At 64.3% G+C, this 56,552-nt stretch carries 51 protein-coding genes, 1 pseudogene and 1 riboswitch (2 of these 53 running past the window's edge); of the genes and pseudogenes, 32 read left to right on the forward strand and 20 right to left on the reverse strand.

The annotated features are described in order from the left end of the window. Nucleotides 1-828: the 3' portion of a lipid IV(A) 3-deoxy-D-manno-octulosonic acid transferase gene (gene waaA, locus ACX1DW_RS19640; protein WP_458992214.1), read on the forward strand. Its footprint begins 441 nt before the window's first position; the window shows 828 of its 1,269 coding nt (coding positions 442-1,269); its start codon lies off the left edge, out of view; the stop codon is at nt 826-828. Between the two features lie 119 nt (nt 829-947). On the opposite strand, the gene ACX1DW_RS19645 is transcribed toward waaA, so the two are convergent. Then, nucleotides 948-2,402 carry a TolC family outer membrane protein gene (locus ACX1DW_RS19645; RefSeq protein WP_133455510.1) on the reverse strand — a complete coding sequence of 485 codons (1,455 nt, stop codon included), beginning with the start codon at nt 2,400-2,402 and terminating at the stop codon, nt 948-950. A gap of 174 nt (nt 2,403-2,576) precedes the next feature. Continuing rightward, a riboswitch (TPP riboswitch) is annotated at nt 2,577-2,683 on the forward strand. Nucleotides 2,684-2,779: 96 nt separating this feature from the next. Here ACX1DW_RS19645 and thiC point away from each other — a divergent pair. Continuing rightward, nucleotides 2,780-4,663 (forward strand): phosphomethylpyrimidine synthase ThiC, encoded by a 1,884-nt coding sequence (gene thiC / locus ACX1DW_RS19650; protein ID WP_133455511.1) that lies wholly within the window; start codon nt 2,780-2,782, stop codon nt 4,661-4,663. Between the two features lie 71 nt (nt 4,664-4,734). Here the strand turns inward: thiC and ACX1DW_RS19655 are convergent, their stop codons facing one another. Then, nucleotides 4,735-5,472 carry an RsiV family protein gene (locus ACX1DW_RS19655; protein ID WP_458992215.1) on the reverse strand — a complete coding sequence of 246 codons (738 nt, stop codon included), beginning with the start codon at nt 5,470-5,472 and terminating at the stop codon, nt 4,735-4,737. 214 nt (nt 5,473-5,686) lie between these two features. On the opposite strand from ACX1DW_RS19655, the gene ACX1DW_RS19660 reads away from it, so the two are divergent. The 9 genes from ACX1DW_RS19660 (at nt 5,687) to ACX1DW_RS19700 (ending at nt 15,092) form a co-directional block, all read left to right on the forward strand. Next, nucleotides 5,687-6,304, forward strand: coding sequence for an NUDIX domain-containing protein (locus ACX1DW_RS19660; RefSeq protein ID WP_014597852.1), 618 nt, complete (start codon nt 5,687-5,689; stop codon nt 6,302-6,304). Then, entirely contained in the window at nt 6,301-6,747 is a 447-nt protein-coding gene (locus tag ACX1DW_RS19665; RefSeq protein ID WP_063540815.1) for a DUF1249 domain-containing protein, read from the forward strand. Before ACX1DW_RS19660 ends, ACX1DW_RS19665 begins: the two co-directional genes overlap by 4 nt. A 136-nt stretch (nt 6,748-6,883) precedes the next feature. Continuing rightward, a complete protein-coding gene (cpdA, locus tag ACX1DW_RS19670) occupies nt 6,884-7,699 on the forward strand; it encodes a 3',5'-cyclic-AMP phosphodiesterase (RefSeq protein ID WP_063540816.1) in 816 nt (271 codons plus the stop codon). 140 nt (nt 7,700-7,839) lie between these two features. After that, nucleotides 7,840-8,499, forward strand: coding sequence for a YqiA/YcfP family alpha/beta fold hydrolase (locus ACX1DW_RS19675; RefSeq protein ID WP_458992216.1), 660 nt, complete (start codon nt 7,840-7,842; stop codon nt 8,497-8,499). A 63-nt stretch (nt 8,500-8,562) separates the two neighbouring features. Continuing rightward, nucleotides 8,563-10,449, forward strand: coding sequence for a DNA topoisomerase IV subunit B (parE, locus tag ACX1DW_RS19680; RefSeq protein WP_102838791.1), 1,887 nt, complete (start codon nt 8,563-8,565; stop codon nt 10,447-10,449). After that, entirely contained in the window at nt 10,446-11,429 is a 984-nt protein-coding gene (locus ACX1DW_RS19685) for an esterase-like activity of phytase family protein (protein WP_458992217.1), read from the forward strand. The genes parE and ACX1DW_RS19685 overlap by 4 nt, the downstream gene beginning before the upstream one ends. After that, on the forward strand, nt 11,426-11,953 hold the full coding sequence (locus ACX1DW_RS19690) for a retropepsin-like aspartic protease family protein (RefSeq protein WP_110775683.1): 528 nt from the start codon (nt 11,426-11,428) through the stop codon (nt 11,951-11,953). Before ACX1DW_RS19685 ends, ACX1DW_RS19690 begins: the two co-directional genes overlap by 4 nt. Next, complete coding sequence (gene parC / locus ACX1DW_RS19695) at nt 11,950-14,202, forward strand: DNA topoisomerase IV subunit A (RefSeq protein WP_458992218.1); 2,253 nt, start codon at nt 11,950-11,952, stop codon at nt 14,200-14,202. Before ACX1DW_RS19690 ends, parC begins: the two co-directional genes overlap by 4 nt. Before the next feature lie 185 nt (nt 14,203-14,387). Continuing rightward, complete coding sequence (locus tag ACX1DW_RS19700) at nt 14,388-15,092, forward strand: PqiC family protein (protein ID WP_458992219.1); 705 nt, start codon at nt 14,388-14,390, stop codon at nt 15,090-15,092. A gap of 143 nt (nt 15,093-15,235) precedes the next feature. Here the strand turns inward: ACX1DW_RS19700 and ACX1DW_RS19705 are convergent, their stop codons facing one another. Continuing rightward, entirely contained in the window at nt 15,236-16,768 is a 1,533-nt protein-coding gene (locus ACX1DW_RS19705) for an AhpA/YtjB family protein (RefSeq protein WP_152481828.1), read from the reverse strand. A gap of 219 nt (nt 16,769-16,987) precedes the next feature. Here ACX1DW_RS19705 and serB point away from each other — a divergent pair, with 219 nt between their 5' ends. Beyond that, nucleotides 16,988-18,202, forward strand: a complete 1,215-nt coding sequence (gene serB / locus ACX1DW_RS19710) for a phosphoserine phosphatase SerB (protein WP_444815774.1) — start codon at nt 16,988-16,990, stop codon at nt 18,200-18,202. 45 nt (nt 18,203-18,247) lie between these two features. On the opposite strand, the gene ACX1DW_RS19715 is transcribed toward serB, so the two are convergent. The 6 genes from ACX1DW_RS19715 to ACX1DW_RS19740 form a co-directional block, all read right to left on the reverse strand. After that, a complete protein-coding gene (locus ACX1DW_RS19715; protein WP_458992220.1) occupies nt 18,248-19,321 on the reverse strand; it encodes an NAD(P)-dependent alcohol dehydrogenase in 1,074 nt (357 codons plus the stop codon). A gap of 128 nt (nt 19,322-19,449) precedes the next feature. Continuing rightward, nucleotides 19,450-21,516: an EAL domain-containing protein gene (locus ACX1DW_RS19720; RefSeq protein ID WP_458992221.1), complete on the reverse strand. Its 2,067-nt coding sequence runs from the start codon at nt 21,514-21,516 to the stop codon at nt 19,450-19,452. Nucleotides 21,517-21,577: 61 nt separating this feature from the next. Next, a complete protein-coding gene (locus ACX1DW_RS19725) occupies nt 21,578-23,425 on the reverse strand; it encodes a molecular chaperone (protein ID WP_458992222.1) in 1,848 nt (615 codons plus the stop codon). Between the two features lie 138 nt (nt 23,426-23,563). Next, nucleotides 23,564-24,457: an archaetidylserine decarboxylase gene (asd, locus tag ACX1DW_RS19730; RefSeq protein WP_458992223.1), complete on the reverse strand. Its 894-nt coding sequence runs from the start codon at nt 24,455-24,457 to the stop codon at nt 23,564-23,566. An 11-nt stretch (nt 24,458-24,468) separates the two neighbouring features. Further along, nucleotides 24,469-25,284: a rhodanese-like domain-containing protein gene (locus ACX1DW_RS19735; protein ID WP_152481824.1), complete on the reverse strand. Its 816-nt coding sequence runs from the start codon at nt 25,282-25,284 to the stop codon at nt 24,469-24,471. A 48-nt stretch (nt 25,285-25,332) separates the two neighbouring features. Then, nucleotides 25,333-26,847 (reverse strand): HDOD domain-containing protein, encoded by a 1,515-nt coding sequence (locus tag ACX1DW_RS19740; RefSeq protein ID WP_458992224.1) that lies wholly within the window; start codon nt 26,845-26,847, stop codon nt 25,333-25,335. 165 nt (nt 26,848-27,012) lie between these two features. Between ACX1DW_RS19740 and motA the strand changes: the two genes are divergently transcribed. Together motA and motB are read left to right on the forward strand one after the other, a co-directional pair. Continuing rightward, nucleotides 27,013-27,864, forward strand: a complete 852-nt coding sequence (motA, locus tag ACX1DW_RS19745) for a flagellar motor stator protein MotA (protein WP_102838780.1) — start codon at nt 27,013-27,015, stop codon at nt 27,862-27,864. A gap of 9 nt (nt 27,865-27,873) precedes the next feature. Further along, nucleotides 27,874-28,875: a flagellar motor protein MotB gene (gene motB / locus ACX1DW_RS19750; RefSeq protein ID WP_063540832.1), complete on the forward strand. Its 1,002-nt coding sequence runs from the start codon at nt 27,874-27,876 to the stop codon at nt 28,873-28,875. A 12-nt stretch (nt 28,876-28,887) separates the two neighbouring features. Here motB and rsgA read toward each other — a convergent pair whose 3' ends face one another. Beyond that, nucleotides 28,888-29,919, reverse strand: coding sequence for a small ribosomal subunit biogenesis GTPase RsgA (gene rsgA / locus ACX1DW_RS19755; protein ID WP_125867092.1), 1,032 nt, complete (start codon nt 29,917-29,919; stop codon nt 28,888-28,890). Between the two features lie 117 nt (nt 29,920-30,036). On the opposite strand from rsgA, the gene ACX1DW_RS19760 reads away from it, so the two are divergent. Together ACX1DW_RS19760 and orn are read left to right on the forward strand one after the other, a co-directional pair. After that, nucleotides 30,037-30,840: a class I SAM-dependent methyltransferase gene (locus ACX1DW_RS19760; RefSeq protein ID WP_458992225.1), complete on the forward strand. Its 804-nt coding sequence runs from the start codon at nt 30,037-30,039 to the stop codon at nt 30,838-30,840. Nucleotides 30,841-30,868: 28 nt separating this feature from the next. Further along, nucleotides 30,869-31,411, forward strand: coding sequence for an oligoribonuclease (gene orn / locus ACX1DW_RS19765; RefSeq protein WP_133455525.1), 543 nt, complete (start codon nt 30,869-30,871; stop codon nt 31,409-31,411). 157 nt (nt 31,412-31,568) lie between these two features. On the opposite strand, the gene ACX1DW_RS19770 is transcribed toward orn, so the two are convergent. The 3 genes from ACX1DW_RS19770 to ACX1DW_RS19780 all read right to left on the reverse strand — a co-directional run bounded on the left by ACX1DW_RS19770 (nt 31,569) and on the right by ACX1DW_RS19780 (nt 34,436). Continuing rightward, a complete protein-coding gene (locus ACX1DW_RS19770; protein ID WP_063540836.1) occupies nt 31,569-32,210 on the reverse strand; it encodes an oxidoreductase in 642 nt (213 codons plus the stop codon). A 19-nt stretch (nt 32,211-32,229) separates the two neighbouring features. Further along, nucleotides 32,230-33,903, reverse strand: coding sequence for a C13 family peptidase (locus ACX1DW_RS19775; protein ID WP_458992226.1), 1,674 nt, complete (start codon nt 33,901-33,903; stop codon nt 32,230-32,232). 77 nt (nt 33,904-33,980) lie between these two features. After that, nucleotides 33,981-34,436, reverse strand: coding sequence for a MaoC family dehydratase (locus ACX1DW_RS19780; RefSeq protein ID WP_458992227.1), 456 nt, complete (start codon nt 34,434-34,436; stop codon nt 33,981-33,983). Between the two features lie 192 nt (nt 34,437-34,628). Here ACX1DW_RS19780 and ACX1DW_RS19785 point away from each other — a divergent pair, with 192 nt between their 5' ends. From ACX1DW_RS19785 to ACX1DW_RS19795, 3 genes are read left to right on the forward strand one after another with little or no spacing between them, the layout of a single operon-like run. Then, nucleotides 34,629-34,991, forward strand: a complete 363-nt coding sequence (locus ACX1DW_RS19785) for a CidA/LrgA family protein (protein ID WP_458992228.1) — start codon at nt 34,629-34,631, stop codon at nt 34,989-34,991. Next, nucleotides 34,988-35,707 (forward strand): LrgB family protein, encoded by a 720-nt coding sequence (locus ACX1DW_RS19790; RefSeq protein ID WP_125867086.1) that lies wholly within the window; start codon nt 34,988-34,990, stop codon nt 35,705-35,707. The genes ACX1DW_RS19785 and ACX1DW_RS19790 overlap by 4 nt, the downstream gene beginning before the upstream one ends. Nucleotides 35,708-35,717: 10 nt before the next feature. Beyond that, nucleotides 35,718-36,302, forward strand: coding sequence for an LON peptidase substrate-binding domain-containing protein (locus tag ACX1DW_RS19795; protein ID WP_152481819.1), 585 nt, complete (start codon nt 35,718-35,720; stop codon nt 36,300-36,302). Nucleotides 36,303-36,381: 79 nt separating this feature from the next. Here ACX1DW_RS19795 and ACX1DW_RS19800 read toward each other — a convergent pair. Both ACX1DW_RS19800 and ACX1DW_RS19805 read right to left on the reverse strand, forming a co-directional pair. Further along, a pseudogene (locus ACX1DW_RS19800) lies at nt 36,382-38,138 on the reverse strand (bifunctional alpha/beta hydrolase/class I SAM-dependent methyltransferase). Nucleotides 38,139-38,309: 171 nt separating this feature from the next. Beyond that, the gene (locus tag ACX1DW_RS19805) at nt 38,310-39,629 is read right to left on the reverse strand and encodes a bifunctional DedA family/phosphatase PAP2 family protein (RefSeq protein ID WP_208216837.1); all 1,320 of its coding nucleotides are present in this window, start codon (nt 39,627-39,629) and stop codon (nt 38,310-38,312) included. 192 nt (nt 39,630-39,821) lie between these two features. On the opposite strand from ACX1DW_RS19805, the gene ACX1DW_RS19810 reads away from it, so the two are divergent. The 13 genes from ACX1DW_RS19810 (at nt 39,822) to ACX1DW_RS19870 (ending at nt 51,382) form a co-directional block, all read left to right on the forward strand. Continuing rightward, complete coding sequence (locus ACX1DW_RS19810) at nt 39,822-41,087, forward strand: glutamate-5-semialdehyde dehydrogenase (RefSeq protein WP_102838769.1); 1,266 nt, start codon at nt 39,822-39,824, stop codon at nt 41,085-41,087. Further along, the gene (gene nadD / locus ACX1DW_RS19815) at nt 41,087-41,746 is read left to right on the forward strand and encodes a nicotinate-nucleotide adenylyltransferase (protein ID WP_110775731.1); all 660 of its coding nucleotides are present in this window, start codon (nt 41,087-41,089) and stop codon (nt 41,744-41,746) included. The genes ACX1DW_RS19810 and nadD overlap by 1 nt, the downstream gene beginning before the upstream one ends. 15 nt (nt 41,747-41,761) lie before the next feature. Continuing rightward, nucleotides 41,762-42,121 carry a ribosome silencing factor gene (gene rsfS / locus ACX1DW_RS19820; RefSeq protein WP_458992229.1) on the forward strand — a complete coding sequence of 120 codons (360 nt, stop codon included), beginning with the start codon at nt 41,762-41,764 and terminating at the stop codon, nt 42,119-42,121. Between the two features lie 3 nt (nt 42,122-42,124). After that, nucleotides 42,125-42,592, forward strand: coding sequence for a 23S rRNA (pseudouridine(1915)-N(3))-methyltransferase RlmH (rlmH, locus tag ACX1DW_RS19825; RefSeq protein WP_063540847.1), 468 nt, complete (start codon nt 42,125-42,127; stop codon nt 42,590-42,592). An 18-nt stretch (nt 42,593-42,610) separates the two neighbouring features. Beyond that, nucleotides 42,611-44,500 (forward strand): penicillin-binding protein 2, encoded by a 1,890-nt coding sequence (gene mrdA / locus ACX1DW_RS19830; RefSeq protein WP_458992230.1) that lies wholly within the window; start codon nt 42,611-42,613, stop codon nt 44,498-44,500. After that, the gene (gene rodA / locus ACX1DW_RS19835; RefSeq protein ID WP_063540849.1) at nt 44,497-45,642 is read left to right on the forward strand and encodes a rod shape-determining protein RodA; all 1,146 of its coding nucleotides are present in this window, start codon (nt 44,497-44,499) and stop codon (nt 45,640-45,642) included. Before mrdA ends, rodA begins: the two co-directional genes overlap by 4 nt. 47 nt (nt 45,643-45,689) lie before the next feature. Then, nucleotides 45,690-46,667, forward strand: coding sequence for a lytic murein transglycosylase B (gene mltB, locus ACX1DW_RS19840; protein ID WP_152481816.1), 978 nt, complete (start codon nt 45,690-45,692; stop codon nt 46,665-46,667). Next, complete coding sequence (locus ACX1DW_RS19845) at nt 46,664-47,656, forward strand: septal ring lytic transglycosylase RlpA family protein (protein ID WP_102838763.1); 993 nt, start codon at nt 46,664-46,666, stop codon at nt 47,654-47,656. The genes mltB and ACX1DW_RS19845 overlap by 4 nt, the downstream gene beginning before the upstream one ends. Nucleotides 47,657-47,704: 48 nt before the next feature. Further along, nucleotides 47,705-48,862 (forward strand): D-alanyl-D-alanine carboxypeptidase family protein, encoded by a 1,158-nt coding sequence (locus ACX1DW_RS19850; RefSeq protein ID WP_110775741.1) that lies wholly within the window; start codon nt 47,705-47,707, stop codon nt 48,860-48,862. Between the two features lie 66 nt (nt 48,863-48,928). Then, on the forward strand, nt 48,929-49,210 hold the full coding sequence (locus tag ACX1DW_RS19855; protein ID WP_041015896.1) for a DUF493 domain-containing protein: 282 nt from the start codon (nt 48,929-48,931) through the stop codon (nt 49,208-49,210). Continuing rightward, the gene (gene lipB, locus ACX1DW_RS19860; RefSeq protein ID WP_063540853.1) at nt 49,210-49,866 is read left to right on the forward strand and encodes a lipoyl(octanoyl) transferase LipB; all 657 of its coding nucleotides are present in this window, start codon (nt 49,210-49,212) and stop codon (nt 49,864-49,866) included. Before ACX1DW_RS19855 ends, lipB begins: the two co-directional genes overlap by 1 nt. After that, nucleotides 49,859-50,836 carry a lipoyl synthase gene (gene lipA, locus ACX1DW_RS19865; protein ID WP_110775742.1) on the forward strand — a complete coding sequence of 326 codons (978 nt, stop codon included), beginning with the start codon at nt 49,859-49,861 and terminating at the stop codon, nt 50,834-50,836. Before lipB ends, lipA begins: the two co-directional genes overlap by 8 nt. A 201-nt stretch (nt 50,837-51,037) precedes the next feature. Then, nucleotides 51,038-51,382, forward strand: a complete 345-nt coding sequence (locus ACX1DW_RS19870) for a hypothetical protein (protein ID WP_063540855.1) — start codon at nt 51,038-51,040, stop codon at nt 51,380-51,382. Between the two features lie 90 nt (nt 51,383-51,472). Here ACX1DW_RS19870 and ACX1DW_RS19875 read toward each other — a convergent pair whose 3' ends face one another. The 5 genes from ACX1DW_RS19875 to leuS form a co-directional block, all read right to left on the reverse strand. Continuing rightward, entirely contained in the window at nt 51,473-52,771 is a 1,299-nt protein-coding gene (locus ACX1DW_RS19875; RefSeq protein WP_267935582.1) for a lytic murein transglycosylase, read from the reverse strand. 62 nt (nt 52,772-52,833) lie between these two features. Further along, nucleotides 52,834-52,992 carry an alternative ribosome rescue factor ArfA gene (gene arfA / locus ACX1DW_RS19880; protein WP_102838758.1) on the reverse strand — a complete coding sequence of 53 codons (159 nt, stop codon included), beginning with the start codon at nt 52,990-52,992 and terminating at the stop codon, nt 52,834-52,836. A gap of 78 nt (nt 52,993-53,070) precedes the next feature. Next, entirely contained in the window at nt 53,071-54,102 is a 1,032-nt protein-coding gene (gene holA, locus ACX1DW_RS19885) for a DNA polymerase III subunit delta (RefSeq protein ID WP_458992231.1), read from the reverse strand. Between the two features lie 37 nt (nt 54,103-54,139). Further along, nucleotides 54,140-54,745, reverse strand: a complete 606-nt coding sequence (locus tag ACX1DW_RS19890) for an LPS-assembly lipoprotein LptE (RefSeq protein ID WP_458992232.1) — start codon at nt 54,743-54,745, stop codon at nt 54,140-54,142. A 43-nt stretch (nt 54,746-54,788) separates the two neighbouring features. Then, nucleotides 54,789-56,552: the 3' portion of a leucine--tRNA ligase gene (gene leuS, locus ACX1DW_RS19895; protein ID WP_458992233.1), read on the reverse strand. 843 nt of this gene lie beyond the right edge of the window; the window shows 1,764 of its 2,607 coding nt (coding positions 844-2,607); its start codon lies beyond the right edge, outside the window; it ends in the stop codon at nt 54,789-54,791.

Raw genomic sequence — 56,552 nt, forward strand, 5'->3', positions numbered from 1 at the left:
GTAGCGCTGGCCAATGCTCGCTTGTCCGAGCGCTCGGCTCGCGGCTACGCGCGCTTCGCCCGTCTGACCGCGCCGATGCTGGCCGAGCTGAGCCTGATTGCCGTGCAGACAGAGACTGAAGCCGAGCGTTTTCGCCAGCTCGGCGCACGCCACGAATGCGTCGAAGTGACTGGCTCGATCAAGTTCGACCTGGCCATCGACCCGGCACTGCTGGCGCGGGCGACCGATTTGCGCGATCAATGGGCGGCGCAGGATCGGCCGCTGTGGATCGCCGCCAGCACCCATGCCGGCGAGGACGAAATCATCCTGGCCGCGCACCGACGCTTGCTGGAGCGGTTTCCGCAGGCCCTGCTGCTCCTGGTACCACGGCATCCGGAACGCTTCATCTCGGTGTTTGAACTGGCGTGCAAGGAAGGCTTTGCCGCGGTGCGCCGCTCGACGGGCGAGACGGTTGGCGCCGGCACGCAGGTGCTGGTCGGCGACACCATGGGCGAGCTGCTGTTTCTCTATGCCCTGGCCGACGTGGCCTTCGTCGGTGGCAGCCTGGTGCCCAATGGCGGACACAACCTGCTGGAGCCTGCGGCGTTGGGCAAGCCGGTCCTCAGTGGTCCGCATCTATTCAACTTTCTCGAAATCTCCGCGCAGCTGCGCGATGCCGGCGCCCTGCGCGAAGTGCAGGATGCCGATCAGCTGGCGGATGCTGTCGGTGAGCTCTGGCGCGATTCGGCTGCCGCGCAACGGATGCGTGACGCCGGGCTGGGCGTGCTCAAGGCCAATCAGGGCGCCTTGCAGCGTCTGCTGACAGGGCTGGCGAGGCTGCTCGGCTAGTCGGTGTGTCTGGTCCGCGAGGAAGCCGGATCAACTGTCGGCGTCATTGCGCCGTCTGGGGGGGCGAGCGCCTGGTGGGCTTTAGCCCACCCAACCGCGGTTCAAGCGAGCCCTCTGGCTCAATAATCCACCCGCACCGGCTGACCGATGGTCTGCGGCAGATCCGGCGGCAGGAAGTCGGTGTCCGGGTTGTAATCGGGTTTCAGGTAGGCCGCCAGCTGCTGCAGGTCGTCCGGATTCAGCGTGCCGGCCGCCTGCTTCAGGCGCAGGTTGTCGAGAATGTAGTCGTAGCGGGCGTTGTTGTAGTCGCGTACCGCGGCATACAGGCGCCGCTGGGTGTCGAGCACGTCGACGATGTTGCGGGTGCCGACCTGATAGCCGATCTCGGTGGCTTCCAGCGCACTCTGGTTGGAGATGATCGACTGCCGGCGGGCCTGGACCTGTTCGATATCGGTGTTCACCGCGCGGTGCAGGTTGCGTGTGGCTTCCACCACCTGGCGGCGCAGGCTTTCGCGCTGCTGCTCGCTCTGGCTGAGCTGGTAATAGGCCTCGCGGCTCTGCGAGGTGGTCAGCCCGCCGCTGTAGAGCGGGATGTTCAGCTGCAGGCCAATGCTGCGCTGCTCGACGTCGCCGGTATAGCGCGGCATGTCGAAGCCGGGGATGCTCTGGGTGTTGCTGAAGCCGAGCGCGTCGTTGTCGCCCTTGCGGTACGAGGCCACGGCGTCGAGTGTTGGCGCATGGCCGGAGCGGCGCTGGCGCAGGGTTTCCTGGGCGGCGGTCACGGCGTAATTGACCGCCAGCAGGTTGAGGTTCTGCCGCGTCGCCGTATCCACCCACGCCTTGGCCTCGTTTGGCACCGGCGCCAGCACCGGCAGGGTATGGCGGATGCCTTCCAGTGCCAGGTACTCGCGGTTGGTCAGGGTGAACAACGCCTGAAAGGCGTCCTCGACCTGGCGTTGGGCGATGGAGCGATTGGCGCGCGCGGTATCGAAGCCGGCCTGGGCTTCGAGCACATCGGTCTTGTCGGAAAGGCCCACCTCGAAGCGTTCGTTGGCCTGGTCGAGCTGGCGCTTGAACGCGGCTTCCTCGGCCTTCACCGCCGCCAGGTTGTCCTGCGCGCGCAACACGGCGAAGTAGGCCTGGGCGCTCTGCAGGATCAGGTCCTGCTCGGCGATGGAGTATTCGATTGCGGCCTGCTCGCTCACGGCTTCCGCGGCCTTGAGCTGGAACCAGCGGTCGGCACGGAAGATCGGCTGGCTCAGCGTCGCCTGATAGACGGTACCGCTGCGCGACAGCGAGGTGGAGCCCATGCTGGTATCGACGTCCGTTTCGGTGTCACTCAGCTCGGCACCGGCGCTGAGATTGGGCAGCAGGCCGGCGCGGGCCTGCGGCACGACTTCCTGGCGCGCGCGAAACTGCGCGCGCGCTGCAGCCAGGTCGGCGTTGTTGTTGACGGCTTGCTGATAGACGCTGACCAGATCGGTCTTGCTGGCGAGGGGGATGGTCTCCTGCGCCCAGGCCCCTCCGGCAGTGAGGGTGGCCACGGCGAGAGCCAGGGGGAGTCTGCGCAGCATGTTGGGTCCATCCTGAATAGAGCTGATGGGCAAGGCTAAGCGGCAGCTGTCAGAGGGTCAAGGCGCGCGTGCGCCTGCTGTGTGGTGCCCGTGGCGGCCCGGTCAAATGACCGAACGGTCGACTAGTTTCGTCGTTGCCATGGTGTTCGCCCAAGGTCTTGATTAGACTCGACGGCGTTCTTGTCGGGGTGCCTTGAAGCGAAGGCTGAGATCGGAAAGTTCCGGATCCCGTTGAACCTGATCAGGTTAAGGCCTGCGTAGGGAACAAGATGTCCTCGTCTAGAACGTGACGAGTCTCTCCACCGCAGCTGCGGTGCCCGACGCCCTTGATCCGCCGTGTTGCTCAGGTTCGCTCCGACACATCCCAGGAGAAGCCGATGAGCGTGCAAAGCAACAAGAACCTGAGTGAATCCGCCCAGGTCGACCAGCAGTCCATTCAACCCTTCCCGCGTTCGCAAAAGGTCTATGTACAGGGCTCGCGCCCCGACATCCGCGTGCCCATGCGCGAGATCAGCCTGGACGTGACGCCCACCGACTTCGGCGGCGAGATCAACGCCCCCGTGACCGTCTACGACACTTCCGGCCCCTACACCGACCCGAACGTCACCATCGACGTGCGCAAGGGCCTGGCCGACGTGCGCAGTGCCTGGATCGAGGACCGCGGCGACACCGAGAAGCTGCCGGGGCTGACCTCCGAATTCGGCCAGCGTCGCCTCAACGATGCCGAACTTTCCGCCATGCGCTTCGCCCATGTGCGTAACCCGCGCCGGGCCAAGGCCGGGCACAACGTCAGCCAGATGCACTATGCAAAGAAGGGCATCATCACGCCGGAGATGGAGTACGTCGCCATCCGCGAGAACATGAAGCTCGCCGAGGCGCGTGAAGCCGGCCTGCTGGTCGAGCAGCATGCCGGGCAGAGCTTCGGCGCGGCCATTCCCAAGGAAATCACCCCCGAATTCGTCCGCTCGGAAGTCGCGCGCGGCCGCGCCATCATCCCGGCGAACATCAACCACACCGAGCTGGAGCCGATGATCATCGGCCGCAACTTCCTGGTGAAGATCAACGGCAACATCGGTAACTCGGCGCTGGGCTCCTCCATCGAGGAAGAAGTGGCCAAGCTGACCTGGGGCATCCGCTGGGGTTCGGACACCGTGATGGACCTGTCCACCGGCAAGCACATCCACGAGACGCGCGAGTGGATCATCCGCAACTCGCCGGTGCCGATCGGCACCGTGCCGATCTACCAGGCGCTGGAGAAGGTCAATGGCATCGCCGAAGACCTGACCTGGGAGCTGTTCCGCGACACCCTGATCGAGCAGGCCGAGCAGGGCGTGGACTACTTCACCATCCACGCCGGCGTGCTGTTGCGCTACGTGCCGCTGACCGCCAAGCGCGTCACCGGCATCGTCTCGCGCGGCGGCTCGATCATGGCCAAATGGTGCCTGGCGCATCACAAGGAGAATTTTCTCTACACCCACTTCGAGGAAATCTGCGAAATCATGAAGGCCTACGACGTCAGCTTCAGCCTCGGCGACGGCCTGCGTCCGGGCTCGATCGCCGATGCCAACGACGCCGCGCAGTTCGGCGAGCTGGAAACCCTCGGCGAACTGACCAAGATCGCCTGGAAGCACGACGTTCAGACCATGATCGAAGGCCCAGGCCATGTGCCGATGCACATGATCAAGGAGAACATGGACAAGCAGTTGGAATGCTGCGACGAAGCGCCGTTCTACACCCTCGGCCCGCTGACCACCGACATCGCGCCGGGCTACGACCACATCACCTCCGGCATCGGCGCGGCGATGATCGGCTGGTTCGGCTGCGCGATGCTCTGCTACGTCACGCCGAAGGAGCACCTGGGCCTGCCGAACAAGGATGACGTGAAGACCGGCATCATCACCTACAAGATCGCCGCGCACGCTGCTGATCTTGCCAAGGGCCATCCGGGTGCGCAGATTCGCGACAACGCCTTGAGCAAGGCGCGCTTCGAGTTCCGCTGGGAAGACCAGTTCAACCTCGGCCTCGACCCGGACACCGCGCGTGCCTTCCACGACGAGACGCTGCCGAAGGAATCGGCGAAGGTGGCCCACTTCTGCTCCATGTGCGGGCCGAAGTTCTGCTCGATGAAGATTACCCAGGAAGTGCGCGAGTACGCTGCCGAGCACGGCCTGACCGACGAGCAGAAGGCCATCGAGGCGGGTTTCGCCGAGCAGTCCTCGCGCTTCAAGGACGAAGGCTCGGTGATCTACAAACAGGTGTGACCGGCGAGGTGTGACCGACTGCCTGTAGGCGAGTCGAAGCGGGCCGGCGGATGCCGGCCCGCTTCGTATCCTCAGAGATATTCGCCTTTCAGAATGCCCTTGAGCTGTTCGTGGGGAATGAACAGCTCCGGGTGGCCGCTGGAGTAGGGCGCGATGCTGTAGACGTCGTACTTGAGCAACACACTGTCTTTCAGCAGTGCAATATTCGGCGTCTGCTGGAAGGGCCAGAAGTCGACGAACTCGGCGTCCTGATCGTGTTCGTTCTCCACCAGCCAACGCTGGTGCGCCTGGCGTGCGACGCGCCAGAAGTTACCTTCCTGCCCCGGAATCAGCAGGTCTTCCAGGCGCAGCTCGCGGTTCTGCTCGCGATCGTAGTTGATGAAGCCACGCCCGGGCATGCCGTGGGCGCCGCCGACATACAGGTAGCTGGAAAACTCGACCACCAGGATGTCGCCATGCTGCTCGCGCAGCTTGGCCTGCAGGTAGCTGCTCCAGCCCGGCTCGGCGGTGCTCAGAAAGCGCTGCTGGTAATTCTCTAGCGACGCGGGCAGGCGGTCATCCGGGCCGTTGATGGTCATCCGCCGCAGCCGTGCGTCGATCAGTCGATCGAGTTCCGGTTCGTCGGCAAAGGTCAGGGTGTCGATGTTCACCAGCGGGCAGCTGTCGTCCTCGCAGCCTTGCGGACGATGCTCGGTGACGATTTGACGGACTTCGACGGGGCGTTCGGCGACCAGGTGCTGGCAGCCGCCGAGCAGTAGGAGAAGGCTGCCCAGCAGGATGCGATTGCGAAAGGGTGCGGTTGAATACATGGTTGGTCCAGGCATGACAGTGCGCTTTCGATCGCCGGCGTTGCGCGAAGTTCGTGCGCTGGCGGCAGTGGAGCGTTCTTCGATTACGGTGGTCTGCAAAGGGCTGCGCCAGAGACAATGCCGCGTTAGGATGACCACAAAGCCGCTCACGACGTGACGGTTGCAGTCATTCGCCGCCGGCAAGGCGCGAATCAAACCGATATGAGTGGTACCCATGAGCGAGACCTTCAAACCCGGTCCGGATGATGTCCAGATCCTCCGTCGAGAGCAATGCTTCAGCGGTTTCTATCGGCTGGAGCGCGTCCACCTGCGCCACCGTCAGTTCAGTGGTGCCATGGGCGCCGAGCTGAGCCGCGAACTGTTCGTGCGGCATGACGCCGTATGCGTGCTGCCCTACGATCCGCTGCGTGACCGAGTGGTACTGATCGAGCAGTTTCGTGTCGGGGCGCTGGGCAAGGTCGACAATCCCTGGCTGATCGAACTGGTCGCCGGGCTGATCGACAAGGACGAGGCGCCGGATCAAGTCGCCCGTCGCGAGGCGGTGGAAGAGGCCGGGCTGGAGCTGGGCGAGTTGTGGCCGATCACGCGTTATTTTCCATCGCCGGGCGGCAGCGACGAGCGCGTACACCTCTATATAGGTCGCTGCGACAGCGAAGGGGCCGACGGTGTGTTCGGGCTGGCCGAAGAGGGCGAGGACATCCGTGTGCATGTCTGGTCGTTGCAAGAGGCACTGCGCGCCATTTCCGACGGTCGAATCGACAACGCGGCCAGCATCATTGCACTGCAGTGGCTGGCCTTGAATCGCGAGCAGGTGCGGGGGGAGTGGGCATGAGGAAGACGCGCGAGCGATACCGAGTCGATCTGCTCGAACTGCAGGCGGCCTGCGAAGCCAACTATCTGCGTCTGATGCGTCTGTTGCCGGGCATGCGTAGCGGTTGCGAGGCGCGGCGCATCGCCATCAGCCAGGGTGACCTGCTGCTTGGCGTACTGGTACTCGAAGTGCTGGAGAGCTGCCCTTACACCACCACCGTGCGGGTGAGCCAGGAGCACTGCCTGACCTGGTTGCCGGTGCCGAAGATGGAAGTGCGTGTCTATCACGATGCACGCATGGCCGAAGTGGTTCGTGCCGAGAACGCCCGGCGCTTCCGCGGCATCTATCACTACCCCAACGCGCAGATGCACCAGCCTGATGAAAAGAATCAGCTCAATCTCTTTCTCGGCGAGTGGCTGGGGCACTGCCTGGCCTGTGGCCATGAGCTGGAGCCCGTGCTCTGAAGCCGTTGATCTATTGACGAAGCAGGCACACACGCATCGCAACGCGGTTCTGTGACCCAGGCCCACAACCCGAGGTTTACCCTCCGGATGGGCTCCTACCATAATTCCGTTGCGATTTCGCTCAAGGAGAAGGGCCTTGCCTGGTGCGCCCCTGACTGCTGTTGAAGATTCGGTTCTGCTGGTGCAGCTCACCGATAGCCACCTGTTTGCCGAAGCGGACGGCAAGCTGCTGGGCATGAATACCTGCGACAGTCTGAAGCGGGTGGTCGAGCTGGCCATCGAAGAGCAGCCGCGCATCGACCTGATCCTGGCTACCGGTGACCTGTCCCAGGACGGCTCGGTGGCGTCCTACCAGCGCTTCCGCCAGTTGGCCGGGCGCATCGAGGCGCCAGCGCGCTGGTGTCCCGGCAACCATGACGAACTCGGCGCCATGCGCGAGGCCACCCGTGGCAGTGAGCTGATGGAGCCGGTGCTTGAGATCGGTGGCTGGCGCGTCGTGATGCTCGACACCCTGGTTGCAGGCTCGGTGTATGGCATGCTGCGTGGCGATCAACTCGAGCTGCTGGATCGCGCCCTGGGCGAGGCGCCCGAGCGGCATCACCTGGTCTGTCTGCATCACCATCCCGTATCCATTGGCAGCCGCTGGATGGACAGCATCGGGCTGCGCAATCCCGAGGCGCTGTTCGAGGTGCTGGACCGCCACGACAACGTGCGTGCGCTGCTTTGGGGTCATATCCATCAGGCGTTCGATCAGTCGCGCAATGGGGTTCGGCTGCTAGCCACGCCGTCGACGGGCGTGCAGTTCACGCCGCAGAGCGAGGACTTCCAGGTCGATAGCGCGGCACCGGGTTATCGCTGGCTCCGTCTGTATGCCGACGGGAGACTGGAAACGGCTGTGTCGCGGGTCAGCGGCATCGCCTTCGAAGTGGATTACAGCGTCAAGGGCTATTGAGCGTACTGCAGCTCGTGCTGCATAACGTTTGGTCGGCGGATCGGTTCGGGGCAGGGGATAAGTGGCGTTCGTCCGGGCGGTTCGCTTGCAGTCGGCGGTATGCGCCTTGTAGCCTTGCGGTTTTTCAACGAACTGTATTCATGTCCAGTTACCCGCCCTCGATACTCTATCTCCATGGCCTCAACAGTTCGCCGCTTTCGCAGAAGGCGAGCCGGCTGTCCGCTGCGTTGGGCCAGCTTGGCCTTGCCGATCGGCTGCGGGTGCCGGCGCTGCATCACCACCCACGCCAGGCCATCGCCCAGCTCGAAGCCTGCATCGCCGAGCTCGGCCGGCCGTTGCTGGTCGGCAGCTCGCTCGGCGGCTACTATGCGACCCACCTCGCCGAGCGCCATGGCCTCAAGGCGTTGCTCATCAATCCGGCGGTGATGCCGCATCGCCGCTTCGACGGTTATCTCGGGCCGCAGACCAATCTCTACAGTGGGGAAGTCTGGGACCTGACCGAGGACCATGTGGCCGCACTGGCGGAGCTGGAGACCTCGTCTCCCGAGGATGCCGAGCGCTATCAGGTCTGGCTGCAGACAGGCGATGAGACGCTGGATTACCGTGACGCGGCGCAGTTCTATCGTGGCTGTGCGCTGCGTATCCAGGCAGGTGGCGACCACGGTTTCCAGGGGTTCGAGGAGCGCCTGCCGGCATTGCTGGCCTTCGCCGGTTTCGACCCGCAGCTTTGGTTGGGCGGCTCTGACAGCGTGTCGCGGCGGCAACGGCAGCGCGAGTGCGCCACTGGCGATACCGCATGACTTGCCGATTATTCGTGGCTCGCATGGGCCGATTGTTCAGAACATAAGGACAGTGCCAGACAGATGTCTTATACCGCAGAAGCCATCGAGGTTCTTTCCGGCCTCGATCCGGTGCGCAAGCGCCCCGGCATGTACACCGACACCTCGCGGCCCAATCACCTGGCCCAGGAAGTCATCGACAACAGCGTCGACGAAGCCCTCGCCGGCCATGCCCGCTCGGTCCAGGTGATCCTGCATCAAGACAACTCGCTGGAAGTGATCGACGACGGCCGTGGCATGCCAGTGGACATTCACCCGGAAGAGGGCGTGCCGGGCGTCGAGCTGATCCTCACCAAGCTGCACGCGGGCGGTAAGTTCTCCAACAAGAACTATCAGTTCTCCGGTGGTCTGCACGGCGTCGGCATCTCGGTGGTCAACGCGTTGTCGACGCGGGTCGAAGTGACCGTCAAGCGCGACGGCAACGAGTACCGCATGAGCTTCGCCGATGGCTTCAAGGCCACCGACCTGGAAGTCATCGGCAGCGTCGGCAAGCGCAACACCGGTACCAGCGTGCGCTTTTGGGCCGATCCGAAATACTTCGATTCCCCCAAATTCTCCATCAGCCGGCTCAAGCATGTACTCAAGGCCAAGGCTGTGCTCTGTCCGGGGCTGAGCGTCAGCTTCGAGGACAAGGCCAGCGGTGAGAAGGTCGAGTGGCATTACGAGGATGGTCTTCGTTCGTACTTGGTGGACTCGGTCAGCGAGTATCTGCGCCTGCCGGACGAACCCTTTGTCGGTGCCCTGGCCGGCAATACCGAGGCGGTGGACTGGGCGCTGCTGTGGCTGCCGGAAGGTGGCGAGAGCGTTCAGGAGAGCTACGTCAACCTGATTCCAACGGCTCAGGGCGGCACCCATGTCAACGGTCTGCGCCAGGGGCTGCTGGATGCCATGCGCGAGTTCTGCGAGTTCCGCAACCTGCTGCCGCGTGGGCTCAAGCTGGCGCCGGAAGACATCTGGGAGCGCATCGCCTTCGTCCTCTCGATGAAGATGCAGGAGCCGCAGTTCTCCGGGCAGACCAAGGAGCGCCTGTCGTCCCGCGAGGCGGCGGCGTTCGTCTCGGGCGTGGTCAAGGATGCCTTCAGCCTCTGGCTCAATGCCCACCCGGAGCTGGGCATGCAACTGGCAGAGCTGGCAATCAGCAACGCCGGGCGCCGCCTCAAGGCCGGCAAGAAGGTCGAACGCAAGAAGATCACCCAGGGCCCGGCGCTGCCCGGCAAGCTGGCCGACTGCGCCGGGCAGGACCCGATGCGCGCCGAGCTGTTCCTGGTCGAAGGCGACTCGGCCGGCGGCTCCGCCAAGCAGGCACGGGACAAGGAGTTCCAGGCGATCATGCCGCTGCGCGGCAAGATCCTGAACACTTGGGAAGTCGACGGCGGCGAGGTGCTTGCCAGCCAGGAGGTGCACGACATCGCCGTGGCCATCGGCGTCGACCCGGGCGCCACCGATCTGGCCCAGCTGCGCTACGGCAAGATCTGCATCCTCGCCGATGCCGACTCCGACGGCCTGCACATCGCCACGTTGCTCTGTGCCCTGTTCGTTCAGCATTTCCGCCCTTTGGTCGAGGCAGGCCATGTCTATGTCGCCATGCCGCCGCTGTATCGCATCGACCTGGGCAAGGACATCTTCTATGCGCTCGACGAGGCCGAGCGCGACGGTATCCTCGAGCGGCTGGTGGCCGAGAAACGCCGCGGCAAACCTCAGGTGACGCGCTTCAAGGGCCTTGGTGAAATGAACCCGCCGCAGCTGCGGGAAACCACCATGGACCCCAATACTCGCCGCCTGGTGCAGCTGACCCTGGATGATTTCGAGGGTACCCGGGAAATCATGGACATGCTGCTGGCGAAGAAGCGCGCCGGCGATCGCAAGAGCTGGCTCGAGTCCAAGGGCAACCTGGCGGAGGTGCTGGTTTGATCCGTCGCTGGCTGGCGCTGCTGAGTCTGGCCTCGGCACCGCTCTGGGCCAATGAGCCGGCGCCCGAGCTGAAGCTGTTGAGCGAGCACCCGGTGATGGGTATGAGCGGTGGCAACCTGTCCGGAATAGCCTGGTGCGGCGATGCGCTGTGGGCCGTTTCCGACCGCGAAGATGACGTTCTCTATCGTCTGGATACCAGCGTATCGCCCTGGCAGGCGGAGCCCGAGCGTTTCGAAGCCGGCCCTCCGCCGGATAGCGGTTTGCCTTGGGGCATGCGCATGCGCACCTGGCTCAGTGGCCACGTACGCGGTGGTCACCTGGATTTCGAAGGGCTGAGCTGCGACAGCCTGGGCAATCGCTATCTGGTCAGCGAGGCGCATGCCGCGGTGCTGCGGGTGAGCCCGGCGGGCACGGCGGAGTGGCTGCGCCTGCCCGAATCGCTGGTGCGCCAGGCGCGGGCCAGCGGCATGCTCTGGCATTTCAATGCATTGTTCGAGGGCATCGCCGTCGATCCGAAGGCCGAGCGCCTCTGGCTTGCCGCCGAGCGTGAGCGCCGAGGGTTGCTGGTTCTACATCGCCAGCAGAGCAGTTGGCAGTGTACGGGCGGCTGCGTGCTGATGGCCGAGGGTGGCGATCAGCCGCCGCCCCCTGCACTGGGCGATGCACCACTGCCGAAAAGCTTCTCGGCGGTGGCGTTCTTCGGCGACAAGGTCTTCGTGCTGGAACCCTCGGCCTACCGCGTCTGCCGTCGAAGCCTCACCACTGGTGCGGTCGAGCGCTGCTGGTCATTCGCCGAGGAGGCTTTGACCGAGGAGCGCCGTTACGCAGAGCCCTACGGTAATGCCGAAGCGTTGTGGATCGACGAAGAGGGCGCCTGGATTGGCGTCGACAACAACGGCAAGGCTCGCGGTGACGGCGAGAAGCGTCCCATTGTCTGGCGATTCTCCGCGCCGAAAGGCGGCTGGAGTTCGAAGCCTTGAGCCAGACGGCCGGGCGTCGTGCCGGGCGGGTGATGCTGGTGCTCGCCTGGGGTATCGGGCTGTTCCTGGCCACACGCTTCTTCGCCGCCTGGGAGGCAGATCGCGTCAACCCCAACCGCCAACCCGTATCCCAGCTGCAGGGCGAGCAGATCGAGGTGCAGCTGGCTGGCAACGTCCAAGGACATTTCGTCGCCAGCGGCAAGATCAACGGCGAGGCGGTCACCTTTCTGCTCGACACCGGCGCCACCGATGTCGCGGTGCCGGCCGAGCTGGCCGAACGGCTGGGGCTGGAGCGTGGCGCACCGGTGATGCTGCACACCGCCAATGGCCAGACCACCGGCTATCGCACCGTGCTGCCAAGTCTCGAACTTGGCGAAATCAGGCTGCGCGATGTGCGCGCCATCGTCGCCCCCGGCTTTCGCAGCGAACAGGTTCTGCTCGGCATGAGCGCCCTGAAACAACTTGAATTCACCCAGCGCGCCGGCACCCTGGTGCTGCGCCAGCATGTAACGGATCGACCATGAGCGAATCCCTCGACCTGAGCCTCGATGGCGTGGAGCGGCGCTCCCTCGCCGACTTCACCGAGCAGGCCTACCTCAATTACTCCATGTACGTGATCATGGATCGCGCACTGCCGCATATCGGCGATGGCTTGAAGCCGGTGCAGCGACGCATCGTCTATGCCATGAGCGAACTCGGCCTGAACGCCGACGCCAAGCACAAGAAGTCCGCGCGTACCGTCGGTGACGTGCTCGGCAAGTTCCACCCGCACGGCGACAGCGCCTGCTACGAGGCCATGGTGCTGATGGCACAGCCGTTCAGCTACCGCTACACGCTGGTCGACGGTCAGGGCAACTGGGGTGCACCGGACGATCCCAAGTCCTTCGCCGCCATGCGCTACACCGAGGCGCGCCTGTCACGCTATTCCGAGGTGTTGCTGTCCGAGCTGGGGCAGGGCACGGTGGACTGGGTACCGAACTTCGATGGCACCCTCGACGAACCGGCGACCCTGCCGGCGCGGCTGCCCAACCTGCTGCTCAACGGCACCACCGGCATCGCCGTGGGCATGGCCACCGACGTGCCGCCGCACAACCTGCGTGAAGTCGCCGCCGCCTGCGTGCGTCTGCTCGACGAGCCGAGTGCCAGCGTCGAGCAGCTCTGCGAGCATGTGCAGGGGCCGGATTTCCCGACCGAGGCCGAGATCGTCACGCCGCGCGCGGACCTGCTGAAGATCTACGAAACCGGCCGCGGCTCCGTGCGCATGCGTGCGGTGTACCGGGTCGAGGACGGCGACGTGGTGGTCACCGCGCTACCGCACCAGGTGTCCGGCTCCAAGGTGCTCGAGCAGATCGCCGGGCAGATGCAGGCCAAGAAGCTGCCAATGGTCGCCGACCTGCGTGATGAGTCGGACCACGAGAACCCCTGTCGCATCGTCATCATCCCGCGCTCCAACCGGGTCGATGTCGAGGCGCTGATGCAGCACCTGTTCGCCACCACCGATCTGGAGTCCAGTTACCGGGTCAACACCAACGTCATCGGGCTCGATGGGCGTCCACAGGTGAAGAACCTGCGCACCCTGCTCAGCGAGTGGCTGACCTACCGCATCGGTACCGTGCGCCGTCGTCTGCAGTTCCGCCTGGACAAGGTCGAGAAGCGCCTGCACCTGTTGGAAGGCTTGCTGGTGGCCTTCCTCAATCTGGATGAGGTGATCCACATCATCCGGACCGAGGATCAGCCCAAGCCGGTGCTGATGGCGCGTTTCGAATTGTCCGAACTGCAAGCCGACTACATCCTCGATACCCGCCTGCGCCAGCTGGCGCGCCTGGAGGAGATGAAGATCCGCGGCGAGCAGGACGAGCTGGCCAAGGAGCGCGAGCGGCTGCTGGCGCTGCTCGGCAGCGAAAGCAAGCTGAAGAAGCTGGTGCGCAAGGAGCTGATCGAGGACGCGGAAACCTACGGCGATGACCGTCGCTCGCCGATCGTTGAGCGTGCCGAGGCCCGTGCGCTGTCGGAGAACGAGCTGCTGCCGTCCGAGCCGGTCACCGTGGTGATCTCCGACAAGGGCTGGGCGCGCTGCGCCAAGGGCCACGATGTCGATGCCAGCGGCCTGTCCTACAAGGCCGGGGATGGCTTCAAGGCGGCTGCGGCCGGGCGCTCGAATCAATATGCGGTGTTCATCGACTCCACTGGACGCAGTTATTCGCTGGCGGCGCACTCGTTGCCTTCGGCACGTGGCCAGGGCGAGCCGCTCACCGGCCGGCTGACCCCGCCGCCAGGCGCCAGCTTCGAATGCGTGCTGTTGCCCGATGACGAGGCGCTCTATGTGATCGCTTCGGACGCCGGCTACGGTTTCGTCGTCAAGGGTGAGGACCTGCAGGCCAAGAACAAGGCCGGCAAGGCGCTGCTCTCGCTGCCGAAAGGCGCCAAGGTCGTCGCGCCGCGGCCGTTGGCCAACCGCGAGGAGGACTGGCTGGCTGCCGTGACGACCGAAGGCCGCCTGCTGGTGTTCCCGGTGCGCGATTTGCCTCAGCTGGGCAAGGGCAAGGGCAACAAGATCATTGGCATTCCCGGCGAGCGGGTGGCCAGCCGCGAGGAGTATCTGGTCGATCTGGCGGTATTGCCCGCCGGTGCGACGTTGCTGTTGCAGGCCGGTAAGCGCACGCTGTCGCTCAAGGCCGAAGATCTCGAGCATTACAAGGGCGAGCGCGGGCGGCGCGGCAACAAGCTGCCACGCGGCTTCCAGCGTGTCGAAGGGCTGCAGGTCGAGGTCTGACAAGCGCATTGGCGCTGGAATCGACGGCCGCTTTCACGGAAGATAGCTGCCTTTCCAGCCTGCGGCATGTCTCCGGTGCTTTTCTTTCGCGTCGCTTATTCGTTTTCCGGCGCGCTACATATGCACGAGGCATTGCTGGCCGTAGGGCCGCAGGCGGCCAGAAGAATTATGGTGTTATGACGGTAATGAAGAACTTGCTGCGTGTTCCGACTGTTTTGTTGCTGGCCAGCATTGGCTTGACAGGCTGCATCGGGCTCAAGCCGGCGCCGATGTATCGGCTCGACAGCGGTACGACCGAGGTGCCTGAAAGAACCGATGGAGCGTCCGTGCTGCTGGCGCCGGTGGCGTTGGCCGACTACCTGCAGCGCGATGCTCTGCTGCAGCGCCTGGCCGATGGCAGCCTGGCTGCCGATGATCAGCAGGCACGCTGGGCGGGCAGCCTGAAGGGTGACATCGAGCAGGTGTTGCTGCGTCAGCTGGCCTGGCGCCTGGACACCCAGAGCCTCGTGCTCGGCCCGGCTGAAGAGGGTTTCGCGGCGGAGGTACAGATCGAGCTGTCGATCTCGCGTCTGGATTCCGGTCCGCAGTACCCGGCGGTGCTCGAGGCGCAGTGGCGGCTCAGGGACAAGGCGGGCAAGCATCTGGGCACTCGCCTGGTGCGGCTGCAGGAGGAGCATCAGGGCACGGCAACCGACCAGGTACGTGCGCAGAGTCAGTTGCTTCAGCGACTGAGCGAGATGTTGGCGCAGGCGGTTGAGCCGACCCTGGTGGCGAAGACGGCGCCCAAGCCTGCGCCAGCCAAGCCGCCGGTCAAATCTGCCGAAGCGCCGGCACCGCGGATCCCGGCCGCCGAACCTATCCGCACCGACATGGAAGTGTTTCGCTTCTGACCCTGTCGCGGCTGCTGTTGCAGCCAGCGCAATGAAAAAGCCCGGCCAGCGATCTGGTCGGGCTTTTTCGTTCTCTCGGGCTTGGTTGCCACTGCGGGCATGCTCGCCGCGCGACTCGCTTGAAAGCGATCGTATGGCTTGCGTCAGTGGGTGCGGCTACGTAGCTCGTGCATGCGTGCGAGCTGACGCTCCAGCAATGACGGGTAGGGGTCGAGCAGGCGCTCGACGCAGCAGGCGCCTTCCGGGCTGGCGATCGGGCGGATGCGGGCACGTTGCTGGATCAGGCGGTCGTCGCTGATGCTGCGCTCGACCAGCAGCAGATTACGGCTGTGCAGCGACATCTCCAGTGCGGCCTGTGCCGCTTCGCTGAGCAGCAGGTCGCCCTGGCCGAGATCGAACAGGTTGTCGCCCTGGGTCAGGCCCAGCTGCAGCTGCAGGGTGATACCACTGTCGGCGAGGTCGATCTGCAGGGCATGGCCAAGCGCGCGCATCAGCTCGCCGCAGCAGATGGCATGGGTGAGGTAATTCTGCTCGTCGTCCTGACTATGGAACAGCATCAGACTGCTGCCGTCGTTGAGCGTATGCAGCTCGGCCTGGTAGAGCGTCGCCGCCTGCTGCAGGCAATCACGATAGCGTTGCAGCAGTTCGGTCAGGCGCTCGCGCGGCAGGCGGCGCAGCTGATCCTGATTGCCGAGCTGGATGGCCAGCACGGCGCTGCGCGTCGAGCGTGGCGCGGCCGTCGGCTGCGGAGCTCGGCTGGCGGGAGCGGGGCTGTCGAATGGCGGTTCGTCGTGCGCTATCTCCAGATCATCGTCGGTGCTCGCCGACAGCCGCACCTGACGCTGCGGCTGGTCTTCGTCCAGGTCGACCTCGAAGCGCTCGGGGCGAGATAGGCTCGGGCTGTCATGGCTGGTGCGGTCTTCGTCCTGCTCGAAATAGTCCTCGTCCAGTGCATCACTGAGGTCAAGCTCCGGCTCGGGTTTTTCCGGCACCAGACGTGCCTGGAGCTGCCGGGCAAGGTCGCCGATTTCGTCCTGCCGCCCGGCGCCCGGTGCCGGGTCGTCCGGATCGCGTAGCCAGAGGCGCATCTGCATCAGCGGCGTGGATAGCTGGCGGCCGAGGCGCATGCTCAGGGTAAGGGTCAGCGCCAGCAGAATCAGGCTGAGCAGGCCCATGCTTTGCAGACTGATGGTCATCGGCTGCTGGAACTGCTGCATGTCGAGGCTGACACGCAGGTGCCCGGCGATCACCTCCTGAAAGCTGATCGGCGTCGAGTAGAGGCCATTGTCGTCCCCTAGCAAGCCCTGCTGTGGGCGCGTGCCGGACTCCGCCAGCACGCGATTGTCCACGCTGTAGATCGCCGCATGGGCGACCAGCGGGTTCTTCACCAGATTGCTCAGCAGCACGTTGAGGCTGAGGATGTCGTTGGCCACCAGCAGGTCGGTGGCCGACGCCGCCGTCTGTGTCACCAGACTCTGGCCGAGGGCATCGGCCTGCTGTTCCATGGCGTGCTTGAACTGCATGCCGATCACCCAGGCATAGATGATCAGCGCCAGCGCCACCAGCAGCAGCGTGTGGCTGGCGATACGCAGCACCAGTGGCACGCGATGCTGGCGCACTGCGCGGTAGAGCATGAGAAAGAAGTTGTCGGGCTTTACGGATGCGGGCCGGTTCACAGAGCGCGGCTCTTCTCGTCGGGAAATTGCCGAGCAGTATACGGAAAGCACGGTGGGCGCTGAAGGTCTGCAGCTATCAGCTGACGAATTGCGTGGGAGCGTCTAGCTAAAGAGGACGCGGCACGCAGGGCTTGCTAGCGGGAGTCGTAGACGCTGTCCTGGCGCACGGCGAGCTGATGTAGAATGCCGGCCTTCATTGCCTGTCATGGGAGCTGCGCCTTGCGCGAAATCGTCCTGATCAACATCACCGGTGAAGACCGTCCGGGCCTGACCGCGGCCATCACCGGCGTGCTCGCCCAGGGAGGCGTGAACATTCTCGACATCGGCCAGGCAGTGATCCATGACACCCTGTCGTTCGGCATCCTGATCGAGATACCCGACAATGAGCGCGCCTCGTCGGTGCTCAAGGACGTGCTGTTCATGGGGTACAAGCACGACCAGCAGGTGCGCTTCACGCCGGTCGCCGAGGCCGATTATCAGCACTGGGTGGCCGGCCAGGGCAAGGCTCGGCACATCGTCACGCTGCTGACTCGCAAGGTCACCGCCGAGCAGCTGCAGCGGGTCAGTTCGATCACCGCCAAGTATGGCCTCAACATCGATCACATAGATCGTCTGTCCGGACGCATGCCGCTGGACATGCCCGAAGAACAAGGTAAGGGCTGCATCGAGTTTTCGGTGCGTGGCGAGCCTGCCGACACCGCCGCATTGCGCGCCGAGTTTCTCAGCGTGGCTCAGGAGCTGAACGTCGACATCGCCTTCCAGCGCGACTCGGTCTACCGGCGCAACCGCCGCCTGGCCGTGTTCGACATGGATTCGACGCTGATCGAGGCTGAGGTCATCGACGAGCTGGCCAAGGCCGCTGGCGTCGGTGAACAGGTGTCCGAGATCACCGAGCGCGCCATGCGCGGCGAACTGGACTTTCGCGCCAGCTTCAAGGAGCGCCTGGCGCTGCTCGAGGGGCTGTCAGAGAACGTCCTCGCCGATATCGGCGCCAGCCTGCGGCTGACCGAGGGTGCCGAGGTGCTGTTCGCCGAGCTCAAGCGTCTGGGCTACAAGACCGCGATTCTGTCCGGCGGCTTCAGCTACTTCGCCAAGCAGCTGCAGGCCAAGCTGGGCATCGACTACGTATTCGCCAACGAATTGCAGATCGAGAATGGCAAGGTCACCGGCGTGGCGGTCGAGCCCATCGTCGATGCCCAGCGCAAGGCCGATCTGTTGCGTCAGCTGGCCGAGCAGGAAGGGTTGTGTCTGGAGCAGACCATTGCCGTTGGCGATGGCGCCAACGATCTGCCGATGCTCGGTCTGGCCGGCCTCGGCGTCGCCTTCCGCGCCAAGCCGCTGGTCAAGCAGTCGGCCAAGCAGGCGATCTCCACGCTGGGGCTGGACGGCATCCTCTATCTGCTGGGCTTCCGCGATCGCGAAGGCTCCGAGTGACGGCGACGGGCTGATACTGCGGCATCAGCCCGTCGCGGTCAGGTCTCATGGCTTGATCGCTACCTTCAATACCCCGTCGCGCTGGTTGGCGAAGAGATCGTAGGCGTCATTGATATCGGCCAGCGCATACTGATGGGTCACCAGCGGGCCGAGATCGACTCTTCCTGAAGCCACCACGTTGAGCAGCCGGCGCATGCGCTCCTTGCCGCCGGGGCAGAGCGAGGTGACGATATTGTTGTCGCCCAGGCCGGCGTGGAAGGCGCCGAGCGGAATGGTCAGGTCACTGGAATAGACGCCGAGGCTGGACAGCGTGCCGCCCGGCTTGAGTACTCGCAACGCGCTCTCGAATGTCGATTGCAGGCCCAGCGCCTCGATGGAAGCGTCGACGCCGCGGCCGCCGGTCAGCTTGAGCACCTCGTCCACCACGTCGACATTGCGGAAGTTGAGCGTCACATCCGCACCCATCTTGCGCGCGATATCCAGCCGCGCATCGACGCCGTCCACTGCGATGATGGTGCCGGCGCCACGCAGTCTGGCTCCGGCAGTAGCACACAGGCCGATGGGGCCTTGGGCGAAGACCACCACGATGTCGCCGATCTTGATGTTGGCGGCCTCGGCGCCGGCGAACCCGGTGGACATGATGTCCGGACACATCAACACCTGCTCGTCGGTCAGGCCGTCCGGCACCGGCGCCAGGTTGGCCTGGGCGTCGGGTACCAGCACGTACTCGGCCTGGGTGCCGTCGATGGTATTGCCGAAGCGCCAGCCGCCCATGGGCTTGTAACCGTGGCACGAGCAGCCGCCATCCTGCGACGGCAGGCCGTCCTGGCAGGCGTAGGAGGTGAAGCTCGGGCAGATGGCGCCAGCGATCACGCGCTGGCCCTCCTGGTAGCCCCTGACATTGCTGCCCAGCTTTTCGATGACGCCCACCGGCTCGTGGCCAATGGTCAGTCCCGGGGCAACCGGGTACTCGCCCTTGAGAATGTGAACATCGGTGCCACAGATGGTTGTCGTGGTGATCCGCAACAGCGCATCGTTCGGGCCGATCTCGGGTATGGGTTTGTCCTGCAGTTCGATGCGCCCGGGTTCGACGAACACGGCGGCTTTCATCATGGCCATGGCACGACTCCTTCTGAAAGTGAAGACGTCCGGACACTCTAGCCCAGCGTTGCGGCCAGCGGATGACCACGATCAACTCAGGGCGAGTTGGCAGGAGGAGTCTGTTTTGGCCGCTGGGCCAGCCGGGCTCACTCCTCGTCGGAGGAGAAGTCGTAATCCATCGACTGGCTGGGGCCCTGCAGGTAATGCCCCTGGATATAGCTGACGCCGGCCTGCCAGAGCGTGGCGAGTACCGTGGCGCTTTCGACGAAAGGCACGATGCTCTGCTTGCGCTGCTCGTGTAGCTCGGCCAGCAGCGTCTTGAGCGCTTCCTGATTTTCCTGGCGGCTCAGATCCTGGGTATAGGAGCCGTCGACCTTGATGAACTCGGCATCCAGGTGTTTGAGCGTGTTGAAGGGGTTCAGCACGCAACCGAACTGGGCCAGGGCAATTCGGCAACCGAGGCCGCTCAGGCCCTGTGCTAATGCCTTGGCTGGTTTGAGATAGGCGACGGCATCGGCTTCGCCGAACTCGAAGGCCAGTGAGTCGCCGGGCAGGCGCGAGGCCTTGAGTACGACGCCGAGCCAGGGCAGCAGACTGGAGTCCTGGATGCTGGCGGCGGACAGGTGCAGGAACAAGCGGGTGCTATGGCCCTTGGCGCGATGTTCGGCGAGCAGCTTGATGGAATTGAGAATGACCCAGCGGTCGATCTTGCTGGCCAGGCCGGCCTCGCTGGCGGCGCTGAGAAACTCGTTGGGCGGTACTTCCGCGCCTTGGGGATCGAGCAGTCGCAGCAGGACTTCGTAATGCTCGAAGTTGTCGCCGCGCAGGCTGATGATCGGCTGGAACAGCAACCGGAAGCTGTTGTTCTCCAGTGCCTGCTTGAGCATGGCGGCGATATCGCCGCGGTTCGCCGCGGCGGCCAGCTCGTCGGCGGGGTTATAGATCTTCAGCGCATTGCCGTCGCTCAGCTCATCGGCGCAGCGGTGCGCGCGCTCGATGGCGTCCTGGGCCTTGGCGGTCTTTTCGTCGAGGCCGGCGACACCGATGCTGAGGGTGACCTGCACCGTGCGCCCGCCTACATCGAGCAGATGCCCTTCGACCTTGCCAAGCAGCGCACGCAGTTCCGCTTCGGCCTGCTGCGGTATGACGCCGGGTTGCAGCACGGTGAACACATCATCGGCGAAGCGCGCCAGCTGGGTGTCGCTCGGGAAGTGCCCGCGCAGCAGGGTGGCCAGCTGGCTGAGCAGCTGGTCGGAGTCGGTCAGGCCGATATCGGCCTGCAATGCAGCGAAACGGTCGATGCGGATGTATGCCAGGGTCGCGCTCTGGCCTGCGTTGACCGCGCGCTCGACCGCGGTATCCATGACTTCGACAAAGCTGTTGCGGTTGAGCAGGCCGGTCACCGGATCCTGGCTGCTGATCTCGCGGAGCTTCTGCAGTTCGGCGCTGTCGCTCTCGGCGCGGATCACCACCTGGATGCAAGGCTCGCCGTCATAGGCGGCTGGCGAGAAGCTCATGCGCATCTTCAGCGCTTCGCCGTCGGCGCGAACCCCGCCGCAGGCCAATTCGGCGCTGCCTTCGAGGGTCTGGTAGTTTTTCAGGAAGGTCTTGAACCGGCTCTGGTCGGCACCGCCGATCAGGTCGATCATCGGCATGCCTTCCAAATCGTCGACGTCGTCGTAGCCGAACAGCTCGAGGTAGGCACGGTTGGCATAGATATGCATGCCGTCATGAACGTAGGCGATGGCGTCGACGGAGCTGTCGAGCAGCAGCTGGCAACGTTTCTCCGCCTCGCGCAGCGCGACTTCGGCCGAGCGTCGGGCGCGTCGCTCCTCGAGATTGGCCAGTTCGCGGTTGGCCACCAGCAGCAGCCATTCATCCTCGCCCTGTGGCAACGCGTCCTGGGCGCCGAGCATCAGCGCATCGGTGATCGCTTCGGCGTCGTTGCCGGCGGTCAGCTGGATGATCGGGATGTCCTTGGCCTGCCGGCGAATAGCACTGATCGCCTCGCTGGGGTCGAGATTCTCGCTCTGCGGCGCACTGATCAGCAGATCCCAGATTTGTTTCAGGGCTTCGGCCAGATCGTCGCTGGAGGTGAGTCGATGCACCCGGGTCGCCTGTCCGGCATTGCGGAAGAGGCTAACCAGGCGCTCGGCTTCGTTCTGCGAGTCTTCAAGAATCAGCAGGCGGATGGTTTTCTTTTGCAGGGCCATGGCAACAGCTTAAGTGCGCGCCGGTGCGGCGCGGGCAGGCAAGAATGCGAGAGTCGGCAATCTACAGCGACTTCCAGAGTGAGTCAAAATCTTCATCCCCGCCGCTCGTGTGGGCTTTCCAGCCTGTGAACGAGGTCTCTCGCTCCGGTGCCAGCTGGCCAAGTGAGCGATACTCGAACTGGTTGTAGTTTCCGCTGCTGCCACGGCGTCGGTGCAGAATGGCGCGCTGTTCCTCGCCGTTGTGATTGATCAGGACCTTGTGCCCCTCCTGGAAGGGCAGGCGTGGCGCAATCAGCATCGCTGGCTGGGAGATGGCGCCGATCTCGGGCAACAGCAGGGCACGAAGGTACTCGCTGCCCTGATCGACCTTGCGCAGCAGGCGCAGGCCGCAGGGTTGGGCCTGCGGTGCGATCAGCTGGACCCCCATCTGCGTGACGCCCCCGCGGACTTGGCGAATCCAGCGCACCACGGCGATGCTCCAGCTCTGCCCGTCACCTTCGCGCAGCCCCAGCAACTCGCCAGTCTGCAGCAGGCCGGGGACTTCGCCTTCCCAGGCCAGGCAGTAGCCGCCCGGGCTGTGATCGACCAGCTGGACCTGATGAATCGGGTGGCTTTCGCATGTTGTCGATCTGCTTGCCGGGACCGGATCGGTGTTGTTTGCGCGAGCCGCTGGAGTGGGAGTGGCGCGTACGCGGGTAGGGCTGATGAACTCGATATGATCCTGGTCCGGCGGCAGCTCGGTAGCGGTGCTCTGGGCGTCGAAAGCGCTGGCCCAGACATCTGTTGCGCCATTGTGCAGCTTGAATACCGCGCGGTTCGATGCGTCGGGCTGCTCCAGTACCTCATTGAACGGTCGCTGGCCGGCTAGCTGAAAATGCAGCGCGGTCATGCCGATGCACAGGCTGAGTACACCCTGTGCCGGGGTGCGCTGGAAGGTGCGTTCGGAAATCGCGCCCCATGCCGAGCTCAGATGGCGCAGCAGATCGTCATCGAGACCGTCAGCCGCCGGGAGGTTGGTCAGCTGGCGGTTTTCCTGAGCCAGGCGCAGATGTTCCTCGATCAGGCTGACCAGTGGACGGGTATCGATACCGAGCAGATGCAGCTGTTGTGCATCTGGCAACAACGAGCGATAGCGTGGTGGGCCGTCTACCGTCGGGGAAAACAGGAACAGGCTGCTGGCCAGGCTGCCGGCCTGGATCAATGGCAGCGCGCTCCAGGCTTCGAGCGCCGCGGCCAGCTTGATGATGTTTTGCTGACGCATCTGGTTGCAGCGCGCACAGCCGAGCAGCAGCGCGGCGATATAGCTCTGCTCGGTGCTCAGGCCGGGGCCGTGCTGCGCCAGCGGATCGCGGACCAGGAGACGCTCGACGCCGTGTTCGACCGCCAACTGATAGAGCTGATGCATCTCCAGCCAGAGACCGGGTGCGGGCGGCCCGTAGAGTTGAGTCGAGCGCACGAGCAGCGCGCCCAGACTGTGAACAGCACGCTGCAGTGCGACGGAAAACAGCTGGTGGCGGTCGCGGTTGGGTTGGGAGACCACGCGAACGACGATCAGCTTGTAGCCGACCGCCAGGTGGTTCTGCAGTGCCTGGCAAAGGCCGGCGACCTTGCGCGGGCGCTCGGCCAGCACGATTGGCTGGTTGACGTAGTGCTTTTCCAGCTGCCGGCAGACGAAGTGCACGTCCGGGCGCAGCAGCTCGAGTATCTGCAGCCTGGTTTCGGACCCAATGCGAAGCTGGTTGAGCTCGATCAGGGCCTGATACAGCTGACGTGCGGTCTCACCGATGTTGGCTTTGGGCAGCCCGGCGAGCCAGGCGGATACGCCGCGCACGCTGGCATCGCAGAAGGACAGGCTCTGCCGAGTCGGTGCGGGTGCGCGCAACAGCAGATGATGGCTCTGTCTATCCAACGATGGCTCCGCAGCGATTCAAGGCATGAGTAATGAGAACTCTATCAATATCTGCCGCAGCGGGCAGGACTGAATAATGGCCTGGTGATATTAGCCGACATTCGGCAGCGGCTGGCGGCCGAACGTCGGTTGGGGCCGTTAGAGCTGGTCGAGCGGCTCGGCGACCACTGCGCTCGATTCCGCCTGCCCCAGGGCTTGGCCCATGCATACGGGACTAAGCGGGCCGAGCTGCTCGGCCCAGCGAACACGGTCCGGACCGAACAGCAGGATGACGGTCGAGCCGAGCTTGAAGCGTCCCATCTCCGCGCCCTTTTCCAGGTGGATCGGTGCGCGCGCGGTTTCGTCGTAACGGAAGGTCCGGAGGCTGCGCTTGGGCGGCGTGACCAGTCCGGCCCAGACCGTTTCGATGCTGGCAACGATCATCGCGCCGACCAGCACCATCGCCATCGGCCCATGCTCGGTGTCGAACAGGCAGACCACCCGCTCGTTGCGTGCGAACAGCTCCGGTACCCCCTGGGCGGTAACGGTGTTCACCGAGAAGATCCGTCCCGGTACATAGACCATCTCGCGCAGCGTGCCGCTGACCGGCATATGCACACGGTGATAATCCTTGGGCGACAGGTACACGGTAGCGAATGCGCCGCCCATGAACGGCGCCGCGCGCTCATGATCGCCGCCGAGCAACTCCATGGCGCTGAAGCTGTGCCCCTTGGCCTGGAAGATGCGGCCCTGCTCGATGCGGCCTAGCTGGCTGATGGCCCCGTCGCAGGGGTTGAGGATGGCGCCAGGCGTGGTATCTAGAGGGCGCGCGCCATCTTTCAACGCGCGGGTGAAAAAGGCGTTGAAATGTTCGTAGGCCGTAGGTTCTTCCGTCTGGGCCTCGCGCATGTCGACCTGGAAATGTCGAACGAACCACTTGATGAAGGTGTTCTTCACCCAGGGCAGCCGGCATTCGGCCAGGCAGCCGGCCAGTCGTGAGATCAGGTGATGCGGCAGCACATACTGGCTGGCGACGAACAGGCGTTCTTTCATGTTGGTCCTTTTCATTGCTGCACCGGGGTGTCAGGCAGGTTGCCCCATTCGGCCCAGGAGCCTGCGTAGCCTTTGACGCGCGGATAGCCCAGCGCCTTGGCTATCAGGTAGGTGAGGCCTGAGCGATGGTGGGTTTGACAATGGGTGATGATTTCCTTCTCCGGCACGATCCCGAGTGCCCGCAGGTGCTCGGCGATGTCCTCGCGGATGCGCAGCGAACGTGCTGGGTCCATGGCGGCGGTCCACTCGAAGTTGACCGCCCCGGGGATGTGGCCACCGCGGGCGGCGAACAGTTTTTCGCCGCGGTATTCAGCCGGTGAGCGAGCGTCCCATATAGCCAGATCGTCCGCGCCGAGGCGGCTCTCGATGTAGGTGCGGGTGGCTGTGGGCGCTTCGTCGAGCGTTAGGCTCGGGTGGCCGGCGGCGGCTGCGGGCACCTGCTGGGTGAGTGACCGGCCCTCGGCCAGCCAGGCGTGCAGGCCGCCGTTGAGGTAGTGGTAGTGGTGATGGCCGATCACATCCAGCAGCCAGACGAAGCGCCCGGCCCAGCCGCCGCCCTCGTCGTCGTAGACCACATAGACCGCGTCGGGGCGATGTCCCAGTGCGCCGAACAGCTGCTGCAGCTGCGCGATGTCGGGAAGCAGGCCGGGCGCTGGCGGCTGGCCGAGCTGGGTTTGCTTCGGGTCGACGAATCGAGCACCCGGCAGATGGCCTTCGGCATAGCGAGCGGCGCTCGTCAGATCGACCAGAATCAGTTCCGGCGCATCGAGGCGAGCGGCCAGATCGGCAGGCTCGATCACCAGCGGCAGGTGGGAAAAGACGGACACGGCGGGCCTCGACTCAGTCATGGAAGGGACGAAGTCTAGCGAAAAAGATCAGCCCCCGCGCCTGCTGAGGTTGTTCAGTGCGCGCTCGATGCACTGGGATGTTTTAACGAATGTTTGCAGTACCGTGTCCGACATGGGCGCGCCGTTCTGATCGGCAACGATGAGCATCAGTACTCGCCCGTCGACTCCCAGCGAGCGCAACAGCAGGTGCTCGCCGGCGAACAGTTTCTTGAGCGTGCCGGGCAGGAGGGCCGAGAACTGCGCCATGTTGGATGGTTGCAGTCGCAGCTGGGCAGGTTTTTCCAGCAGGCGCCGAACAATCTGGCTCTGCTCCGGAGCGAGCGTCAGGCGCCCGGCATCGGCAGGCAGGCCGTTGCCCTGCTGGCTGACCAGGCGATTCTGCTTGCGGTCGACCAGCATCACCAGTGAGCGCTGAAGGCCGGCGCAGTTCAGTGCGCGGCTGGCTGTGGCAGTCAGTTGCAGGATGTTGCTGAACGGTGAGGGATCGCCCAGCAGGCGGCGACATTGGTCGCGCCACTCTGCCAGGTCGGCCGCGCTCGGGGTCGGTGCTTCGCGCAGGGTCTGGAAGCGGCTGCCGGTTGGCCACAGCAGGCCCTGGGCCGGGTGCCAGAGGTCGGTCGGGCCGAACTCGCGGGCACTGATGACCGCTTGCTGGTGCACCATTTGTTGCATCTCGTCCAGTGGCACCTGCAGGTACAGTCCGGCCAGCCGCTGCCAGCGCAGGCTGTGCACGCCGCTCCAGCTGTGGTGTGCCGATAGCGCCAAGCCGTTGGCCAGCACGATGGTGTTGCTCGGCAATGTAAGCCAGCGGCGTAGCTCGGGGTCGGCGTCGAGCATCTGCTGCTGGTGCAGCGGGTGTTCGTTGTCGTGGGCGATATGCAGGGCCCTGATCAGCCGGCGCCGATCGGCACCGAGCAGCCGATAGCCCTGAGCGATCCAGTCGGGTAGGCGCCAATGCTCGGCAAGCCTGAGGCACAGCTCCAAAAGTGAAACGCCGAGCAGTTCGCGCTCGACGCGGCTGGCTGGTTCGCCCTTGACCAATACCCGCTGTTCCCAGCTTTCCAGCAGATGCGGATAGGTGCCGATCAGTGCCCAGGCCGGCGCCAGAAACAGCAGGCTGCCCCAGTGGATCTCCTGCCACAGCCGGGCCAGGCGGGCGGCGAACAGTCCGTTGGCCTGCTGGCTGGCATGGCGGCTGATCAGCACCAGTTGCCGCAGCGGTCGCGGCATGTCGGCCGCCTCCATGGCCGGAATGCGCGCCAGTAATGCTTCGGCGCGCTGCACGCCGATGCGGCTGAGTGCGACCTCCAGGCTTTCGGCCGGCTGGCCATCGCCGATGCCGCGGTTGGCCTCCTGAATGAAGCGCAGCGCCAGCACCGGGCTGTCCTGGATGAGTTCGGCGATCTGCCGCATCGACTTGCTGCTGTCGCGCAACGCCAGGCGAACCCGTTCATGAACGGCAGCAAAGGCGGGCAGGGGAGCATCGTCGAGTGCCTTGATCCAGGCGGGCAGGGTGCGTGGTAGCGGGGGCGTGGTGGTCATGGCCGAACTAGCTTTTCATCGGGATGGCCTTTAGTCTGGCGCAAAAGTTCCGATAACCAGAACAATTCTTCCAACATTCCTTTTGCAAGGTCGTCTGGTAACGACTCGGGGCGCTGTTTTGCCCTGATCCGGACGGCTCGTAACCAGGTTTCAGACGTACCTCCTATGGTCAAGATAATCGGCATCATCGTGGTGTTCGCCAGTGTGCTGGGCGGATTCGTGCTTTCGGGCGGCAAGATCGGCGCGCTGATCCATCCATTCGAGGTGATGATCATTGGCGGCGCCGCCCTGGGCGGCTTCCTGCAGGCCAACCCCGGCAGTACCACCAAGATCGTTTTCAAGAAGTCGCTGAAGATGTTCAGCACGCGCTTCACCCATACCTATTATCTGGAAGTGCTCAGCCTGCTCTATTCAATCCTGAACAAGAGCCGCCGCGAGGGCATGATGGCCATCGAGGCCGATCTTGAGGATCCGGCCGCCAGTCCGCTGTTCAGCAAGTACCCCGGCTTCCTGCAGGACGAGCGGATGACCGCCTTCACCTGCGATTACCTGCGCATCATGTCCTCCGGCAACATGGCGCCGCACGAACTCGAAGGCTTGTTCGACATGGAGCTCAACAGCCTGAAGGAAGAACTCGAGCACCCATCTCACGCCGTCAGCAAGGTCGCTGATGGTTTGCCGGCGATGGGTATCGTCGCGGCGGTACTGGGTATCGTGATCACCATGTCGATCCTCGCCGAGGCGGATAACGCCATGATCGGCTACAAGGTCGGCTCGGCGCTGGTCGGTACCTTCCTTGGCATTCTTGCTTCCTACGGATTCTTTGGACCGCTGGCCGCGGCGTTGGAGCACGACGCCAAGGAAGAGCTCAACGTCTACGAGGCAATCAAAGCGACGTTGGTCGCCTCGGCCTCGGGTATGCCGCCGACGCTGGCCGTCGAGTTCGGCCGCAAGGTTCTCTATCCGGCGCACCGCCCGAGCTTCGCCGAGCTCGAGCAAGCCATGCGTGGCAGCTAAAGGTTCGCCATGGACAATACCCAACCGATCATCGTCAAGCGGGTCAAGAAGGTCGCGGGCGGTCATCACGGTGGCGCCTGGAAGATCGCTTTCGCCGACTTCGCCACGGCGATGATGGCGTTCTTCCTGGTGATGTGGCTGATGAGTTCGGCCACGCCGGAGCAGAAGAAGCTCATCTCCGGCTATTTCCAGGACCCCATCGGTTTCACCGAAAGCGCCAGTCCGCATGTGATCGACCTGGGCGGCACGCCGACGCCGTCACCGGATCGCACCCTCAACCCCGAGCTGGAGCCGGCGCAGAGCGAGGCGCAGATCGACGCGCAGCAGGCCGAGACCTTCGCCGAGCAGATCGAGCGCGAGCGGCTGGAGCTGCTGCTGCAGGAACTGCAGAACAAGGTCGATGAGAACCCCGAACTGCAGAAGTTCAAGGATCAGATCCTCTTCGAGATCACCCAGGACGGTTTGCGCATCCAGATCATGGATGCCGAGAACCGGCCGATGTTCGCCCTCGGCAGTGCCCAGCTGCAGCCTTACTTCGAGGACATCCTGCTGGCGCTGGTGGACACCATCGCCGCCGTGCCGAACAAGATCAGCATCAGCGGACACACCGATGCCAAGCCGTTTTCCGGGCGCGGCGATTTCGGCAACTGGGAGCTATCGGCCAGCCGCGCCAATGCCGCGCGCCGCACGCTCGTAGCAGGGGGGTATCCCGAGGAGCAGATTGCGCGGGTGGTGGGCTATGCCTCATCGGCACTGTTCGATCGCAAGGATCCGTTCAACCCGGTGAACCGTCGCATCGACATCCTGGTGCTGACGAAGAAAGCGCAGCGTTCGATCGAGGGCGAGCAGCCCGGCGCGCAGCCCGACGATGAGGGCGGTGCGGCGCCTGCCCAGTCTTCGCCCGGCGCGACGGCACCCGTCGAGGAGCCGTTGCAGCCCGAACAGCTGCGCGAGCGGTTGAATATCTTCGAAGACGGAGTGCTGAAGTTCAGCGAGCCCGGTGCGCGCTGATCAGCCCGTTTATCAGTAGTCCGATTCCGGCAGGCTGCTGAGAATATGTCGATAGCTGGCCATGCGCTGCGGCTGGATACGCCCCTCCTCCAGTGCCTTGAGCAGCGCGCAGCCCGGTTCGCGATCATGCTTGCAGTCGCGGAAACGGCAGTGCCCGAGCAGCTCCTGGAATTCGATGAAGCCCGCCTCCACATCGGCGCGGCTGACGTGGCCGAGGCCGAATTCGCGAATGCCGGGTGAGTCGATCAGCTCGCCGCCCCCAGGGAAGTGGAACAGCCGCGCGGTGGTGGTGGTATGCGTACCCTTGCCGGTCATTTCCGACAGCGCGCCGACACGGGTGTCGACGCCCGGCAGCAAGCTGTTGACCAGCGACGACTTGCCGACCCCGGATTGCCCGACGAACACGCTGACGTGACCGTCGAGGCGCGCCTTCAGCTCATCCATGCCGGCGCCCCCATGGGCGGAGACCTCCAGCAGCGGATAACTCAGCTGGCGATACACGTCGAGGAGGCGGTTCAGTGCTGCCTCGTTCTGCTCGTCGATCAGGTCGGCCTTGTTCAGCAGCAGCAGCGGCGCGATGCCAGCGTGCTCGGCGGCGATGAGATAGCGGTCGATCAGGTTGGCGTGCGGCTCGGGGAGCGGGGCGAAGACGATGACGATCAGGTCGACATTGGCCGCCACCGGCTTGAGCTGGCCACGCATGTCCGGCCGGCAAAGCTCCGAATGCCGCGGCAGCTGCGCGACGATGACGCCGATGCCCTGGTTGCCCGGGCGCCAGACCACGCGGTCGCCGGTGACCAGTGCCGGCAGGTTGGCCCGCAAGTGGCAGCGGAACACCTGCCCGCTGTGTTCGCCCTCCAGTGCCTCGACCTCGACCTGCACACCGAAATGCGCGATGACCAGTCCGGTCTGCTCCGGACCGAGATCTCCGCCCTCCAGCTCCTCGAGGGCACGGCTCTCGCGACGCGCGGCACGGGCGGCGCGCTCTTCCTGGATCTTCTCGATGCGCCAGCTTTGCCGGCGGTTGAGTTGGCGTTTGGCCATGGGTGGGGGTTGTCTCGCAGTTTTGGTGGGCGAGTCTAGCATGCCGGCTGGCTGCGGCCTGTATGGCGCGTCGGCAGACGGTTAGACTGGCCGGCCCTGGTTCGACGATCGCTGATCATGTCCGCCACCACGCTTACCCGCTTGCCTGTTCTGCGCGCGCTGCTGGCCCAGTTGCTGGCGCTGTTGCTCGTCTGGCTACTGGCGTTCGGCTTGGCCTGGGGCTTTGCCGTGCGCCCGGGGCTGCTCCCCACCGCGCTCGCACAGGGCGCTCTGGCCGCACTGATCGGGGCGCGACTCGGCCTGTCGGTCTGGTGGTTGCCGATCAACCTGCTCTTCGTGCCTGGTCTGCTGCTGTCCGGCGACCTCAATGTGCCGGCATGGGCGCCGCTGAGCGGCCTCGCGCTGCTCTTGCTGCTCAACTGGAACGCCTTCGGCGAGCGGGTGCCGCTCTACCTGACCGGCTCGCAGACCGAGCGCCGGTTGCGTGCGCGGCTGGCGGTGCTGCCGAACGATTTTCGTCTGATCGATCTGGGCAGTGGGCTGGCCGGTACCCTGGTGCGGCTGGCACGGGCATATCCGGCGGCGCGCTTCGTCGGAGTGGAAACCGCACCGCTGACCTTCGCCCTGTCCTGGCTGCGCTGCCTGCCTCGGCGCAACTGCCAGGTCCAGCCGCTCAGCCTGTGGCGCGTCGATCTCGGCGAGTACGATGTTGTCTACTGCTTCCTTTCACCGGCGCCCATGGCGGCGCTCTGGGAAAAGGCGCAAGCGGAAATGCGCCCCGGCGCGATGCTGATCAGTAACAGTTTCGCGGTGCCCGGTGTCGAGCCGGCTGAAGTGCTGTCGATCGGCGACTGGCGCGGCTCACGCTTGCTGATCTGGTACCCGGCCGGCCCACCTGACGACGCCGGCGCGAGCGGCTAAACTGCGCCGCACAGCCAAGGAGCCCCTCATGCAGAACCCGCAGAACCTGATCTGGATCGACCTGGAAATGACCGGTCTGGATCCGGACAACGACGTCATCATCGAGATGGCCACCATCGTCACCGACAGCCAGCTCAATGTGCTGGCCGAGGGACCGGTCATCGCCGTGCACCAGAGCGACGAAGTCCTCGCCGGCATGGATGAGTGGAACACCCGCCAGCATGGCGGTTCGGGGCTGACCCAGCGTGTGCGCGAGAGCCGGATTTCCACGGCGGAGGCCGAGCGCCTAACCCTGGAATTCCTCGAGCAGTGGGTGCCCAAGGGCAAGTCGCCGATCTGTGGCAACAGCATTTGCCAGGACCGTCGTTTCCTTTATCGGCAGATGCCAACGCTGGAAGCCTACTTCCACTACCGCAACCTGGATGTCTCGACGCTCAAGGAGCTGGCGGCACGCTGGGCGCCACAAATCATGGAAGGTTTCAAGAAGGGTGGTACTCACCTGGCGCTGGACGACATCCGCGATTCCATCGCCGAGCTGCGGCATTACCGCGAGCACTTCATCAAGGTATGAGCAGCCACTAGGGCTCACGCAGGTCGTTGGGTGGATCGCGCGGCACCGATCCGCCCGGCCGGGCTAGCCGGAAGTAAATAGCGACATCCGCGCTACGCCTGCGAGCCGGCAGCAAGCCGGCCCTCGCGACGCTCACGGCCAGAAGTCCGGCCGAAAGCTACTTGCCCAATTTGCGCAGTTCGTCCGACTCGACGATGCGCAGGCCGTCGCCTTCTTCCAGCGCCAGGCGCCAGAGCGCTCGCGCCAGTGTGCAGGCCTCGATTCCGTGGTACTTGCCTGGAAGCAGTTGCGACAGCGGCGCGGCGATGCGCTCGCTCAGGCGCGACTCCAGGCGTGGGCCGATGAGTTGTGAAGGGCGCGCGATGGTCAGTTGCGGCCAGTCCTGCTGCTGTAGTGCGGCCTCGGTCTCGCCCTTTACCTTGAGATAGAAGATCGAGCTGTCCGTGCTGGCGCCCAGTGAGCTGATCACCAGCAGATGGCGGGCGCCCATTTCCTTGGCGCGGCGGGCGAATGCCAGCACCAGGTCATGATCAATGGCACGGAAGGCTTCCTGAGTGCCGGCCTGCTTGAGTGTGCTGCCCAGGCAGCAGAAGGCCGTGTCGATCGCGCCGCTCAGAGTTGGCAGCACTGTTAGCAGCTCGCCGACCGGGTTTTCCAGGCGTGGGTGCGCGGCCAACGGCTTGCGCGTCGGCGCCAGCACGCGTTCTACGGTGGGTTCGTTGAGCAGTCGATCGAGCAGGTGCTCGCCAGTGAGTCCGGTGGCGCCGGCAAGCAGAATGCGCTGTGGCGTCAAATACATGGTTGTGCTCCTGTGGCGATCATTGGGCGGCGCGCCGCTGCTGCAGTTCCTGCCAGCGTTGGACGACCGGTTCCGGCGCCCATAATTGCGGTTCCGATGCCTGATAGTCGTCGGCCTGCTCGCGTTCGGCAACCTTTGCCGCCGCCAGCGTGAAGGCCTGCACGATATCGTCGGTTTCCTGCAATGCTTCGGCGAACAGCGCGCGGCCGAAGTAGGTGAAGTCGCTCTGCTCGGAGCAGCCGAACGACACCCGGTCGGCACGCGCGGCAGTCATGATCAGCGTCTGCTGATTCTTCAGTGGCTCGATGAAACCGCCGGAATAGCAGGCGGATATCACCACCACCGCCTTGCGCCCGGCCAGCGGCGTGAGCAGCCCGGCAAGGTCGCCGGCGGGCAAGTCGTCCAGGCTCAGACGCGGCTGGCTCAGCACCAGTTCGTGCTCGGCCGAGCCGTGGCTGGTGAAGTAGAGGAAGATCAGGTCTTCCTCGCCGCTGCGCTCGGCCAGGGCACGGATGGCCCGCGCCAGGTTCTCCCGGGTCGCCAGCGGGCGGTCGGCCAGGTGGTCGCGATGGTTGACCAGGCTGAGCTGGCCGCGGGCCTCGAAGCGCTCGGCCAGCAGCCGCTGCACGTAATCCGCTTCGCGCATGAACACGCTCTGGCGACCGTCGCCGGCGAACGTCAGCGTATAGAGTTCGGCCGCCGGGGTGGATGGCGGTAGTGCCTCGATGGCGCTGTCGAGCAGGTCACCCTGCTCCAGCAGGGCGATCTCCAGCGGGTCGGGCAGGGCGTGGCCCTGTTCGTCGCGGATGCGCCGGCCGTTGCGCCAGGTGCCGCGCAGTTCGCGGCCTACGGCATCGGTCAGCGCACCCTCGCCGGCGAAGCGTCCCTGGCGGAAGCCGCCGGTGTAGAAGCTGCCATCGGCACGGTCGAGCCGACCCTGGCCGTGGTAGCGCCAGCCGCGGAACTGGCCGACGTAACGGCTGCCATCGCTGGCGAGGTGGCTGCCGGTGCCACTCAGTTCGCCATGGACGAAGGTACCGCTCCAGACGTTGCCGTCGCTGTCCTCGTAGCGGCCCTGGCCATGGAACTGGTCATTCTCGAACTGGCCGCTGTAGCGTTCGCCCTGGCCGGTCACGTAGCTACCTTCGCCGTTCAGGCTGCCGGCGCTGAACTCGCCGCTGAGCTGGCCATCGACGTCGCTGCGGGTACCAGGACCATCCGGCTGGCCTCGGCTGAACTGGCCCTGATGGACGTAGCCATCGGCATACTCGAGCTTGCCTTGGCCGTGGTAGAGATTGTTGCGGAACTCGCCTTCGTAGACCGTGCCGTCCTGGCTGAAACGGCCGTGGCCGTGCATGCGACCGGCCTGGAATTCGCCTTCGTAGACGCCGCCCTCGGCGTAGCTGAAGCGGCCGAGGCCGTCGAACAGGCCATGCTTGAACTCGCCCTCGTAGCGATCGCCGGTGGCGCCGTTCCAGGTACCGAAGCCATGCCATTGGCCGTCCTTGAACTCGCCGAAGTAGTAGCTGCCGTTCGGGTAATCGATACGTCCGCTGCCCTGCAGCAGGCTGTCGACGATCTCGCCGCGGTAGCGGCCGCCGTCCGGCAGCACTCCATCGGCAGGGGTGAGAGGCTCGCCCTCGCCGCAGGCGGTGAGCAGACCGAGTAACAGGAAGGGAATAAGACGCAGCATGCGGACATCCGCTCAGGCAGGACGTCCGCAGTATGCCGCAAACCGGGCGGGCTGCGACAATCGCGCAGGGTTGCCGCTCAGAGGATGCACAGAGCCAGGGTTTCGGCGATGTAGGCCGGTTTCTCCGAGCCTTCGATCTCCATCACCGCGCGGGCCTTGAGCAGCCACTGGCCGGGATTTTTTTCGTGGGCATCGATCAGCGTCAGCCCCAGCCGCACCCGCGAGCCGACGCGTACCGGCTGGATGAAGCGCAGGCTGTCCAGGCCATAGTTGACACCCATCCGCGTGCCTTCGGGAACCACCATCAGGTCACCGGAGAGCATCGGCAGCAGCGACAGTGACAGGAAGCCGTGGGCGATGGTGCCGCCGAACGGGGTCTGCGCGGCCTTCTCGGCGTCGACATGGATGAACTGGTGGTCACCGGTGCAGTCGGCAAACTGATCGACACGCTGCTGGTCGATGGTCAGCCAGTCGGAGTGACCGAGTTCCTTGCCGATGAAGTCCTTCAGTTGTGCGACGGGTACCTGTGGCATGAATCCTCCGGGTTGTTCTTGTGATTGCAGGATGAGCGGCCATGGGCAGTAGGCGACTGCACCGGGGCTAGATCAGCACGTGCACTAGCAACTGCAAACCAGCATCGGCAGCGCGAATGGCCCGTCATAGCGCCGCGCGGGCAGCTGACAGCATTGGCCCTTATACTGTCCGCATTTTTGCAGGAGGCTCCCATGCTGCTCAGAGGCCTGACCTGGCTGGTCGCATTCCAGCTGCTTGGCACCGTGCTGAACGTGCTGTTTCTGCCCATGCTGCCAGGCCCGATCATTGGGATGGTGCTGTTGTTCGCTGGTCTGCTGGCGCGTGGCAGGGCAAACGAATCGCTTCAGCTGGCGGCGAGTAGCCTGCTGCGCTATCTGCCGCTTCTGCTGGTGCCCCCGGCAGTGGGTGTGATGGCCTATACCGAGGCGATCCTGGACGATTTCTGGGCCATCATCGGCGTGCTGGTGATTTCGCTGGTGATCTCGCTGGTCTTCACCGGTTGGCTGATGCAGGCGCTGATCCGGCGCAAGCAGCGCCGTCAGGAGGGGACATGATCGAGTTGCATTGGTATGCGGCCTGGCAGGCGCTGATCCACCATCCGCTGTTCGGCGTGGGCATCACCCTGGCGGCGTTCCAGCTGGCGTTTGCCGCCTACGAGAAGACTCGCTGGGTATTTCTACAGCCGGTGCTGGTGTCGATGGCGCTGGTGGTCGGCATCCTCTTGGCATGCGGTATCGCCTACGAGGAGTACCGCATCAGCGCCCAGTGGCTGACCATCCTGCTGGGGCCGGCCACCGTGGCCCTGGCCGTGCCGCTTTACCTCAACCTGCGGCGCATCCGCGAGCTGTTCGGGCCGATCGTGGTCACCCTGCTGGTCGCCGGCGTATTCGCCACGGCGCTGGGCATGGCCCTGGCCTGGGCGTTCGGCGCCGACGAGATGATCCTCATGACCCTTGCGCCGAAATCCGTGACCTCGCCGATCGCCATGCTGGTTGCCGAACAGATCGGTGGCGTGGTGGCCCTGGCCGCGGTGTTCGTGATGATCACCGGTGTGCTCGGCGCGATTATCGGTCCGGAACTGTTGCGCCGGTTTGGCGTTCAGCATCCTGCAGCCCGCGGCATCGCGCTGGGGCTGACCGCTCACGCCGTGGGCACGGCGCAGGCGCTGCAGGAAAGCGACGAGTGCGGTGCTTTCGCGGCGCTGGCCATGAGTCTGATGGGGGTGCTGACCGCGGTGCTGTTGCCGCTGGTGGTCGCCCTGCTGCTGTGATGGAGTCCGCATGAGATTGCCGCTGTTCCCGCTGGATACCGTGCTGTTTCCCGGTTGTGCGCTCGAATTACAGATATTCGAGGCGCGCTATCTGGACATGGTCAGCCAGTGCTTAAAGGCTGGTCATGGCTTTGGCGTGGTGCACATTCTGGATGGTCGTGAAGTCGGCGCGGCGCCAACGGCCTTCGCCAGCATCGGCTGCGAGGCGCATATTCGCGACTGGCAGCAATTGTCCAATGGCCTGTTGGGCATACGCGTGGAAGGCGGGCGACGCTTCGATGTTCAGTCGTCCGAAGTGCAGGACGATCAGCTGACCGTCGCCCAGGTCGCCTGGCGCGCTGAGCCCGCCCTGCAACCGCTGAACGAGCGGCACGCCGACCTGCTGGTACTGCTCGAGGCGCTCGGTCAGCATCCGATGGTCAAGACGCTGGGGCTCGGCGGCCCCGTCGACGATCAGGCCACCCTGGCCAATCAGCTGGCTTACCTGCTGCCATTCGAGGCCACGCAGAAGATCGAGTTGCTGAGGCTGGACAAGCCGGATCTCCAGTTGGAGCAGATTCAAAGCCTGCTCGAGCAATTGCAGGACGGGGCTTAGGCCTGTCGCCCCGTGTGTTGGGCGACTTGACCTGGAGCCGCACCGGCCAATTGGTGTCGCTAGAAAAGGGTCGGCTTTGTCAGTGCGGCTTTTGTGCCAACGACACCGTAAAGATCCCCCAATCGTCTATGCGCTGGGTGATTTTAACCAGGCCTGCCGCTGCTACCAATTGGTCCATCTCTGCTTGGGTACGCCGCCGCATCACCCATGCCTGTCCATCTCGGTGGCTGGTCAGCACTCGGGCGATGAGATTCAGCTGTGGGTGCCAGGGTTGTCCTGTGTAAACGATGTAACCGCCCGGTTGCAGTGCTTCGGCGATGCCGGCCAAAGAGCGGCTGATCATCTGATTGTCGCCGAACAACTCGTAGAGTCCCGATACCACTACAAGCGTTGGGCGCGGCGAGAGTGAGGCCAGACTGGCCTGATCGAATGCGTCAGCCTTGATGAACCGAGCGACGTCTTCGAAACCCTTTGCCTGGATCAGGGCGCTACCATCGCGTACGTTGATGTCGCTGTAATCGCGTAGAACAATCGAAGCAGGGCGCTCTTCGAGGCTCTGTACTGCCTCAAGAATGTAGCGACCGTGGCCGGCAGCGATGTCTACGATATGTACTGGCTGATCGGTGCTTCGCAGCCGACTTATCGCTCCGCGTAACAGCTCTTCTACATGCGCTTTTCTCGGGCGTATTGCTCGCCAGCCTATGGAATTCAAATAGAGCTGGTCGATCTTGCGCCCTAGCAGAGTCAGGCCTGCTGGTTCGTTTCTGTAGACATAATCGAGCGTGCTGCCGGAATCGAAACCGGTCTCGAAGCCGAGCTTCATTCCATGGGAAAGCCGGGCACCAAGGCGCATTCCTGCACGCATGGCGCGCCAGTAACATTCTTGTATTGAGTTTGGGGCAACAGGGGCGGCCAGTGCTTCTGCTTCCGCACGCATCGGGCCGATTCGGTCCGCATCTAAGAGCGATGGAGGTGCCGTCGGCGTATCAAAGTTGTGAAGAATGAAGCGACGGGCCTGGCTTACTGCCCGTTCACGATCTCGCTCACCAAGCGTGTCGTGAAAGAAGCCGGGAGAAGGTGTTTTTCTTTCCGTAAGCAGCCGAGTCTTTCGAAAAACATCACCTGCGGTTTGCGCTCGACGACGAAGTCCGCGCCTGAGATGAGGAGCTGCGTCGGGATTTGGATCGCCTGCGCATCTGCAACCACGCGCCGCGCCGCTTCATGCAGTCCAAGGAGCATGTTGACGGAAATGGCCTTGGTAATAAGCGGGTCCTGCTGATAGCTCTGAATCCGCGCGGGATCGTGCGTCAGGAAGCGTGCCTTGACGTAGCTGTCAACGAAGAAGTTGCCGCGAAACGCTCGTATCAGCCTCAAAGCCGCCCGTGCGAACGGTACGTACAGCTTCACGCTGAACGCCGGTGAGGCCAGTATCAGCGCGCGAACTTTGGGCGCATAGTCGTGGGCCCATGTCGCAACGACAACTGCCCCTACGCTTTGCGCGACAATGGCTAAGTCCTCCTCGTCGAAGTTGTGGGTCGAGCCGATGTGTTCAATGAACGTTTGCACATCTCGCACGCTCGTCGCGAAGCTCGGGCTGTCTCCGCGAGCGCCAGGCGACAGACCGTGCCCGCGCGCATCCCAGGCAAAGAAATCACAGTCAGGAAGGTCGAGTTCATCAACGAGGTGGGCCAGTCGACCCGAATGCTCATGTCCTCGATGGAACATTACGACGGCCCGCCTTTTCGTTGTCTCTACCGACAAGAGCGCGGGCCAATGGCGGTAGGAAAGTGGTACGGCATCGTGGCTGCTGAATGTTAGAAGGTGTGACTCTCGCATCGGACTAATCCTAGTTCCCTGGACACTTGTTGAGTTATCCGAAACTCAACGTCGGAAGGTTGCTCGGCGCTAGATGCGCACTAACCACCGGTGGTGTGATATGCGCAACGACACGTCGCACATTCTTGGCTCGTGACCAGAAATCTAGCTGATCACACCTTCGCTAGATGCTCACTGGTACCGATACATTTGCATCGCGGCCGGCAGCGCCCACACGCTGAACGCGCCGATCAGTCCCAGGCAGGCGGGCAGGATCAGCCACCATACCTTGGCTGGTAGTGCTGCCATCGGGGCGCGCCATTGCACCAGGGTCAGGCTGAGCGCGCAGATGCTCGCCGCGAGCAGTGCACCGGCGGTGACGTCGGTCATCCAGTGCACCCCCAGGTAGACCCGTGACAGCGCGATCGCCGTGGCCGGCAGGCTGGCCAGCACCAGCCAGGCCAGGCGTAGGCGCGGTGGTTGGTCGCGACCGGCGAGTACGCCGAGGGTGAGAAAGAAGGCAAACGCGGCCGAGCTGTGGCCACTGGGAAAGCTGTAGCTGCTCAGCGGCTCCATCAAGACCTCTGGTCGAACGCGGGCGAAGGAGGCCTTGAGCGCACCGTTGGCCGTGGCCGTGCCCAGCAGCGTGAGGATGGAAAAGATTGCTGCACGCCACTGGCGCAGCATCAGGAGCAGCACGCACAGCAAGACGCCGGCCCAGAGCTGGGTGTGGAAGTCGCCTAAGCGGGTGATGACCACCATGATGCGATCGAGCACGCTGCTGCGCTCGCTCTGGATTACCGCGAGCAGTCCTTCGTCGAGCTCCTTGAAATGTGGCCAGCCGAAAAACAGCCCGAGCAGGATCGCTATGCTGACTGCTGCCGACAGGGCACTGACCCAGCGCAGCTGGCGCAGGCTGCCGTACGCGGTACTGGCGGCCAGAACCAGCAGGCCGCCTGCGACGATCGCCGCCTCGCTCCAGAAACCTTCCTGCAGCGGCAGGCGCATGGCCGCGCCAGCGCTCCAGCCGGGCAGCAGATAGGCCATCGACCAGCCAGCGGCGGCGCACAGGCTGACCAGCAAGAAGCGGCCGAAGGGCATGTCGAGCATGCCAGCGGTCATCGGTAGCATCGGTCGCAGCGGCCCGATGAAGCGGCCGACCAGCAGGCTGGCAACGCCGTAGCGCTGGAAGTAATGCTCGGCGCGCAGCAGCCACTCGGGATGGTTGCGCAGGCCGGGCAGGCGACGTATGCCCTGATGGTATCGACGGCCCAGGCCATACGAGAGCAGGTCGCCGATCAGGCCGCCAATGAAACCCAGCAGCAGGGTTTCGCCGAGCGTGAGGACGCCGTTACCAGCCAGCAGGGCGATGGAAAAGGTCAGTACGGTACCCGGGATCAGCAAGCCGACGACTGCCAGGCTCTCCATGCAGGCAACGAGCAGCAGTGCCAGGCCCAGCCAGTGCGGGTGGCTTGCCAGCCATTGAGTAAGGGGGTCGAGCCACTGGCCCATGCATGCTTCCTTGGATCGGGGTCGCCTTTCGACCTGACGAAAGGGCGGCGGGTTTCCTGTGCGCCGATAATACCCCGCTGGTGTCATGCAGAGCGGGCGCGATCGGAGCCCTTTCGCCCCGTCGTCGCTGTGCGTAGGCTGCCGGGACGGCTATAATCAGCCGCTTTCCCTTCAGTCAGGCCAGCTAGATCCATGACCGAGTCCGTACTCGACTACATGACCCGCCTGGGCCGCGCCGCGCGCGAGGCCTCGCGAGTGCTTGCGCGTGCCAGCACGGCGCAGAAGAATCGTGCCCTGCAGGCCGCCGCCGCGGCGCTCGACGCTGCCCGCGACGAGCTGGTGCGGGCCAATGAACTGGACCTGGCCGGCGGCCGTGCCAACGGCCTCGATGCAGCCATGCTCGATCGCCTGGCACTGACGCCCAAGGTCATCGACGGCATGATCGAGGGCCTGCGCCAGGTCGCCACGCTACCGGACCCGATCGGCGCGATCCGCGACATGCGCTACATGCCGTCCGGCATCCAGGTCGGCAAGATGCGCGTACCGCTGGGCGTGGTGGGCATCATCTACGAATCGCGGCCCAACGTGACCATCGACGCCGCCAGCCTGTGCCTGAAGTCGGGCAATGCGACCATCCTGCGTGGCGGCTCCGAGGCGATCCATTCCAATCAGGCGATTGCCCGTTGCATCCAGCTCGGCCTCGCCGAAGCCGGATTGCCGGCTGCTGCCGTGCAGGTGGTGGATACCACTGACCGCGCCGCGGTGGGCGCCCTGATCAGCATGCCGGAATATGTCGACGTGATCGTGCCGCGTGGTGGCAAGGGTCTGATCGAGCGCATCAGTCGCGACGCCCGGGTGCCGGTGATCAAGCACCTGGACGGCATCTGCCACGTCTATGTCGACGTCGCGGCGGATGTGGACAAGGCCATCCGCATCGCCGACAACGCCAAGACCCAGCGCTTCGCGCCGTGCAACACCATGGAAACGCTGCTGGTGCACCAGGGCATCGCCGAGCAAGTGCTGCCGCCCCTGGCCGCCATTTATCGCGACAAGGGCGTTGAGCTGCGTGGCTGCCCGCGCACGCGAGCGCTACTCGGCAGTGATGTGCTGCAGGCCAGCGAAGAAGACTGGTCCACTGAGTACAACGCGCCGATCCTGTCGGTCCGCATCCTCGACTCGCTGGACGAGGCGATCGAACACATCAATCGTTACGGCTCGCAGCACACCGATGCGATCGTCACGGAGAACTTCACCGACGCCCGTCGCTTCCTCACCGAGGTCGATTCGGCATCGGTGATGATCAACGCCTCGACCCGCTTCGCCGATGGCTTCGAGTACGGGCTGGGGGCGGAGATCGGTATCTCCACCGACAAGCTGCACGCGCGCGGTCCGGTCGGCCTGGAAGGGTTGACCAGCGAGAAGTACGTGGTCTTCGGCGACGGTCACGTCCGTACCTGATGAATCACGCAGGCGGCGCCCGGCGCATCGGCATTCTCGGTGGCACCTTCGATCCGGTGCACATCGGCCACCTGCGCGGCGCGCTCGAAGTGGCCGAGATGTTCGGGCTCGACGAGCTGCGGTTGATACCCAATGCGCGGCCGCCGCACCGCGATACGCCCAATTGCTCGGCACAGGATCGCCTGGCGATGGTCCGCCTGGCGGTGCAGGACCTGCCGCCGCTGTGTGTGGATGCACGGGAGCTGGAGCGCGAAAGACCGTCCTACACCATCGATACGCTGATTTCCTTGCGTGCCGAGCTCGGTGCCGACGACCAGCTGCTGCTGGTGGTGGGCTGGGACGCCTTCTGTGGTCTGCCCACCTGGCATCGCTGGGAGGAGCTGCTCGATTACTGCCATATCCTCGTGCTGCAGCGGCCGGATGCCGGCACCGAGGCGCCGCAGGCACTGCGTGATCTGCTCGCGGCGCGCAGCGTGACCGATCCGCAGGCGCTGTGCGGTGGGGCAGGGCAGATCGCTTTCGTCTGGCAGACGCCGCTGGAAGTATCGGCCACACAGATTCGCCAATTGTTGGCCAGCGGCAAGTCGGTCCGATTCCTGGTTCCCGATGCCGTACTGGCTTATATCAACGCGCACGGACTGTACCGGGCGTCGAACTGAGGTTGTTTTCACGTTATGCAAACTGAAGCTTTGGTCCAGCTGGCGGTCGCCGCCCTGGAAGATCTGAAAGGCCAGGACATCACCACCATCGATGTTCGCGGCAAGACCAGTGTCACCGATTACATGATCATCGCCAGCGGCAGCTCCAGCCGGCACGTCAAGTCGCTGGCCGAGAACGTTCTGGAGAAGGCCAAGGAGCAGGGCGTACGCCCGCTCGGCAGCGAAGGTCTGGATGGCGGCGAATGGGCGCTGCTCGACCTGGGCGATGTGGTGGTGCATGTGATGCAGGTGCCGACCCGCCAGTTCTACGACCTCGAGCGCCTGTGGCAGGGCGCCGAGCAGAGCCGCGCGCAGCACGTCCACGACGCGGAGTAAGCTGTGCGGATCAAGCTGGTCGCGGTTGGCTCGAAGATGCCGCGCTGGGTCGAGGACGGTTGGCAGGAATACGCCAAGCGCCTGCCCTCCGAGCTGCCGCTGGAGCTGCACGAGATTCCGCTCAACACTCGTGGCAAGAACGCTGATGTGGCGCGGTTGATCCGCCAGGAAGGCGAGGCCATGCTGGGCAAAGTGCAGCCGGGCGAGCGCATCGTCACGCTCGAGGTGCACGGCAAGCCCTGGAGCACCGAGCAGCTGGCCGCCGAGCTGGAACGCTGGCGGCTCGATGCGCGCAACGTCAATCTCATGGTTGGCGGCCCGGAGGGACTGGCACCCGAGGTCTGTGCACGCAGCGAGCAGCGCTGGTCGCTTTCGCCGCTGACCCTGCCGCATCCGCTGGTGCGTATTCTCATTGGCGAGCAGATCTATCGCGCCTGGACGTTGCTGTCCGGTCATCCCTATCACAAGTAGTACGCGAACACTTCCGATATGCCGCAACCGATTCAGCTCAAGGATCACGAAAAGGACGCCGTGCTGGTACGCCGACGCGTGATCGTGGGGCTTGCCGTCGTGCTGCTGCTGATCGGCGTGCTGGTGGCGCGCATGTACTACCTGCAGGTGGTGCAGTTCGAGCATCACTCGACGCTGTCGGAGAACAACCGCGTCCACGTTCAGCCGATCCCGCCCAACCGCGGGCTGATCTTCGATCGCCAGGGACGGGTCATCGCCGACAACCGGCCGAGTTTCAGCCTGACCGTGACCCGCGAACGTGCCGGCGACTGGCGGGGCGTGCTCGACTCGGTGGTGGAGATTCTCGAACTGGGCGAGGAAGAGCGCGGGTTGTTCGAGAAGCGCGTGCTGCAGGGACGGCGGCCGTTCGAGCCGGTGCCGATCATGTACGAACTGTCCGAGGAACAGATCGCCCGTATCGCGGTGAACCAGTTCCGTCTACCCGGCGTCGAGGTCGCGGCGCAGCTGGTGCGTCATTACCCGCAAGGGCCGCATTTCGCGCATTCGGTCGGCTACGTCGGGCGGATCAATGAACAGGAGCTCAAGCAGCTCGATCCGGTCAACTACAGCGGTACGCACCACGTCGGCAAGACCGGAATCGAGAAGTTCTACGAGGACGAGCTGCACGGCCAGGTCGGTTACGAGGAGGTCGAGACCAACGCCCGTGGGCGGGTCCTGCGCGTGCTCAAGCGAACCGATCCGATCCCGGGCAAGGACATCACCCTGTCGCTCGACCTGGATCTGCAGGAGGCGGCCGAGGCGGCCCTGGGCGGGCGCCGTGGCGCCATCGTCGCGCTGCTGCCGGACACCGGCGAGGTGGTCGCCATGGTCAGCCAGCCGAGCTTCGATCCCAACCTGTTCGTCACGGGAATCAGCTTCAAGGACTACGGCGAGCTGCGCGACTCGATCGACCGGCCACTGTACAACCGCGTGCTGCGCGGCCTGTACCCGCCGGGCTCGACGATCAAGCCGATGATGGCGGTGGCCGGGCTCGATGCCGGGGTGATCACGCCGACCAGCAGGGTGTTCGATCCGGGCTTCTTCCAGCTGCCCAACGTCAAGCACAAGTACCGCAACTGGAATCGCAGTGGCGACGGCTGGGTCGATCTCGATCTGGCCATTGCCCGTTCCAATGACACCTACTTCTACGACATGGCGCACAAGCTGGGCGTCGACCGCATGCACGATTACATGACCCGATTCGGCCTGGGTCAGCGGGTATCGCTGGACATGTACGAAGAGACCGCAGGCCTGATGCCCTCGCGCGACTGGAAGCGGGCGCGCTACCGGCAGCCCTGGTATCCCGGCGAGACGGTCATTCTCGGCATTGGTCAGGGCTACATGCAGGCCACGCCACTGCAGCTGGCCCAGGCCACGGCGCTGGTGGCCACGCGCGGTAAATGGATTCGTCCGCATTTGGCGCGCAGCATCGGTGGCAAGGCGCCGGTGGACCCGGAACCGATTCCGGACATTCAGTTGCGCGATCCGCGTTTCTGGGATTATGCGACCCACGGCATGGAGCAGGTGCTGCATGGCGCGCGCGGTACGGCGCGCAAGGTCGGAGACGATTCGGTCTATCGCATCGCTGGCAAGAGCGGCACCGCCCAGGTCGTGGCGATTCGCCAGGGCGAGAAGTACGACAGCGCCAAACTGGCCGAGCGCCATCGCGACCACGCGCTGTTCGTCGCGTTCGCGCCGGTGCACGACCCGCAGATTGCCGTGGCGGTGATGGTGGAAAACGGAGAGTCCGGTTCCGGTGTCGCCGCGCCAGTGGCCAAGCAGGTCATGGATGCCTGGTTGCTGGACGAAGAGGGCAAGCTCAAGCCCGAGTTCGCACCGCCGCTGACTGCCGAAGGGAAGAAGCCATGAGCGGCAATTTCGACCGCACCCTGTCCCGCGAGGATGTATTGCGCCGCCGCGCCAGCCTGCTGCAGCGCCTGCACATCGACGGGCTGCTGCTGGTGCTGCTCTTGGTACTGGCCGCCGGCAGCCTGTTCATTCTTTATTCGGCCAGTGGCAAGAACTGGGATCTGGTGATCAAGCAGGCAACTTCCTTCGGTCTCGGCCTCGGTGCCATGCTGGTGATTGCACAGTTCGAGCCGCGTTTCATGGCGCGCTGGGTACCGCTGGGCTATCTGGGCGTGGTGGCGCTGCTGGTCGCGGTCGAGGTGGTCGGGCACACGGCGATGGGCGCCACGCGCTGGATCAACATTCCGGGGGTGATTCGCTTCCAACCGTCGGAGTTCATGAAGATCATCATGCCGATGACGATCGCCTGGTACCTTTCGACCCGCAGCCTGCCGCCAAGTCTCAAGCATACGGCAATCAGCCTGTCGCTGATCTTCGTGCCGTTCGTGCTGATCCTCAAGCAGCCTGACTTGGGCACCTCGCTACTGATTCTGGCGTCCGGCGCGTTCGTGCTGTTCATCGCCGGTCTGCGCTGGCGCTGGATCATCGGTGCGGTGGCGGCGGTCGTGCCCATCGCCGTGGCGATGTGGTACTTCGTCCTGCACAACTATCAGAAGCAGCGCGTACTGACCTTTCTCGATCCGGAAAGCGATCCGCTGGGCACGGGGTGGAACATCATTCAGTCGAAGGCCGCGATTGGCTCGGGCGGTGTGTTCGGCAAGGGCTGGCTGGCCGGGACGCAGTCGCACCTGGATTTTTTGCCGGAAAGCCACACTGACTTTATCATCGCCGTGCTTGCCGAAGAGTTCGGCCTGGTCGGTGTCTGCTTGCTCCTGCTGGTCTATCTGCTATTGATCACGCGCGGGCTGGTGATCACGGTGCAGGCGCAAACATTGTTCGGAAAACTGCTGGCTGGCGCCTTGACGATGACATTCTTCGTTTACGTTTTCGTCAATATCGGTATGGTCAGTGGGCTGTTGCCCGTGGTGGGGGTGCCGTTGCCCTTCATCAGTTACGGTGGAACTTCATTGGTGACCCTGCTGTCAGGGTTCGGGGTTTTGATGTCGATCCACACCCATCGCAAGTGGATCGCACAGGTTTGACGAGAGTGAATTTGTTGACTTCATTACGGCGTGGTTGGGTGGTGCGAATGCTGGGGGGCGTGGGCTTGGCTGGTGCCGTGCTGGGAAGCCTGCCGCTACAGGCCGCTGACTACGTCGGTCCCAACGTGGACGAGTTTGTCGCTGAAATGACGCGCGACTACGGATTCGCCAGCGAGCAGCTGCACGAGCTGTTTGCAAAGGCCGAGCGTAAGCAGGCCATTCTCGATGCGATTTCGCGGCCAGCCGAACGAGTCAAGCCGTGGAAGGAATACCGGCCGATCTTCCTCACCGACTCGCGTGTCGCCCAGGGCGTCGACTTCTGGCGCGAGAACGAGGCGGCGCTGGCCCGTGCCGAAGCCGAGTACGGCGTGCCGGCCGAGATCATCGTGGCGATCATCGGCGTGGAAACCTTCTACGGGCGCAACACCGGCAGCCATCGCGTGATCGATGCACTGTCGACTCTGGGCTTCGACTATCCGCCGCGGCAGCCTTTCTTCCGCCAGCAGCTCAAGGAGTTTCTGCTACTGACCCGCGAGGAGCAGGTCGACCCGCTGACGCTCAAGGGATCCTACGCTGGAGCCATGGGCCTGCCGCAGTTCATGCCGAGCAGCTTCCGCGCCTACGCGGTGGACTTCGACAGTGACGGCCATATCGACATCTGGAACAACCCCACCGATGCCATCGGCAGTGCCGCCAGTTACTTCAAACAGCATGGCTGGGCTGCCGGCGAACCGGTGGTGGCGCGGGCCAAGGTCTCCGGCGAGCGTGTCGAGGAAGGCCTGACCGTTGGCCTCGAATCACAGAAGAACGCCGGCGAGATGCGCGCCCTGGGTTGGCAGTTCGACAAATCTGTGGCCAACGAGACCGCCGTCACAGCGTTCCGTCTGGAAGGTGCCGATGGCGATGAATACTGGCTGGGCCTGCCGAATTTCTACGTGATCACCCGCTATAACCGCAGCGTGATGTACGCCATGGCCGTGCATCAGCTGTCCCAGCAGCTGGCTGAAGCGCGAGGCGATCAATGAGCCTTCTCTGGACAAGAGTGTTTGCCCTGAGCATGACGGCAGCACTGCTGGCGAGCTGCTCGTCGACTCCTGCACCGAGCACTACGCCGAGCAAGGGCAGCGGCATCAGCGGTCCAGGTGATTACGCTCGTCCGCACAAGGATGGCGCGCCCTGGTGGGACGTGGACGTCTCGCAGATTCCGGACGCGGTGCCGATGCCGCATTACGGGCCATACAAGGCCAACCCGTATACGGTGCTCGGCAAGACCTATTTCCCCATCAGCGACGGACGCCGTTATTCGGCGACCGGGACGGCGTCCTGGTACGGCACCAAGTTTCACGGGCAGCCCACCGCCAATGGCGAGAAGTATGACCTGTACGGCATGAGCGCAGCGCACAAGACACTGCCATTGCCGACCTATGTAAAGGTCACCAACCTGGAAAACGGACGCACCGTGACGCTGCGCGTCAACGACCGGGGGCCATTCTACTCGGACAGAATCATCGACCTGTCGTTTGCCGCTGCAAAAAAGCTCGGCTACGCCGAACGTGGCACCGCCAAGGTCAAGGTCGAGGGGATCGATCCGCAACAGTGGTGGGCCGAGCAGGGCCGACCGGTGCCCAGCATGATGGCGCAGCCGCAGGTTGCCGCGGCCAAGCCGGCCAGCAACATGGCGCAACCGATCGAGCAGTACACCCCGCCGCCGCAGCAGCACGCCGCGGCGACGGTGCCGCTGGAAATCGAAGCAAAAAAAAACGCTTCGCCCGCAGCCTCTGGCCTGTTTCTCCAGGTTGGCGCCTTCGCCAATCCGGATGCGGCGCAGCTGCTCAAGGACAAGCTGAGCGGCGTGGTGTCTGCACCGGTGTTCATCAGCTCGGTGGTACACAACCAGCAGACCCTGCACCGGGTGCGGCTGGGACCCATCGACACGCCGGATGAGGCCTTGCAGCTCGAGCAGAGCGTACGCCTGGCCAATCTCGGACAGCCGCGCCGCGTCGCGGTCGACTGAGCCTTCTGCAATTCTTGCCTTGTTTTACCTGACTAACTTGAGATTCGGATGAACATCACCAGCCTCGTGCAACGCTCCCTAGTCCTGATTCTGCTGGCGGTCGCTCCTACCGTCTGGGCGGCGCAGATCCTGCCGTCACCGCCACAGCTGGCGGCCAAGTCCTACATGCTGATGGATGCGGCCAGTGGTGAGGTGCTGGTCGAGCACAACGGTGACGAGCGCCTGCCTCCCGCCAGTCTGACCAAGCTGATGACCGCCTACATCGCCACCCTGGAAATACAGAAGGGCCAGATCAGCGATAGCGACATGGTTACCGTCAGCGAGAAGGCCTGGCGTACCGGTGGCTCCCGGATGTTCATCCAGGTCAATACCCAGGTTTCGGTGGATGATCTGTTGCACGGCATCATCATTCAGTCTGGCAACGATGCCAGCGTGGCAATGGCCGAGCATATCGCCGGTAGCGAAGAGGCTTTCGCTGACCTGATGAACGCGACGGCTCAGCGCCTGGGCATGACCAATAGTCATTTCATGAACGCCACCGGTCTGCCGGATCCGGAGCACTACTCCTCGGCGAACGACATGGCCAAGCTGGCCCGCGCGATCATCTACGAGGATCCGGCGCACTACGCCATCTATGCGCAGAAGGAGTTCCTCTGGAACAACATCAAGCAGCCCAACCGCAACCTGCTGCTGTGGCGCGACAAGACTGTCGACGGTCTGAAGACCGGTCATACCGAGGAGGCTGGCTACTGCCTGGTGGCCTCTGCGGTGCGTGACAACATGCGTCTGATCTCGGTGGTGTTCGGCACCGACAGCGAGCAGGCGCGTGCCGCGGAAACGCAAAAACTGCTGACGTACGGCTTCCGCTTCTTCGAGACCCGCACCTTCTACCAGAAGGGCACCGAGCTGGCCGAAGCCCAGGTCTGGAAGGGGCAGCAGAGCAAGCTCAAGGCCGGCCTGGCCCAGGACCTGACCATGACGCTGCCGCGCGGCCAAGTGGAGAAGCTGCAAGCCGTCATGAGCTTCAACGGTACGCTGACCGCGCCGATCCAGCAGGGCGATGTCGTTGGCAAGGTCGAGGTCAAGTTGGATGACAAGGTCGTGCGTAGCACCGACCTGGTGGCGCTGGAAACGGTTGAAGAGGGTGGGCTGTTCCGCCGTTTTTGGGATAGCATTCGCCTGTTCTTCTACAGCCTGTTCAACTGACCACGCTCGCGTGCGCCGCGGCTGATCCCGCCGCGGCGCACGTGCGGATCACGAGTCCGTTACGCCATGACCGATAATCAAGATGTCGCTGCACCCAAGATCGACTTTCCCTGCGAGCGCTACCCGATCAAGGTGATCGGCGACGCGGGCGAAGGCTTCCGTGAGGTGGTGATCGAAGTCATCCAGCGCCACGCGCCGGACTTCGACGAGACCACCGTGGTCACCCGTGACAGCCGCAACGGACGCTTCCTTTCGCTGCAGGTGCTGATCACTGCCACCGGCGTCGAACAGCTGCAGGCGATCCATGTCGACCTGCGGGCCACTGGTCGTGTCCACATGGTGCTGTGATGACCCACGAAGTGGGTGTGCGTGAGCTCGGCCTGATCGAGTATCGGGCGGCCTGGCAGGCCATGCAGCATTTCACCAATACGCGCGATGCCGCCAGTGGCGACGAAATCTGGCTGCTGCAGCACCCGCCCGTGTTCACCCAGGGCCAGGCCGGCAAGGCCGAACATCTGCTGTTCCCCGGCGATATTCCGGTGGTGCAGGTGGACCGCGGCGGTCAGGTGACCTATCACGGGCCCGGCCAGCTGGTTGGCTACCTGCTGCTGGATGTACGCCGACTCGGTATCGGTGTACGGGAGCTGGTCAGTCGCATCGAGCAGAGTCTGATCGATCTGCTCGCCGGCTATGGTGTCGAGGCGGCTGCCAAAGCGGATGCACCGGGCGTTTATGTCGATGGTGCAAAGATCGCGTCTCTGGGCCTGCGCATTCGCAATGGCCGGTCCTTCCACGGCCTGGCGCTGAACGTGGACATGGATCTCGAACCTTTCCGGCGCATCAACCCCTGCGGTTATGCAGGGCTGCCCATGACCCAGTTGCGTGACCTGATCGGGCCGATCGACATCTCTGAAGTGGCCGATCGACTGCGTGATCATCTGGTCCGGCAGCTCGGATACGCGCAACAGAAGACCCTCGCGGGCGGAATCGAAGCTTATGAGTAGTGTAGAAACGGCAGGCAAGCGCCCGGCCAAGGTAGAGGCCGGCGTCAAACTGCGCGGTGCCGAAAAGGTCGCGCGGATTCCGGTGAAGATCATCCCCACCGATGAACTGCCGAAGAAGCCTGATTGGATCCGCGTGCGCATCCCGGTATCGCCGGAGGTCGACCAGATCAAGCAGACCCTGCGCAAGCACAAGCTGCACAGCGTCTGTGAGGAGGCGTCCTGCCCGAACCTGGGCGAGTGCTTCTCCAGCGGCACCGCGACCTTCATGATCATGGGCGACATCTGCACCCGTCGCTGCCCATTCTGCGACGTCGGCCATGGCCGGCCGAACGCGCTGGACCCGGACGAACCGAAGAACCTGGCCCAGGCCATTGCCGACATGCGCCTGAAGTACGTGGTGATCACCTCGGTGGACCGCGACGACCTGCGCGACGGCGGTGCCCAGCATTTCGCCGACTGCTTGCGCGAGATCCGCAAGCTGTCGCCGTCCATTCAGCTGGAGACCCTGGTGCCGGATTATCGCGGGCGCATGGAAATCGCCCTGGATATCACTGCCACTGAGCCGCCGGATGTGTTCAACCACAATCTCGAAACCGTGCCGCGGTTGTACAAGTCCTCGCGGCCGGGGTCGGATTTCGAGTGGTCGCTGGATCTGCTGGAGAAGTTCAAGCAGCGCGTGCCGGGCGTGCCGACCAAGTCAGGACTGATGCTCGGTCTTGGCGAGACCGATGAAGAGGTCATCGAGGTCATGCAGCGTATGCGCGAGCACGACATCGACATGCTGACCCTCGGCCAGTACCTGCAGCCGTCACGCAATCACCTGCCGGTGCAGCGTTTCGTCCATCCCGACACCTTCGCCTGGTTCGCCGAGGAAGGCATGAAGATGGGCTTCAAGAACATTGCGTCCGGCCCGCTGGTGCGTTCCTCGTACCATGCCGATCAGCAGGCCCACGGCGCCAAGCACGACTGATCCGTACCGGCGTTCTGCCGTTGAAAAGGAAGCCGCGAAGGTAATCAAGATTGCCTCCGCGGCTTTTTTTCTGCCCGCACACTGTAGTCGGCGAAGGCTGCAGCCGAAGCGTTGGCAGGAAAATTGCGGCATTTCACCGCATTAGACTTTGGTCTATAGTGGCCCGGTTTACACTACGAGGCCAACCGAGGGCCACAGCAGATGAACGAACCCCAGTTGAAGAACCTGCTTGATGATCTGGATGCCGCCAAGGTCGAGTGCGACGCGATGAGCCGTCTGGTGGTGACGCGTCTGGCCAAGCAGCACATTCCATATCGTGCGATGTTGGGGCAGGTGGAGTTGGACGGTAAGGTGCTGTCGCCACACTTCTGGGTCGAGGCTGATGGCTGTGTGATCGATTACCGAGCGCGCCAGCGGCTGGGTGGCGATCAGCGTGTGCCCCATGGCGTCGTTCCGCGCGAGGCTGTGCAGGCACACTATCAGGGGCAGCAAGTGGTCATCGATCCGCTACCGGACTACCTCTACGAGGTGGCGGTCAAGCACTGAGAAGCGACCTGCCATAACGAAAAAGCCCGGCCATCATGCCGGGCTTTTTTGTTTGCCGAGTTTTCGCCCCGCTCGAAGCGCAGGCTGCGCTCAAGGCTGGGCGCGTAGGCGACCGAGCAGCTCCTGAGTGGGATGGCCGTCGGCCGGCCAACCCAGCTGCTGCTGGAAGCCGCGAATGGCCTTGCGTGTATTGGCGCCGATGATGCCGTCCGGCGTGCCCGGGTCGAAGCCTTGGGCGACCAGGCGCTCCTGCAGCTCCAGGCGTTCCGAGCGGCTGAGCGGTTGCTCACCACGTGGCCAGCTGCCGGCAACCTGGCCCTTGCCCTGAAAGTTCTCAGACAGCAGACCGATGGCCAGCGCATAGGCCGAGGAATTGTTGTAGCGCAGGATCGCGCGGAAGTTGTCCATGATCAGGAACGCGGGGCCGCGGTGGCCGGCAGGCAGCAGCAGACTGGCATTGGCCTCGTCCACTCCTTGGGGTAGTCCGCGCAGGCCGAGGCGACGCCATTCGGCCAGCGGCTTGCGAATCTCGCTATCGGCCAGGGCATAGTCGAAGCCACTGGGCAGCTGCACCTCGAAACCCCAGGGCTGACCTTGCTTCCAACCGGAGGCCTGCAGGTAGTGCGCAGCGGATGCCAGGGCGTCGGCCGAGCTGTTCCAGATATCGCGCTTGCCGTCACCGTCGAAGTCCACCGCATGGGTGTTGTAGGTGGTCGGGATGAATTGCGTCTGGCCCATGGCGCCAGCCCAGGAACCGCGCATCTGCTGCGGCGACACGTCGCCGTGCTGGAGGATTTCCAACGCGGCGATCAGCTGGCTCTTGGCAAAGGCCGGACGGCGTCCTTCATGGGCGAGGGTGGCCAGCGAGCGGATCACCGACTTGTCGCCCATGATCTGGCCGAAACTGCTCTCCAGGCCCCAGACGGCAACCAGGGTCTCGCGATCGACGCCGTAGCGGGCTTCGATGCGGTCCAGGGTCGCGGCGTGCTGGTTTAGCAGGCGTTGTCCGCTGCGGACTCGCTGGGCTGAAATCGCGCTTTCCAGATATTGCCAGACGGGGCGCGTGAATTCCGGCTGGCTGCGATCAGCTTCGATCACCGCAGGATCGGGCTGCACGCCGGCGAAGGCGCGGTCGAAGGTCGTGGCGGAGATGCCCGCTTCCAGGGCTTCGGCACGGAATTGCTCGCGCCACTGGCTGAAGCTGAGATGAGTGGCTTCTGCTGGCGCGTCGACGACGGGCTTGTCGCTACGCTGGACAGAGGGCGCGGGTGCGTTGCTGACAAGGGAGGACTGCGCAAGGGGTTCGGCGGCACAGGCGACCACCAGGCTCATCGCCGAGGCGGCGACCAGCGTTCGCAGCAGCAGAACGGGAACGAAGGTGTAAAACATGCACCACTCTCGAAAGGTGTCGTCGGCCGCAGACATTATCACGCTTTCGGGGTGTTGGGTTTTCAGGCCGCCAGAAGGACCGAAGCCTCCCAGTTGGTGGACTGGGAGGCTTCGCGGCGGTAGCTGCCTTTGCCTTTCTTTGGCGTTTCCTGGCGCTGGCGGAACAGTGGTTGCGCGACCAGGCGTTTGGCCTTGTTCGTTCTTTTCTTGCGTGTGCTCATGACGTATCCCTGAGTAGCCCGGTATCGGACAGCGGCATCATAGGGTTTGTACAAAAAATGTCCAGCAGACTGGCGTTGTCAGCTTGCGCCCAGCCGGCGACCGCTCAGCTGCAGGCAGATATTGGCCAGCCCGATCCAGGGATCGCCTTCGGCCTGGCCTTTGATCTGCTCGTCTATGCGCTGTGCAGCCATCAGCAAGCGGCTCCAGCCGGCGGCGTCGTGCCGTTGCAGTGCCTTGGAGACCAGCGGGCGTCGTTTGTCCCAGACCGGCGGACGTGCCTGGCTGAAGGCGCGCTCGAGCGGAACGCCCTGCCCGTACTGCTGGGCGATATTGGCCAGCAGGCGCAGCTCGCGCGCCAAGGCCCAGAGGACCACCGGCGCTTCCACGCCCTCGCCACGCAGGCCTTCGAGCATGTGCAGCGCGTGGGCGGCCTGGCCGTGGAGTGCCGCGTCGATCAGGCCGAAGACGTCGTAGCGGGCGCTGTCGGCTACGGCTGCTTGCACAGTGTCAGCACTGATCTGGCCGGCGTCGGCCAGCAGTTTCAGCTTTTCGATCTCCTGCGCGGCGGCGAGCAGATTACCCTCGACCCGTGCCGCGATCAGCTCGACGGCTTCCTGATCGGCGGACAGACCGGCCTGGGCCAGCCGCTGGCGGATCCATTGCGGTAGCTGCGCGGCGTCTACCGGCCAGATCTGCAGAAACTGCACGTCCTTGCCGTCGATCAGCGCCTTGGCCCACTTTGTCTTCTGCGTGCTGCCATCAAGCTTGGGCAGGCTGATCAACAGCGCCGTGTCTTCGGCCGGGCGCGCCAGGTAGTCCAGCAACGCCGCAGCGCCCTTGTCCCCCGGCTTGCCATTGGGAATGCGCAGTTCGATCAGACGTTTCTCCGCGAACAGCGACAGGCTGGCGCCGGCCTCGATGAGCTGGCCCCAGTCGAAGCCGGTCTCGACGTGGAAGACCTGACGCTCACTGAAACCCTGCGCGCGGGTTGCCGCGCGAATCGCATCGCAGGCTTCCTGACACAACAGGTGCTCGTCACCGCAGACCACGTAGATGGGCGCAAGGGTGCCTTGCAGATGCTTGCCGAGTTGAGCGGGAGAGAGCTTCATGGGTGCGGAAACGGGGGCGCGAGGCCCCCGTGCAGACTCAGCGGACGGGTAGCTGGATGGGCGACTGCTGCGGTTGCGCATCCTGGGCGCGGCGGGCGGCTTCGACGGCCTCCGCTTCGGCACGGGCCTTGGCTTCGGCCTCCTGCTGCAGGCGGTCGAGCTGTGCCGGGGTGATGCGCTGGATACGTAGGGCGAGCTGCTGAAGCAGCTCGCGACGCATTTCCTGGCGCAACTGGTCGCCTTCCTGGGACGAGCCGATCAGGTTGTTGCTGTCGTGCACGTAGACCTTCTGCACCTCGATGCTGTCTTCGAGCAGCAGCAGGTTCCGCGGGCCACGGAATTCGTAATCGAGTGTGCTGGTCAGCTCGTACTCGGCGCTGCGTGCCGAGCTGGTGTAGCTGGCGGTGCGCTGGCGGGTCTGCTCGCGGGCCAGGTTGAGGCTGTACTTGGCCCCCGGGTAAACCCGCACGTCGTTGCTTTCGAGCAGCGCTTCGAGCTGCTGGACCGTCTCGCCATAGCTGTTGCGGGCCTGCAGATCGATTTCCTTGAGACCGAACTCCACATCACCGGTGCCGCGCAGCTGGAAACCGCAGGCGCTCAGCAGCAATGTCAGACCCAGCACCACCAGATTCCGTTTGTTCATCTTGTTATCCCCTTGCAGACCCGGCGCAGGCGCCGGGACCGAATCAGTTAGCGACGATGTTGACCAGCTTGCCCGGCACCACGATGACCTTGCGGATGGTCAGACCTTCGGTGAAGCGCAGCACGTTCTCGTTGCCGCGCGCGGCGGTCTCCACCTCTTCGCGGCTGGCGCTGGCCGGCACTTCGATCTGGCCACGCAGCTTGCCGTTGACCTGAACCACCAGAGTCAGGCTGTCCTGCACGAGGGCGGATTCGTCGACCTTCGGCCATTGCGCATCGATGATCGCGCCGCTCTTGCCCAGCCGCTGCCAGAGTTCGTGAGAGATGTGCGGGGTGATCGGGGCCAGCAGCAGGGCGACCGTTTCCAGGCCTTCCTGCAGCAGAGCACGGTCCTGCTCGCTGGCGGTCGGCGCCTTCTCCAGCACGTTCATCAGTGTCATCACCTGGGCAATGGCGGTATTGAACTTGTGGTGCTGGCCGACATCGGTGCTGGCCTGCTTGATCGCCAGGTGAATCGCGCGGCGCACGGCCTTCTGCTCGTCGCTCAGCGTGGCCAGATCGAGCGTACCCGGCAGCCCGGCGCTGACATGCGCATGGGCCAGACGCCAGACGCGGCGCAGGAAGCGGCTGGCGCCCTCGACGCCGGAGTCGGACCATTCCAGGCTCATGTCCGGCGGCGAGGCGAACATCATGAACAGGCGGCAGGTGTCGGCGCCGTAGGCATCGATCATCGCCTGCGGGTCGACGCCGTTGTTCTTCGACTTGGACATCTTCTCGGTGCCGCCGATTTCCACCGGCTGCCCGTCGGTCTTCAGCCTGGCACCGATGACCTTGGCCTTGGCATCACGCTCGACCTCGACGTCGGCCGGGTTGAACCAGTCCTTGCCGCCGTTTTCCAGGGTGCGGTAGTAGGTCTCGGCGACCACCATGCCCTGGGTCAGCAGATTCTTGAACGGCTCGTTGGAGCTGACCAGGCCCTCGTCGCGCATCAGCTTGTGGAAGAAGCGCGCGTAGAGCAGGTGCAGGATGGCGTGTTCGATGCCGCCGATGTACTGATCCACCGGCAACCAGTGGTTGGCCGCCTGCGGGTCGACCATGCCCTGGTCGTAGTTCGGGCTGGCGTAGCGGGCGAAGTACCAGGACGACTCGACGAAGGTGTCCATGGTGTCGGTTTCGCGCTTGGCAGGTGCGCCGCACTTCGGGCAGCTGCACTCGTAGAACTCGGGCATCTTCGCCAGCGGCGAGCCGGCGCCATCCGGCACCACGTCTTCGGGCAGCACGACCGGCAGCTGGTCTTCCGGCACCGGCACGTCGCCGCAGCTGTCGCAATGGATGATCGGGATCGGGCAGCCCCAGTAGCGCTGGCGGCTGATGCCCCAGTCGCGCAGGCGGAACTGGGTGCGCGCCTGGCCGAGGCCTTTCTTCTGCAGCGCCACTTCGATGGCGTCGAAGGCGCCTTCGAAATCCAGGCCGTCATAGACGCCGGAGTTGATCAGCTGGCCGTGCTCGCCGTAGGCGTCCTGCCAGGGCGCGGGCGTCTCGTCGCCGGCGCTGGTGCGCACCACCGGCTTGATCGGCAGGCCGTATTTGCTGGCGAATTCGAAGTCGCGCTCGTCATGCGCCGGCACGGCCATGACCGCGCCCTCGCCGTAGTTCATCAGCACGTAGTTGGCGACCCACACCGGCAACAGCTCGCCGGTCAGCGGGTGTTGCACACGCAGGGAAGTGGCCAGGCCTTTCTTCTCTTGGGTGGCGATGTCGGCTTCGGCGACGCCGCCGCGCTTGCACTCGTCGATGAAGGCCTGCAG

This window comes from Stutzerimonas sp. KH-1 (assembly GCF_054483855.1).

Excerpts from the sequence above, each read along its gene's own strand:
- ACX1DW_RS19655 (WP_458992215.1), bottom strand. The coding sequence starts at position 5,472 with ATGTATTCAACCGCACCCTTTCGCAATCGCATCCTGCTGGGCAGCCTT.
- lipA (WP_110775742.1), top strand. The coding sequence starts at position 49,859 with ATGAGTAGTGTAGAAACGGCAGGCAAGCGCCCGGCCAAGGTAGAGGCC.
- rodA (WP_063540849.1), top strand. The coding sequence starts at position 44,497 with ATGAGCGGCAATTTCGACCGCACCCTGTCCCGCGAGGATGTATTGCGC.
- mltB (WP_152481816.1), top strand. The coding sequence starts at position 45,690 with ATGCTGGGGGGCGTGGGCTTGGCTGGTGCCGTGCTGGGAAGCCTGCCG.
- thiC (WP_133455511.1), top strand. The coding sequence starts at position 2,780 with ATGAGCGTGCAAAGCAACAAGAACCTGAGTGAATCCGCCCAGGTCGAC.
- parE (WP_102838791.1), top strand. The coding sequence starts at position 8,563 with ATGTCTTATACCGCAGAAGCCATCGAGGTTCTTTCCGGCCTCGATCCG.
- ACX1DW_RS19740 (WP_458992224.1), bottom strand. The coding sequence starts at position 26,847 with ATGACCACCACGCCCCCGCTACCACGCACCCTGCCCGCCTGGATCAAG.
- motA (WP_102838780.1), top strand. The coding sequence starts at position 27,013 with ATGGTCAAGATAATCGGCATCATCGTGGTGTTCGCCAGTGTGCTGGGC.
- holA (WP_458992231.1), bottom strand. The coding sequence starts at position 54,102 with ATGAAGCTCTCTCCCGCTCAACTCGGCAAGCATCTGCAAGGCACCCTT.
- ACX1DW_RS19665 (WP_063540815.1), top strand. The coding sequence starts at position 6,301 with ATGAGGAAGACGCGCGAGCGATACCGAGTCGATCTGCTCGAACTGCAG.
- asd (WP_458992223.1), bottom strand. The coding sequence starts at position 24,457 with ATGAAAGAACGCCTGTTCGTCGCCAGCCAGTATGTGCTGCCGCATCAC.
- ACX1DW_RS19845 (WP_102838763.1), top strand. The coding sequence starts at position 46,664 with ATGAGCCTTCTCTGGACAAGAGTGTTTGCCCTGAGCATGACGGCAGCA.
- ACX1DW_RS19675 (WP_458992216.1), top strand. The coding sequence starts at position 7,840 with ATGTCCAGTTACCCGCCCTCGATACTCTATCTCCATGGCCTCAACAGT.
- ACX1DW_RS19810 (WP_102838769.1), top strand. The coding sequence starts at position 39,822 with ATGACCGAGTCCGTACTCGACTACATGACCCGCCTGGGCCGCGCCGCG.
- ACX1DW_RS19890 (WP_458992232.1), bottom strand. The coding sequence starts at position 54,745 with ATGAACAAACGGAATCTGGTGGTGCTGGGTCTGACATTGCTGCTGAGC.
- ACX1DW_RS19770 (WP_063540836.1), bottom strand. The coding sequence starts at position 32,210 with ATGTATTTGACGCCACAGCGCATTCTGCTTGCCGGCGCCACCGGACTC.
- arfA (WP_102838758.1), bottom strand. The coding sequence starts at position 52,992 with ATGAGCACACGCAAGAAAAGAACGAACAAGGCCAAACGCCTGGTCGCG.
- ACX1DW_RS19700 (WP_458992219.1), top strand. The coding sequence starts at position 14,388 with ATGAAGAACTTGCTGCGTGTTCCGACTGTTTTGTTGCTGGCCAGCATT.
- ACX1DW_RS19775 (WP_458992226.1), bottom strand. The coding sequence starts at position 33,903 with ATGCTGCGTCTTATTCCCTTCCTGTTACTCGGTCTGCTCACCGCCTGC.
- motB (WP_063540832.1), top strand. The coding sequence starts at position 27,874 with ATGGACAATACCCAACCGATCATCGTCAAGCGGGTCAAGAAGGTCGCG.
- ACX1DW_RS19760 (WP_458992225.1), top strand. The coding sequence starts at position 30,037 with ATGTCCGCCACCACGCTTACCCGCTTGCCTGTTCTGCGCGCGCTGCTG.
- ACX1DW_RS19780 (WP_458992227.1), bottom strand. The coding sequence starts at position 34,436 with ATGCCACAGGTACCCGTCGCACAACTGAAGGACTTCATCGGCAAGGAA.
- ACX1DW_RS19790 (WP_125867086.1), top strand. The coding sequence starts at position 34,988 with ATGATCGAGTTGCATTGGTATGCGGCCTGGCAGGCGCTGATCCACCAT.
- parC (WP_458992218.1), top strand. The coding sequence starts at position 11,950 with ATGAGCGAATCCCTCGACCTGAGCCTCGATGGCGTGGAGCGGCGCTCC.
- ACX1DW_RS19715 (WP_458992220.1), bottom strand. The coding sequence starts at position 19,321 with ATGGCCATGATGAAAGCCGCCGTGTTCGTCGAACCCGGGCGCATCGAA.
- ACX1DW_RS19720 (WP_458992221.1), bottom strand. The coding sequence starts at position 21,516 with ATGGCCCTGCAAAAGAAAACCATCCGCCTGCTGATTCTTGAAGACTCG.
- ACX1DW_RS19875 (WP_267935582.1), bottom strand. The coding sequence starts at position 52,771 with ATGTTTTACACCTTCGTTCCCGTTCTGCTGCTGCGAACGCTGGTCGCC.
- ACX1DW_RS19805 (WP_208216837.1), bottom strand. The coding sequence starts at position 39,629 with ATGGGCCAGTGGCTCGACCCCCTTACTCAATGGCTGGCAAGCCACCCG.
- mrdA (WP_458992230.1), top strand. The coding sequence starts at position 42,611 with ATGCCGCAACCGATTCAGCTCAAGGATCACGAAAAGGACGCCGTGCTG.
- ACX1DW_RS19785 (WP_458992228.1), top strand. The coding sequence starts at position 34,629 with ATGCTGCTCAGAGGCCTGACCTGGCTGGTCGCATTCCAGCTGCTTGGC.
- ACX1DW_RS19795 (WP_152481819.1), top strand. The coding sequence starts at position 35,718 with ATGAGATTGCCGCTGTTCCCGCTGGATACCGTGCTGTTTCCCGGTTGT.
- lipB (WP_063540853.1), top strand. The coding sequence starts at position 49,210 with ATGACCCACGAAGTGGGTGTGCGTGAGCTCGGCCTGATCGAGTATCGG.
- rsfS (WP_458992229.1), top strand. The coding sequence starts at position 41,762 with ATGCAAACTGAAGCTTTGGTCCAGCTGGCGGTCGCCGCCCTGGAAGAT.
- orn (WP_133455525.1), top strand. The coding sequence starts at position 30,869 with ATGCAGAACCCGCAGAACCTGATCTGGATCGACCTGGAAATGACCGGT.
- ACX1DW_RS19660 (WP_014597852.1), top strand. The coding sequence starts at position 5,687 with ATGAGCGAGACCTTCAAACCCGGTCCGGATGATGTCCAGATCCTCCGT.
- ACX1DW_RS19850 (WP_110775741.1), top strand. The coding sequence starts at position 47,705 with ATGAACATCACCAGCCTCGTGCAACGCTCCCTAGTCCTGATTCTGCTG.
- ACX1DW_RS19855 (WP_041015896.1), top strand. The coding sequence starts at position 48,929 with ATGACCGATAATCAAGATGTCGCTGCACCCAAGATCGACTTTCCCTGC.
- rsgA (WP_125867092.1), bottom strand. The coding sequence starts at position 29,919 with ATGGCCAAACGCCAACTCAACCGCCGGCAAAGCTGGCGCATCGAGAAG.
- nadD (WP_110775731.1), top strand. The coding sequence starts at position 41,087 with ATGAATCACGCAGGCGGCGCCCGGCGCATCGGCATTCTCGGTGGCACC.
- ACX1DW_RS19645 (WP_133455510.1), bottom strand. The coding sequence starts at position 2,402 with ATGCTGCGCAGACTCCCCCTGGCTCTCGCCGTGGCCACCCTCACTGCC.
- ACX1DW_RS19870 (WP_063540855.1), top strand. The coding sequence starts at position 51,038 with ATGAACGAACCCCAGTTGAAGAACCTGCTTGATGATCTGGATGCCGCC.